The organism is Paenibacillus sp. CECT 9249, from assembly GCF_918697855.1.
Taxonomy (GTDB): domain Bacteria; phylum Bacillota; class Bacilli; order Paenibacillales; family Paenibacillaceae; genus MSJ-34.
Genome location: NZ_CAKKLI010000001.1, coordinates 1 through 57,304 on the forward strand (window position 1 = coordinate 1; position 57,304 = coordinate 57,304).

57 protein-coding genes, 1 tRNA gene, 1 other RNA gene and 2 pseudogenes (1 of these 61 cut by a window edge) are annotated in these 57,304 nt (G+C 50.7%); 17 read left to right on the forward strand and 44 right to left on the reverse strand.

All coding sequences use genetic code 11. The features are described from left to right. The first annotated feature begins 311 nt into the window (after positions 1–311). Positions 312–485 (forward strand): IS110 family transposase, encoded by a 174-nt coding sequence (locus tag LQ229_RS00005; RefSeq protein ID WP_230190634.1) that lies wholly within the window; start codon positions 312–314, stop codon positions 483–485. 68 nt (positions 486–553) lie between these two features. On the opposite strand, the gene LQ229_RS00010 is transcribed toward LQ229_RS00005, so the two are convergent. From LQ229_RS00010 to LQ229_RS00050, 10 genes are all read right to left on the reverse strand, one after another. Then, a complete protein-coding gene (locus LQ229_RS00010; protein WP_356709273.1) occupies positions 554–1,273 on the reverse strand; it encodes a cobaltochelatase subunit CobN in 720 nt (239 codons plus the stop codon). Then, on the reverse strand, positions 1,225–1,443 hold the full coding sequence (locus LQ229_RS27220; protein ID WP_356709053.1) for a transposase: 219 nt from the start codon (positions 1,441–1,443) through the stop codon (positions 1,225–1,227). The genes LQ229_RS00010 and LQ229_RS27220 overlap by 49 nt, the downstream gene beginning before the upstream one ends. A 36-nt stretch (positions 1,444–1,479) precedes the next feature. Then, the gene (locus tag LQ229_RS00015) at positions 1,480–1,608 is read right to left on the reverse strand and encodes a transposase (protein WP_230190636.1); all 129 of its coding nucleotides are present in this window, start codon (positions 1,606–1,608) and stop codon (positions 1,480–1,482) included. A 183-nt stretch (positions 1,609–1,791) separates the two neighbouring features. After that, positions 1,792–2,880 carry an alanine racemase gene (locus LQ229_RS00020; protein ID WP_230190637.1) on the reverse strand — a complete coding sequence of 363 codons (1,089 nt, stop codon included), beginning with the start codon at positions 2,878–2,880 and terminating at the stop codon, positions 1,792–1,794. 166 nt (positions 2,881–3,046) lie between these two features. Then, positions 3,047–4,270 carry an MFS transporter gene (locus LQ229_RS00025; protein WP_230190638.1) on the reverse strand — a complete coding sequence of 408 codons (1,224 nt, stop codon included), beginning with the start codon at positions 4,268–4,270 and terminating at the stop codon, positions 3,047–3,049. Positions 4,271–4,312: 42 nt separating this feature from the next. Further along, positions 4,313–5,140 carry a carbohydrate ABC transporter permease gene (locus LQ229_RS00030; RefSeq protein WP_216537870.1) on the reverse strand — a complete coding sequence of 276 codons (828 nt, stop codon included), beginning with the start codon at positions 5,138–5,140 and terminating at the stop codon, positions 4,313–4,315. 10 nt (positions 5,141–5,150) lie between these two features. Further along, positions 5,151–6,035, reverse strand: a complete 885-nt coding sequence (locus LQ229_RS00035; RefSeq protein ID WP_216537869.1) for a sugar ABC transporter permease — start codon at positions 6,033–6,035, stop codon at positions 5,151–5,153. 70 nt (positions 6,036–6,105) lie between these two features. Further along, entirely contained in the window at positions 6,106–7,404 is a 1,299-nt protein-coding gene (locus tag LQ229_RS00040) for an ABC transporter substrate-binding protein (protein WP_216537868.1), read from the reverse strand. A gap of 55 nt (positions 7,405–7,459) precedes the next feature. Beyond that, positions 7,460–8,764, reverse strand: coding sequence for an alpha-galactosidase (gene melA / locus LQ229_RS00045; RefSeq protein WP_216537867.1), 1,305 nt, complete (start codon positions 8,762–8,764; stop codon positions 7,460–7,462). A gap of 263 nt (positions 8,765–9,027) precedes the next feature. Continuing rightward, positions 9,028–11,955, reverse strand: a complete 2,928-nt coding sequence (locus LQ229_RS00050) for a DUF4832 domain-containing protein (protein ID WP_216537866.1) — start codon at positions 11,953–11,955, stop codon at positions 9,028–9,030. Positions 11,956–12,276: 321 nt separating this feature from the next. On the opposite strand from LQ229_RS00050, the gene LQ229_RS00055 reads away from it, so the two are divergent. Continuing rightward, a complete protein-coding gene (locus tag LQ229_RS00055; RefSeq protein ID WP_230190639.1) occupies positions 12,277–12,711 on the forward strand; it encodes a hypothetical protein in 435 nt (144 codons plus the stop codon). Positions 12,712–13,223: 512 nt separating this feature from the next. Here LQ229_RS00055 and LQ229_RS00060 read toward each other — a convergent pair. The 7 genes and pseudogenes from LQ229_RS00060 to LQ229_RS00090 all read right to left on the reverse strand — a co-directional run bounded on the left by LQ229_RS00060 (position 13,224) and on the right by LQ229_RS00090 (position 17,466). Further along, positions 13,224–14,270 carry a LacI family DNA-binding transcriptional regulator gene (locus LQ229_RS00060; protein ID WP_216537864.1) on the reverse strand — a complete coding sequence of 349 codons (1,047 nt, stop codon included), beginning with the start codon at positions 14,268–14,270 and terminating at the stop codon, positions 13,224–13,226. 377 nt (positions 14,271–14,647) lie between these two features. Further along, positions 14,648–14,979 (reverse strand): annotated as a pseudogene (gene tnpA, locus LQ229_RS00065) (IS200/IS605 family transposase); the annotation flags it as partial. Positions 14,980–15,482: 503 nt separating this feature from the next. Then, a tRNA-Leu gene (locus LQ229_RS00070) sits at positions 15,483–15,569 on the reverse strand. A 95-nt stretch (positions 15,570–15,664) separates the two neighbouring features. After that, positions 15,665–15,985: a zf-TFIIB domain-containing protein gene (locus tag LQ229_RS00075; RefSeq protein WP_216537863.1), complete on the reverse strand. Its 321-nt coding sequence runs from the start codon at positions 15,983–15,985 to the stop codon at positions 15,665–15,667. Between the two features lie 85 nt (positions 15,986–16,070). After that, entirely contained in the window at positions 16,071–16,286 is a 216-nt protein-coding gene (locus LQ229_RS00080) for a hypothetical protein (RefSeq protein ID WP_216537862.1), read from the reverse strand. Positions 16,287–16,469: 183 nt separating this feature from the next. Then, a complete protein-coding gene (locus LQ229_RS00085; protein WP_216537861.1) occupies positions 16,470–16,799 on the reverse strand; it encodes a hypothetical protein in 330 nt (109 codons plus the stop codon). A gap of 94 nt (positions 16,800–16,893) precedes the next feature. Then, positions 16,894–17,466 carry a xanthine phosphoribosyltransferase gene (locus LQ229_RS00090; RefSeq protein ID WP_216537860.1) on the reverse strand — a complete coding sequence of 191 codons (573 nt, stop codon included), beginning with the start codon at positions 17,464–17,466 and terminating at the stop codon, positions 16,894–16,896. Between the two features lie 114 nt (positions 17,467–17,580). On the opposite strand from LQ229_RS00090, the gene LQ229_RS00095 reads away from it, so the two are divergent. Both LQ229_RS00095 and LQ229_RS00100 read left to right on the forward strand, forming a co-directional pair. After that, complete coding sequence (locus LQ229_RS00095; protein ID WP_230190640.1) at positions 17,581–18,282, forward strand: hypothetical protein; 702 nt, start codon at positions 17,581–17,583, stop codon at positions 18,280–18,282. Positions 18,283–18,513: 231 nt separating this feature from the next. Then, positions 18,514–19,569 (forward strand): hypothetical protein, encoded by a 1,056-nt coding sequence (locus LQ229_RS00100; protein ID WP_216537858.1) that lies wholly within the window; start codon positions 18,514–18,516, stop codon positions 19,567–19,569. Here the strand turns inward: LQ229_RS00100 and LQ229_RS00105 are convergent. Genes LQ229_RS00105 through LQ229_RS00115 form a run of 3 tightly spaced genes read right to left on the reverse strand, consistent with a single transcriptional unit; the run spans position 19,492 to position 25,238 of the window. Beyond that, the gene (locus tag LQ229_RS00105) at positions 19,492–22,806 is read right to left on the reverse strand and encodes an AAA family ATPase (RefSeq protein WP_230190641.1); all 3,315 of its coding nucleotides are present in this window, start codon (positions 22,804–22,806) and stop codon (positions 19,492–19,494) included. The genes LQ229_RS00100 and LQ229_RS00105 overlap by 78 nt on opposite strands. Continuing rightward, positions 22,803–24,104: a DNA repair exonuclease gene (locus LQ229_RS00110; RefSeq protein WP_230190642.1), complete on the reverse strand. Its 1,302-nt coding sequence runs from the start codon at positions 24,102–24,104 to the stop codon at positions 22,803–22,805. The genes LQ229_RS00105 and LQ229_RS00110 overlap by 4 nt, the downstream gene beginning before the upstream one ends. Before the next feature lie 6 nt (positions 24,105–24,110). Beyond that, complete coding sequence (locus LQ229_RS00115) at positions 24,111–25,238, reverse strand: glycosyltransferase family 4 protein (RefSeq protein WP_230190643.1); 1,128 nt, start codon at positions 25,236–25,238, stop codon at positions 24,111–24,113. A 136-nt stretch (positions 25,239–25,374) separates the two neighbouring features. Between LQ229_RS00115 and LQ229_RS00120 the strand changes: the two genes are divergently transcribed. Beyond that, positions 25,375–26,559 (forward strand): GGDEF domain-containing protein, encoded by a 1,185-nt coding sequence (locus LQ229_RS00120; RefSeq protein ID WP_230190644.1) that lies wholly within the window; start codon positions 25,375–25,377, stop codon positions 26,557–26,559. Between the two features lie 111 nt (positions 26,560–26,670). Beyond that, positions 26,671–28,032 carry an RsmB/NOP family class I SAM-dependent RNA methyltransferase gene (locus LQ229_RS00125; RefSeq protein WP_216537854.1) on the forward strand — a complete coding sequence of 454 codons (1,362 nt, stop codon included), beginning with the start codon at positions 26,671–26,673 and terminating at the stop codon, positions 28,030–28,032. A gap of 91 nt (positions 28,033–28,123) precedes the next feature. On the opposite strand, the gene LQ229_RS00130 is transcribed toward LQ229_RS00125, so the two are convergent. The 4 genes from LQ229_RS00130 to LQ229_RS00145 form a co-directional block, all read right to left on the reverse strand. After that, complete coding sequence (locus LQ229_RS00130; protein WP_230190645.1) at positions 28,124–29,179, reverse strand: hypothetical protein; 1,056 nt, start codon at positions 29,177–29,179, stop codon at positions 28,124–28,126. Positions 29,180–29,262: 83 nt separating this feature from the next. Next, positions 29,263–30,063 (reverse strand): Cof-type HAD-IIB family hydrolase, encoded by an 801-nt coding sequence (locus LQ229_RS00135; RefSeq protein ID WP_230190646.1) that lies wholly within the window; start codon positions 30,061–30,063, stop codon positions 29,263–29,265. A 20-nt stretch (positions 30,064–30,083) separates the two neighbouring features. Next, a complete protein-coding gene (locus tag LQ229_RS00140; protein ID WP_230190647.1) occupies positions 30,084–30,833 on the reverse strand; it encodes a pseudouridine synthase in 750 nt (249 codons plus the stop codon). Continuing rightward, a complete protein-coding gene (locus tag LQ229_RS00145) occupies positions 30,796–31,749 on the reverse strand; it encodes a LysR family transcriptional regulator (protein ID WP_216537850.1) in 954 nt (317 codons plus the stop codon). Before LQ229_RS00145 ends, LQ229_RS00140 begins: the two co-directional genes overlap by 38 nt. 119 nt (positions 31,750–31,868) lie before the next feature. On the opposite strand from LQ229_RS00145, the gene LQ229_RS00150 reads away from it, so the two are divergent. Continuing rightward, entirely contained in the window at positions 31,869–32,966 is a 1,098-nt protein-coding gene (locus LQ229_RS00150) for a citrate synthase/methylcitrate synthase (protein WP_230190648.1), read from the forward strand. Here LQ229_RS00150 and LQ229_RS00155 read toward each other — a convergent pair. The 6 genes and pseudogenes from LQ229_RS00155 to LQ229_RS00175 form a co-directional block, all read right to left on the reverse strand. Next, on the reverse strand, positions 32,936–33,187 hold the full coding sequence (locus tag LQ229_RS00155) for a hypothetical protein (protein ID WP_230190649.1): 252 nt from the start codon (positions 33,185–33,187) through the stop codon (positions 32,936–32,938). The two genes, LQ229_RS00150 and LQ229_RS00155, sit on opposite strands and share 31 nt — an antisense overlap. A 76-nt stretch (positions 33,188–33,263) precedes the next feature. Next, positions 33,264–33,401 (reverse strand): annotated as a pseudogene (locus LQ229_RS27225) (transposase); the annotation flags it as partial. Positions 33,402–33,782: 381 nt separating this feature from the next. Next, on the reverse strand, positions 33,783–34,019 hold the full coding sequence (locus tag LQ229_RS00160) for a hypothetical protein (RefSeq protein ID WP_230190650.1): 237 nt from the start codon (positions 34,017–34,019) through the stop codon (positions 33,783–33,785). A gap of 21 nt (positions 34,020–34,040) precedes the next feature. Further along, positions 34,041–34,439, reverse strand: a complete 399-nt coding sequence (locus LQ229_RS00165; RefSeq protein WP_216537848.1) for a DUF309 domain-containing protein — start codon at positions 34,437–34,439, stop codon at positions 34,041–34,043. Continuing rightward, entirely contained in the window at positions 34,429–35,241 is an 813-nt protein-coding gene (locus LQ229_RS00170; RefSeq protein WP_216537847.1) for a GTP pyrophosphokinase family protein, read from the reverse strand. Before LQ229_RS00170 ends, LQ229_RS00165 begins: the two co-directional genes overlap by 11 nt. Before the next feature lie 48 nt (positions 35,242–35,289). Further along, the gene (locus LQ229_RS00175; protein WP_230190651.1) at positions 35,290–36,393 is read right to left on the reverse strand and encodes a quinone-dependent dihydroorotate dehydrogenase; all 1,104 of its coding nucleotides are present in this window, start codon (positions 36,391–36,393) and stop codon (positions 35,290–35,292) included. Here LQ229_RS00175 and LQ229_RS00180 point away from each other — a divergent pair. Then, on the forward strand, positions 36,382–36,720 hold the full coding sequence (locus LQ229_RS00180; RefSeq protein WP_216537907.1) for a hypothetical protein: 339 nt from the start codon (positions 36,382–36,384) through the stop codon (positions 36,718–36,720). The genes LQ229_RS00175 and LQ229_RS00180 overlap by 12 nt on opposite strands. Positions 36,721–36,723: 3 nt before the next feature. Here the strand turns inward: LQ229_RS00180 and LQ229_RS00185 are convergent, their stop codons facing one another. From LQ229_RS00185 to LQ229_RS00195, 3 genes are all read right to left on the reverse strand, one after another. Beyond that, positions 36,724–38,064 (reverse strand): L,D-transpeptidase, encoded by a 1,341-nt coding sequence (locus LQ229_RS00185; protein WP_216537845.1) that lies wholly within the window; start codon positions 38,062–38,064, stop codon positions 36,724–36,726. Between the two features lie 128 nt (positions 38,065–38,192). After that, positions 38,193–38,426, reverse strand: coding sequence for a ferredoxin (locus tag LQ229_RS00190; RefSeq protein ID WP_216537844.1), 234 nt, complete (start codon positions 38,424–38,426; stop codon positions 38,193–38,195). A 101-nt stretch (positions 38,427–38,527) separates the two neighbouring features. After that, the gene (locus tag LQ229_RS00195; RefSeq protein WP_216537843.1) at positions 38,528–39,820 is read right to left on the reverse strand and encodes a DNA polymerase IV; all 1,293 of its coding nucleotides are present in this window, start codon (positions 39,818–39,820) and stop codon (positions 38,528–38,530) included. Between the two features lie 129 nt (positions 39,821–39,949). Here LQ229_RS00195 and cimA point away from each other — a divergent pair, with 129 nt between their 5' ends. Next, the gene (gene cimA, locus LQ229_RS00200; protein WP_216537842.1) at positions 39,950–41,566 is read left to right on the forward strand and encodes a citramalate synthase; all 1,617 of its coding nucleotides are present in this window, start codon (positions 39,950–39,952) and stop codon (positions 41,564–41,566) included. Positions 41,567–41,623: 57 nt separating this feature from the next. Here the strand turns inward: cimA and LQ229_RS00205 are convergent, their stop codons facing one another. Continuing rightward, positions 41,624–42,157 (reverse strand): TlpA disulfide reductase family protein, encoded by a 534-nt coding sequence (locus LQ229_RS00205; protein ID WP_216537841.1) that lies wholly within the window; start codon positions 42,155–42,157, stop codon positions 41,624–41,626. 154 nt (positions 42,158–42,311) lie between these two features. Between LQ229_RS00205 and LQ229_RS00210 the strand changes: the two genes are divergently transcribed. The 3 genes from LQ229_RS00210 to LQ229_RS00220 all read left to right on the forward strand — a co-directional run bounded on the left by LQ229_RS00210 (position 42,312) and on the right by LQ229_RS00220 (position 44,956). Then, positions 42,312–43,619: an MFS transporter gene (locus tag LQ229_RS00210; protein WP_216537840.1), complete on the forward strand. Its 1,308-nt coding sequence runs from the start codon at positions 42,312–42,314 to the stop codon at positions 43,617–43,619. Positions 43,620–43,745: 126 nt separating this feature from the next. After that, entirely contained in the window at positions 43,746–44,195 is a 450-nt protein-coding gene (locus LQ229_RS00215; protein ID WP_216537839.1) for a MerR family transcriptional regulator, read from the forward strand. 95 nt (positions 44,196–44,290) lie between these two features. Further along, a complete protein-coding gene (locus LQ229_RS00220; protein WP_230190799.1) occupies positions 44,291–44,956 on the forward strand; it encodes a zinc metallopeptidase in 666 nt (221 codons plus the stop codon). Positions 44,957–45,039: 83 nt separating this feature from the next. On the opposite strand, the gene LQ229_RS00225 is transcribed toward LQ229_RS00220, so the two are convergent. Further along, a complete protein-coding gene (locus tag LQ229_RS00225; RefSeq protein ID WP_216537838.1) occupies positions 45,040–45,936 on the reverse strand; it encodes a LysR family transcriptional regulator in 897 nt (298 codons plus the stop codon). 98 nt (positions 45,937–46,034) lie between these two features. Next, complete coding sequence (locus LQ229_RS00230; RefSeq protein ID WP_216537837.1) at positions 46,035–46,637, reverse strand: rhomboid family intramembrane serine protease; 603 nt, start codon at positions 46,635–46,637, stop codon at positions 46,035–46,037. Between the two features lie 147 nt (positions 46,638–46,784). Between LQ229_RS00230 and tpx the strand changes: the two genes are divergently transcribed. After that, positions 46,785–47,303 carry a thiol peroxidase gene (gene tpx / locus LQ229_RS00235; RefSeq protein ID WP_216537836.1) on the forward strand — a complete coding sequence of 173 codons (519 nt, stop codon included), beginning with the start codon at positions 46,785–46,787 and terminating at the stop codon, positions 47,301–47,303. 141 nt (positions 47,304–47,444) lie between these two features. On the opposite strand, the gene LQ229_RS00240 is transcribed toward tpx, so the two are convergent. The 4 genes from LQ229_RS00240 to LQ229_RS00255 form a co-directional block, all read right to left on the reverse strand. Continuing rightward, positions 47,445–47,837, reverse strand: coding sequence for a DUF1499 domain-containing protein (locus tag LQ229_RS00240; RefSeq protein WP_216537835.1), 393 nt, complete (start codon positions 47,835–47,837; stop codon positions 47,445–47,447). An 84-nt stretch (positions 47,838–47,921) separates the two neighbouring features. Further along, a non-coding RNA gene (gene ssrS, locus LQ229_RS00245) (6S RNA) lies at positions 47,922–48,104 on the reverse strand. A 35-nt stretch (positions 48,105–48,139) separates the two neighbouring features. Then, entirely contained in the window at positions 48,140–48,916 is a 777-nt protein-coding gene (locus LQ229_RS00250) for a DUF624 domain-containing protein (RefSeq protein WP_216537834.1), read from the reverse strand. A 193-nt stretch (positions 48,917–49,109) separates the two neighbouring features. Then, a complete protein-coding gene (locus LQ229_RS00255; protein ID WP_216537833.1) occupies positions 49,110–50,663 on the reverse strand; it encodes a DEAD/DEAH box helicase in 1,554 nt (517 codons plus the stop codon). 276 nt (positions 50,664–50,939) lie between these two features. Here LQ229_RS00255 and LQ229_RS00260 point away from each other — a divergent pair, with 276 nt between their 5' ends. The 3 genes from LQ229_RS00260 to LQ229_RS00270 all read left to right on the forward strand — a co-directional run bounded on the left by LQ229_RS00260 (position 50,940) and on the right by LQ229_RS00270 (position 53,525). Continuing rightward, complete coding sequence (locus tag LQ229_RS00260) at positions 50,940–51,764, forward strand: YitT family protein (RefSeq protein WP_216537832.1); 825 nt, start codon at positions 50,940–50,942, stop codon at positions 51,762–51,764. A gap of 180 nt (positions 51,765–51,944) precedes the next feature. After that, the gene (locus LQ229_RS00265; RefSeq protein ID WP_216537831.1) at positions 51,945–52,139 is read left to right on the forward strand and encodes a hypothetical protein; all 195 of its coding nucleotides are present in this window, start codon (positions 51,945–51,947) and stop codon (positions 52,137–52,139) included. 174 nt (positions 52,140–52,313) lie between these two features. Then, positions 52,314–53,525 carry a putative glycoside hydrolase gene (locus LQ229_RS00270; protein WP_216537830.1) on the forward strand — a complete coding sequence of 404 codons (1,212 nt, stop codon included), beginning with the start codon at positions 52,314–52,316 and terminating at the stop codon, positions 53,523–53,525. A 479-nt stretch (positions 53,526–54,004) separates the two neighbouring features. On the opposite strand, the gene LQ229_RS00275 is transcribed toward LQ229_RS00270, so the two are convergent. Beyond that, a complete protein-coding gene (locus tag LQ229_RS00275; protein ID WP_216537829.1) occupies positions 54,005–54,214 on the reverse strand; it encodes a DUF3906 family protein in 210 nt (69 codons plus the stop codon). 81 nt (positions 54,215–54,295) lie between these two features. Between LQ229_RS00275 and LQ229_RS00280 the strand changes: the two genes are divergently transcribed. Beyond that, positions 54,296–54,739 (forward strand): peroxiredoxin, encoded by a 444-nt coding sequence (locus tag LQ229_RS00280; protein ID WP_230190652.1) that lies wholly within the window; start codon positions 54,296–54,298, stop codon positions 54,737–54,739. 66 nt (positions 54,740–54,805) lie between these two features. On the opposite strand, the gene pfkA is transcribed toward LQ229_RS00280, so the two are convergent. From pfkA to LQ229_RS00295, 3 genes are all read right to left on the reverse strand, one after another. Further along, complete coding sequence (gene pfkA, locus LQ229_RS00285; RefSeq protein ID WP_216537827.1) at positions 54,806–55,774, reverse strand: 6-phosphofructokinase; 969 nt, start codon at positions 55,772–55,774, stop codon at positions 54,806–54,808. Positions 55,775–55,797: 23 nt separating this feature from the next. Then, positions 55,798–56,892, reverse strand: a complete 1,095-nt coding sequence (locus tag LQ229_RS00290; protein ID WP_216537826.1) for a tetraprenyl-beta-curcumene synthase family protein — start codon at positions 56,890–56,892, stop codon at positions 55,798–55,800. 104 nt (positions 56,893–56,996) lie between these two features. Further along, positions 56,997–57,304, reverse strand: partial view of a hypothetical protein gene (locus tag LQ229_RS00295; protein ID WP_230190653.1) — the 3' portion only. It continues 7 nt past the right edge of the window; the window shows 308 of its 315 coding nt (coding positions 8–315); the start codon falls outside the window, past its right edge — the gene reads right to left on this strand; the stop codon is at positions 56,997–56,999.

Genomic DNA, 57,304 nt, shown 5'->3' on the forward strand with positions numbered 1-57,304 from the left:
CTTCGGGCCATGAGCTGCCCCGACGCTGCTAACATCGGGCATGGGTTGCCGAAGGGAACAGCCAGCGGGTAAGAAGTTCAAGCGAGTACCGGAGAAACAGACTTAGAATGTAGACGCGCTACAGGAGCCGAGAAGAATTTCCCCGAATGGACCCTAAGTTCCATTGTCCGGAGACATGCCGGAAAGTCCAGTCCCAGATGAAATTTTCAAAGAACGAGCCTGGAAATTTCGAGGCCGTTTTCCATCCCCCTCAGGGGATGGAAACTAACCTATAAGAGCTTTCAAAAGATACTATACGAGGAGGCGTCATTATGAAATCTAGATTAATTAATGCTCAAAATCAACATGTAGAGCGAATTTCCACTTCCACTCTTGTTATAGGCATCGACATTGCCAAGGAGAAACACGACGTACAAGCTATTAATTTTCAAAGCCTTTCTTTCCTAAGGAAGAAGATTTCCGCCGCATGTTCTCCCCTCTGGTGAACATACTCTTTCCGGCGCTTGGCAAACACTTCGTTATTCCGAACGTAGTCATCGCTTTCGTACTTCAGTTAAGAGTCAGACCCGCGTTCGTCTGTCCAAATGCCGGGATTCACGACTCCTTCCTGGATAAATCGCTCTCGCAACTCCGTTCCGGAATACGTTTCCGTCATGTAGCCATGTTGTTTCATCGCTTTCATGATTCGGGAGACGGATTCGAAGATATCCAGGAAGGAAGCTTGGAGCAGATGCCCCTCTCCTGGTGGATAATTGTAGCCAATGATGGCAATCCTTTTCTCGGCTGGCGGTTTGGTTTGAAGTTCCAGATACCGCCGGACTCGGCTCACAAGCCGCTGCGCACCCTCTTCGATTAACTGCAGCTCCTTGATATGAAGCTGCAGTTCTTCATCATAGTCCCGAGCGGATAATGCAGCGACCGGGAGCATTTCAATACTGCCATCCAACTCGGGCAGCATCATCTGCACAAGAAACTCCGAAAGAGACAATCCCTGACGCGAGTGTTCCCATTCCTTTTTTTCCTTCTGGTCAGGAAAAAAGGATGAAACATCGGCGCTTCCACTTCCCTCAGCAATGCTAGAATCTCTTCGCTTTTGCCGCCGGTCGGACCGGCACCCAACCGAAACGGGATAAAATTTACGATCAGGTATACTTTCCCTCCACGTTGTGCCGCCAAACATCAGGAAATTTCTCAACTTTTTCGAATCCACGTGGACCAAAGAAGTCATGGCGATGGGCAGCACAAGGGCGAATTTCCGAATCTCCTGAATGATTTCGCGATCATGGCAATAAAATTACGCGTTGTACGGTAACCACGTGCTTTACGCTTCGCTGCTTGAACCAGGCTGTTCATGCCTTCGAGTAATCTATTGGTCATCCTGGACTGAAACCACCTCAAAATGCCGCCTGCACATCGTTGCAATGAACTTGCAACGGCTGCCATCGGCTTCACTTGGGAACGAACCGCCCATTGGGTCCATTACAGGTCTGCATAAATGGTTGGATACGTCCACATGTCCTGGAGTGCCAGTTTGAGCCGATACGCCTTGCCTGTCTGTAAATTCATATCTTTCAGTTTGATCTTCGTTTGCTTTTGGCCTTCCGTCATGACCACCCGAAAGCTGTGTTGGATACGACCTCTTTTTTCTCAAATAATCCGACCTTTACAAGAAGTTCATCCACCGGTTTATTCTGCTTCTATAGCTGAGACATCAAGAGCGTGAATCGGACCAATATTTATATTTTCTTTAACTGTTTTTTAAACATAATTACCCCCTCTTATTTTTTACAATTATTTATTCTTTCCTCTGGCGCTAACCGGGAAAGACGAAATCACCTCTTCTCCACATACCGTAATCAGTTCATCGCAGAGGTTTGGAATCATACAGGAATGATTAGGAATCACGGTTAATTTCTGCCCGACTGATAGTTTAATTGATTTATCAAAGCGGAGATAACCATGTTCCTCATTTAACTTGTAAATTTCAATATCTGGATGTTCGATAATATAACCATAACCTTTGGCGAACGAAGCACTATCTGAGGTAAGTGTCTTTGAACCTGCATCAATTACAGCCTGTCCAGGTGCTACAGCACTAACAACGGTTACAATAACTCTTAATGCACATTCCTCAATCGAAACCATTCCTGTTGCAAGTTGTGCTTGGTCGTGGAAAATATAATTTCCAGCACGGACCTCTGTTACCCCATGCATATACTCTGCAAATTTGGATGAAATGGATGAACCACCACTTACTTCTTTGATATTAAACCCAGCTTGCCGGAGGGCATCTGCTGTGGCGGATAGCGTATTAGATTCTTCTTTTGCCATCTCTTGGATACTTTCTTTATCATTCATTCCATAAATTTGTCCTGCGTAAGAAAGAACGCCCATAATATCAATACCGGGAAGGTTACGAATACTTTCCGCAAAATGAACGGTATCTTCTCCTGGCTGACGCCCACAACGGTGAATACCGCCATCTATCTCTATATAAACCGGAATCTTTCTATCAAGTTTCTTTCCTACATTGGAGAGTCCTTCCGCTACTTCCCGACTGTCTATCACAGTTTTAATGTCGATCTTTTCGGCAAGTGCTTGAAAGCGGGCTAAATTCTTCTCTCCAACAACAGGAAAGGCAAGAAGGATGTCATCAAATCCTTCTGCAGCAAATACTTCCGCTTCGCCAAGTTTGGCACAAGTAATGCCTTTTGCTCCTGCATTTAGTTGCATTCTTGCTAAAAATGTTGATTTATGTGTTTTGATATGCGGACGGTGTTTAATTCCCGCTTTTTGGACAATTTCAGCCATTTTACTTATATTTCGCTCTATAATGTTAAGATCTACAATTACCGCAGGTGTGTCTAAGTCCTTAATCATGATTGTTGCTCCTTTTATTTTTATAGCTCGTACCTCATCCAGTATCTGATAGAGGGTAAATTTCGAGATATCAAAAAACTGACAAACGCGATCCCCAGCTTTAAACGTTCGGCCAAAGACAATATGGCATCGGGATTTAGTTCCCCGACAATCTAGACAATTTTGCTCATGTCAGTTCCCTCTCTCTAGTTCGTGGAAATTTCGTCTTTCGAAATGTCAGCCACACCGCAACACCTTGCAGGGTTCCCGCGCAAACAAAAGCGATCCATAGCGCCTCTGTCCGCAGCGAATCGGCGAATGGAAGCAGAACGACCAAGGGGACGGCCCGGCCGAAGTTCAACAGCGATTCATACAGAACGACGGATTCGATTCGAAAGGCCCCCTTCAGCGGAAGCTTATCCGTCTCAGCAAAAAAACGGGACATAAATGTATTGTGATAGACTGGATTTAGACAGGCGACAACGGCCAAAAACACGAGCACCTGCACCGTCCCCATCCCACCGGACAGGAGAATCGCGCTCAGCGCGATGCCGAGAGAGCACACCCGCATATAGACGGGAGCGCGTTCCATCGTCCCCCTGCGGGACATGTAAAAACTGGACGCCACCGAGACGAGCGATGTCGCCGCCAGTACGATGCTAACGACATTCTCACGTTCGAACACCTCGTAGAGCACCAACGCCGGAATGAAAAGTGTTAGTCCTTCCAGGAATCCGGTGCAAAACCACAGTCCTAGAAACTTCATCCACTGCGGGTTTCGACGGGCCATCACACCTGTTAAACCAAGCAGATAACGCCTCCGCCTGGAGGGCTTCTTACGGATAAGGAGAGATATCGCAAACACGGCCACGAACACGGCCAATGTCAAGCAAAAGGCATACAGATAGCCGGTCAGATTCTCGCTTCTGCCGATCAACCATCCACCCGAGAGCGGGCCAATCAAGCCGGCCCCGGTCAGTGTCACCGTGCTAATGCCGATATATCGAACTCGATTCAATTTGGCTGACACATCGTACAGCAGTACCAGAATGCCGGCCCAGTAGAATCCAACAGCAAGCCCTTGGCAAAGCGCAATCGCTCCGTAAACGTCGATAATCCCGTCACCTAGCATCAGGATGAGCACGAAAAACACCATGTGCAGAACTAGGCTGATTCTGAGGGTATGTAGCCTGTCATACCGCTTCGCGAACCAGCCCCCGATCCAAAACCCGAGCGGCGTCAATACGTAGAAGAGCGCATTGTAAATCAGATTTAATGCAAACGATTCGCTCAACCGCAGAAAATAAATGTTGAAGAATGTCAGGGATGCCGAGCTGCCGAAAATAAACAGCCCGTGCATCGCCAAAGTCAAGTTTGCTTCCCGTGTCATGTGTTCTTTCTGAATAATCATGCGTCAAGCTCCCTTCGAACAGGGACGAACGATCGACCGATTTCATTTAAACCCGGTCATCGTCAGTCCTTTGATGAATTGTCTCTGGAAGATTAGGAAGATGATGACCACAGGAATCATGATCAATACCGCCGCCGACATAACCACGTTATAGTTCACGACATTCTGCCCGTTGAAAAACACGAGCGCCAGCGGAACGGTCATTTTTGATTCTTCATTCAATATAATCAGCGGCCATAAGTAGTTGTTCCATGAAGTCATGAAAGAGAAAATTGCAAGTGCCGACAACGCTGGCCTGATCTGCGGAAGGACAAGCGACCAGAACGTACGGAATTCGGATGCTCCGTCCATGCGTGCGGCTTCGATTAATTCATTCGGAATCGCCTCGATGAACTGCTTCGCCAGAAAAACGCCGAATGCACTCACCAAATAAGGAATGACGATCGCCGCCAGATCGTTAACCAAGTTAAGCTTGGATATGATGATATAAGTCGGTACCATCACGATTTGAAAAGGAACCATCATTGTAGCCAGAATAATGACAAACAACAAGCGCTTACCCCGAAAACGGAATTTGGCGAAGATATAGCCTGCCAATGCGCTGGTGAACACCGCACCAATCGTGACAATAGCCGAAGTCGATAAGCTGTTCAGGAACCAGCGGAAAAAAGGCACCTCTCCAAGCACCTTCCTGTAGCCCGACAGCGTCGGCTCCTGAGGTAGCAGATGATTGGAGGCGGTCAATATTTCCGCATTGCTCTTGAAAGAGGTCAATACCATCCACAGATAGGGCACGAACATAAGCAAAGAACCGATCAACAAAGTCGTAAATAACAACATATACGACCATTTCCATTTTTTCGTCCGCATGTCGTCCTCCTTAATGCTCCCACTTTGATCTACCGATCCGCATCTCGATCAGGGTCAGAACGAGGATAATGATCAGCATGACGAATGCCATAGCAGAAGCGTAGCTCATATTCATGTACGTGAAGGCTTGATCATAGATGTTAAGAGCCAGCACATAGGTTTCGTACAGAGGTCCGCCCTTGGTCATAATCTGGAATTGAGGGAACATCTGGAAATACGAGATGCTGGTCATAATGAACACAAACAGCATGGTACGGCTCAGCATGGGAAGCGTGATGCTCCAGAACGCATGCCAAGGAGAGGCTCCGTCCAACTCCGCCGCTTCGTAAAGCGATTCGGGGATGGAGTCGATGCCTGCCATGAACAACACGATGTTATAACCGACGTCGGCCCATAACGTCATAATGATAATGGACAGAAGCGCCGTAGAAGGATTCGACAGCCAATCGACCGAAGGCAATCCGAACATATCAAGAGCCATGTTAACGACTCCGCTATCCGCGTTGAACATCGTTGTCCAGATGATGGCAGAGCCAGCCAACGGCGCGATCGCGGGAAGGAAAAACATCGTGCGAAAGCTGTTTTTCCAAAAACGGCTGCGAATCTTGTTAATACCTATTGCAATGAGCAACGTCAAGGCGATATTCGCCGGAATGGCCACCCCCACGAAAGTGAAAGTAACTCGCAGCGATTTATAGAACATCTCATCGGATAGTAGCTCCCGTATATTCGTCAAGCCAGCGAATGGAACAGAAGATGATAAGGGCGAATAATCAAAAAACATCAGCACGGTGCCGATTCCGATGGGAATGACGGAGAACACCAAAAATAAAAGAACAATTGGCGTCAGTGAAAAGGCGACGAATCTCCGCTCGGATACTTGCTGTTTCGACATCTGCGAACCTCCTCCAAATCGAAGCAGCGGGAGGCGCGGCTTCGATTGCCTCCCGCTGCTTCATCATCAATTACTGCTTGGCTTTCAGCATCTTGTTTATTTCGTCCTCCGCCTTTTTCAAACCGTCCTTCAAGCTCGTTTTTTCATTGGTGATCTCCGCGTACACATCGGTGATCACTTGGAAGAAGTAATCCCGGTCGGCAAGCGGCCCGATCCAGCGGCCGTGAGGAAGAACATCGAGCGCCGCTTTCACGGCCGGAGCGCTCTCCAAATACTTCGGATCCTCAGCGACACGCTTATTCGCCGGAATAGACGAGGTACGGAGATTCCAGTCGAACGCGTTCTCCTCCTCCATCATGAATTGCACGAAATCCCAGGCCGCTTCGGCATTGGCACTATTTTTGGATACGACTTCTCCCCAGCCGGATTCGGCACTGAATATTGGTGGACCGTCTCCGTAGGAAGGGATTGGCATGTAATCGAAATCTTGAACATTAAACGTGTTATAGCCTTCCGCAATCGTCCATGGCCCTGCCGTCGTCATCGCCGACAAGCCTTTGAAGAAGACCATGTAAGGCTCTTCCGGTGTTCCGAACTTAGTCAGGTCAGTGACTTTGTGTACATTGACCAGATCGACCAGCTCTTGCATGGCTTTCTCCGCTTCTGGTGTAGAGAAGTTCACCTGCGTGCGATCCTCATTCCAGAAATCGGCGCCCTGCTGCTGGATAAGTGACAGGAAATAGAATACAACGCTGTCTTTGGAGGTGATGTCTAGCCCCCGGACGGTGATTTTATCACCCTTGCGTTTGGTCAATGTTTTAGCGTTTTCTATCAATTCCGCCCAGGTCGTCGGATCCTTATCAATACCGGCTTCTTCGAACATTTTCGGGTACCGTAGCGCTGCCCCGTTCTCCATATTGAATTCGTGCGGCACGCCATACACTTGGCCATCGTATTGGAATCCGCCGATAGCTGCAGAATAGACTTCGGCTTCGAGCTCAGCTCCGTTTGGCGCCGGCTCCAGCAAGTCGTTCTTCGCATATTCCCTTACCCAGGTTCCGAACATTTGTACAATATCCGGAGCTGTTTTCGTATTCATCGACACTCTAATCTTCTGAACGAACGCATCGTATGGGAAGATTTGAAGATCGATCGTCACATTGGGTTTCACTTTCTTGTAATCTTCAATCAGCTTTTTGTTGGCCTCAACGAACGAAGGACTCTCGTGAACCCACCAGACCAACTTGATCGGCTTATCTCCATCCTTGCCCCCCGACTCCCCTGTCGCATTATTGCCGCCCGAGCAACCGGCGAGCGCCAGACTTCCCATTAGCATCAGAGCCATGAGCAATAAAATCGTCTTTTTCATAAAAACATTCCCCCTAATGAATTTGCTATATGAATGACATACTTGTTGCCGGCGATTAGTGTAGTTCTGCGATAAAAGGCTTCTCCGCCTCGTACAATTCGTCGAACATCGAGCGAATCTCGTCGAGAGAACATACCGCAGCCGTAAGCGGATCGATCATTAACGCATGCAATGCCGCTTCCTTGTCACGATTCAGCACGGCGGAGACCGCCAACTCGAAGAAGGCCATATTGCTTCGGCACAGGGCCGCCAGATGTTCAGGCAACTTACCGAAGTGCGTCGGATGAATGCCATTACGATCGATCAGGCATGCGACCTCGACGACTCCATCATTCGAAAGATTGTCAATCAAACCGGTGTTGGCAACGTTTCCATAAATGACCTTAGGCGTATGATTAATCATCGCATCAATGATCACGGCCGCGTATTCATTGGAGGATTCGAAGCTGATCTCTTCCTGGCCAGAGATCCGGCGTAGAATCTGCTCGTCGTTCTCTTGTCTCCAGATTGGCCAGTTGTTGGCGTAGAATCCGGTACCGCCGTTATAGCCGACTCCACAATGCCGCTCTAGCAAGTCCTCGCGCTTGCGGTAATAAGGAATATACTCCGAGAAATGACCACTCGATTCGGATACGAATGCTCCCAGGTACTTCATGGCATCCAATCTTACCGGATCCTTCCTCAGCAACTCGGGATTCTTCATCCTCTCTTTGAGCTCGGGATACAAATCCCGTCCGTTCCGCGACAACTCTACGAACCAGGACATATGGTTAATGCCGCCCGCTCTCCATTTCAATTCCTCGTATGGAACGTCCAAATACTTCGCGAGCTGTGTTGACGTGTTCTGAATGGAATGGCACAGCCCGACCACGGGAATTTCCGTCGTTTTGACGGTGGCAAGCGTAACAGCGGACATCGGATTCGTATAATTCAGAATGACGCAATCTGGACAATAGGCTTCAATATCGCGGATAATGTCCAGCCACGCTGGAAGCGTTCTCAAGGTTTTGAACAGTCCCCCCGGCCCAAGCGTATCGCCGATGCATTGCTTGACCCCGTATTTCAAAGGAATTTCGTATTCGTACTTTACGGTCTGTAGGCCATGAACTTCAATCTGGTTGATGACGAAGTTCGAGCCCGGAAGCACTTCCTTGCGCTCCGTCGAAGCGGCGATGTTCCACTTCCTCCCAGCAAGGAGTACGACCTTCTCCACCAATTGTCTAGCCAGTTCCAAGCGATCCGGCTCAAGATCAATCAAACCAACCGTCACCTCGTCGCCCAGGTTCGGAATGTTGATCATATCTACGACGATATCCTTAGTGAAACTACTTCCTGCGCCTATAATCGTTACTTTGTTCATTGGTGCTCCCCTTCGCAAAACATATTTTTGGGCCCGAAAATAACGCAAAATTCACCAATATATGCCCAAAGTTTTCTAACAAGATTTTATATCTTTTGGGGCAAAAAAGTCAACGAGAAAATTGTTATTTCCGAGAAAGTTGTTTTCTTATATCCGGTTTGGGGAAGGAAGTTAGGAAAATAAGAGGAGGGCTCACGCCCTCCAATGAAATTTCGCCCCTCTACTCTACACATGATATTGCGTTTAATGAGATCGGCTGTCGTTTATTTGTCTGTCGACGCTTCCAAAAGCTTCATCAGCATAGCGGCCAGATCCGCGCGGGTCGCATTGCCTTCCGAATCAAATAAGTTGTCCCCCTTGCCGTTTGCTTTTGCATAGTTGTTGAGAATACGCGCCATATCCTGTCGTACGATTGTATCCTCCGGGCCAAATTTACCATTGCCGTATCCTAATAAAATACGGTTATTTGCCGCCCATTTCACTGCGTCGTTGTACCATTTTCCAACCGCCACATCGTTAAAGGGATTAGGAAGACCATTCGCGTCATGACTCCCTTCAAGACGGTACAGCACGGCCACAACCATCCCCCGCGTAACGGTCATATCGGGACTGAACGTGTCAACTTCCGTACCAATCATAAGGCCGTGGTCATACGCAACAGCCTCAAAAAACCAATCGCTGTCTTTTACGTCCACAAAAGGTATTTCCACCTTCTTGTCCTGTCCTACTACATACAACGAAAGATGGTTGGTTGTAAATGTAACGGCTTTCGTCGGAGAGTCATATACGCCATCCAGCTTTTCAAGCTCTCCCTTATCGTTCAAATACCATACCGCAACGGGAGTTTTCCCGGAATAGGGTACAGTGACAGTGATGGTGCCGTCAAAGTTCTGGATTGCCTGTGAACCCGAAGAAACAGAAACATCAAACACCGAATCGCCGGAGTTTATGACTGCCTTCTGCGCCGCCGTCAAACTCGATTGGCTAACCCCACTTACCTTCACCATTACATGGTTTCCGTTTGCCTGTGCCGCCAGCGAAGCAACCGCATCTTTATCAAACGTTACCGTTCCCTGTGGGAATTTAATTTCCACGGCAAGCCCCGCATCTGCGAAACCCGTCCATGCGGTTTTCGGCATAGCCGCGTTTGTCGCATCGGACACTTTGGAAAGGTCAATTGTCGCCGTGCCTTTTTTGACATTCGAGATTATTTCATTTACTTTACTGGTCGGCATAGTAAGCGTCACCGTCCCACCGGTTTGCGCATAAACGACTGAAACTGATCCGTCCCCTGCCGGAACAGTTGTCTGAGGCCGTGTGCTGTCGACGCTGCCGCTATCGACGCTACCACCATCACTACTGCCGCCATCACCGCCGCCACTATTAATCCATGGAGCATTCACTTTAGTCGAACCCATTAAGTTTGCACCGAGGGAAGCATCCCAAATATCGTGGTTCGCAAACTGTATACTACGCTTGTTCGCGCTCGTTTCTTTCGGATCATTGATCTTCAAATAAATATCATAGTCACCAAGAGGCACCTCACCAAATGCGCTCATAGGAATAGAGAAGTTCAAATCACGCCATGCAGCGGTATTGTCTGCCCTGCTGTCCAAATCAGGCCGCCAATCTCTTGCGTCAAGGTTCGTAAGTGCCGTGTAAGTTTCAGAGCCATCCTGGGCTTTTAGAATGACCGACACGTTCTTCTTGTTTACGACATTACCAAAACCAACGTTTTGGATCTTCCCCTCGAACCTCAGGGTACCGTTCTGCTCTACCCATTCGCTCACATTAGCCTCACGCAATACTAACCGGTAGCCCAGTCTGTCACGTATATATTCCATTCCGCTTCTGCCGTCATAAACCGGATCAAAGATTACCGTTCGAGTCACTCCATCGTGTGGAAGCGTAAACGGTGCCGTAACATTCTCTTCATTATAAACAAAGTCACCCCAAAGTTGATAAGTGTCCTTGTTATAACTTGTATTCAAATGAGTGGCTTGTGCATAAGCGGATTCATAAAGAACACTCGGAAGATTGGAATAGATATTATCGGGTTCACCAGGGCTAACTGTTTCACCGCCATAGAAGTTATTTTGATTTCTCATCCACGTTAAAACAACGTTGCGATCAAAATCATCCGGATCCCCAGTTCCAATTAAAGCATACCCTTCGGAAAGCGAGCCATTGTCATTATACCATTTGTCGTCCAAACCCCGCGAATAACTATCGTTGAACATACCAAAACGTTGCGCCTGCGTTCCGCGTGCCGGGGCTGGCATTGGATTCGTAAAGCTATAATCGGTTCCATACGTTTCGTTATGCCATGCCATGACTCCGCCCGCATGTACTAAAATCGAACGCGAATCGGGAACATAGTCCAGCAATGCATTCAAAAGCCAGGCGTAACCTTCCGGAGTTTTGGAATAGGATGATGAGTGCATTTCGCCCCATGGGCCAAAGATCCCCCCTTTAACAACCATTATGCTATCTTCGAATTCGCTGAAAACATTTCCAAGCTGCCAAAGATGATATTGTACCCAGTTTTTGTCCTCATGACCTGGTATGCCGCTCAAATCAGATTCCTCTTCCACGCGATCTTCCTCAAGCTCTGCTGATTCGTACCAAAGCCGACCTTTTGGCGCCCCTGGTTCGCAATCATGAATGATCTGGTCATAATCTCCAGTATCAGCATAAGTGTAGCCCTGTCCGTCATAATTAAATTTCACAATGGCAACAGCTTCGCTGTCTCTTACTTTTTGAAGTACTGCCCTTACATAATCAAGCGCAGCGGGTGTTAAAGGTTGAGTTTCTCCATAATCTGGCGCAAGATCACCCTCAGCACTCCAGGGTCCAAGGGGTTTTCTGTTGAGGGGAGCATTCGATGAAAAGTTTTTTAGGTTAAATTCCAAATAAACGATGCGAGCATCGACAGAGACCTGGGTACCTGTTATAGTGGCCTTTAAGTCGGGGATGTCTGGAGTTGTTCCACTGGTGACCGGAATTACATATTCTTCGGGTCTATAGAAGCCCCTGTCCGGATTCGGAATATCAACAGGATTCTCCGTATAGTTAAGCGCTTGCAATACAAGCGGGGCTACTCCTCTATTCGCCCTCGCGACATCGAACGAGCTTGACATCACCAGGCTAACGATTAATAGGATCGCAAGCATTCCGAATACTTTTTTCATAGCCTAACCTCCAAATTAGTATAGTAAAATTCGGGTTATTCGTTACATCCACTTTGCTCATCGCTAACCCCCTTTGCGAAACTTATTTTTGGGCCCAATATTTTACGTAATTTTTCGCCCATATTTTTCTAATATGATCTTATATTCTTTGGGGCAAAAATGTCAATGAGAAAATGATTATTCACAGAGTTAATCATTGACCACCCGTCCAACGGGTGGTCATGATTTCAACCCCATTTTGAATTGGAAAAAATATTTGTAAAATGTGGCTGATTTTTCGAAAAAACACTTGACATTTTCCGAAAACATCCAAAAAATCGCGTGAAGGGGTATGACCCTTATCACACCAAGAAACAGCGCAAACGCAAGGGGAAGGCCAAAGAAGGCAAGAAGAAATACGAGAAAGCCCCGACAACCACACCCGGAAGAGTCGAACGCCTGGTCCAATGGATGATGCGTCGTGCCCGCGGTATAGCCGATTGCAACCATCTTCGTCTTTACTCCCAGCCCAACTGCAACTCAGGTTGGGACAGCGCCAGAGAAAAATACTTTAACGGTTACCACCTGTATATGATCTCTGCGGCGGACAGTAAGCACGATTTGCCCTTGTATCCGCGACTTCAGCCTGCCTCGCAGCATGATGCCGTCAGTCTGGTCATGAGCACGGTAGACAAAATGCTCCTCGACGCTGCTTATGATGCGGAGGCCATATACCTTCTCTTGGAGCATCAAAGCATCGAGCCGTTCATTGGTTAGCCTTTTGGGCATTCACTGACTCTTACCTCCTCCAGTACGTGAACAAAGCAGGGGCTCTTTCCTCCACAAGGTTGTGTTGTCCTTTTGCTTCACGGATACTACAACCCCCTCCGCCACCCTTCTCGCAGCTCGCCACTTCACCTTTCGGGCTTATAGGGTCGCTCTTTACGACGTTGCCGTGCGAGGTAGGGTTTCCCTAGTTCCAGACACAACTTTCTCAACATGCCGTTCCCCATACACCGGAGCTGCGGCAGGATTCACTTGATGTTACGGCCTGCTGATTTGCTCGCACTCTCTTGAGAGTTACTTTGTCACAGGGCTTCAACCTTAGGGTCTCTCCACCAACTGCCTGTCAGCCACGAGGCGACTTGGCTCTTACACCTCGACCGGACTCACACCGGTTAGTTGTGCCTAACTTGGCTAGACGCGCAAACAAAAAAAACCGTCCTCCCACATCGGGAGAACAGTTCCTTCATCGTCGCCTATTCGGAAAAAACTCGTTACCGTCTACACTAAACTCTTGTCGAAGAACCCCTGATCTTCAAGTCGTAAGGAAGTAACGCTCTGATCGGGAAGTTCATCCTTCCTTCCAGGCGGTCGGACAGCAAGTAAGCCGCCATTTGGCCGATCTCATATTTCGGAACATGTATCGTCGACAACGGCGGGGAAGTATATTGGGAAATATCAATATTATCGACCCCAAAGAAAGCCATGTCATCCGGAACGCGCAAACCCGCTTCCGTAACCGCGCGCATAGCCGAGATTGCCATCACATCGCTCGCCACGAAGAAGGCCGTCGGTAATTCCGCTCGCGGCGTCTCCTTCACCAACCGACTCATCAATTCGAAGCTGGTCTCAATCTGCCACTCCGCGTTCAAAATCCACCTTCGCTCCAGTTCGATATCGGCCTCAAGCAGAGCGTTGTGATAGCCTCGAAATCTCTTCTCACGATAGATGTCTCCCGACAACCCCAAGCCGCCGATAAAGCCAATTTTCCGGTGTCCTTGGCTGATCAGATGCCGAACCGCCGCTTGAGATGCGGCTACTCTATCGTAAGAAACTGTAGGAATCTTCGGATCATTCACATCGACACCGACAATGGTCGGGATGTGCTTCTTGAGAGACGCGTAGATCGGCGTGTCGATGCCCTCGATAATAATCACGCCGTCTACCTGGCTTTCTTGAATGACCTGCTGCTGTACCGAAGGATCACGAAGCTCGTCCCTCGTATGAATGAAAGCCAGCCCATAGCCTCTGTCGGCCAAGCCTTTCTCTATGCCCTTCAACACCAGCGAGAAGTACGGGTACGAATAATTTTCCTGGGGGAGCGAAATAATGCACCCGACTCGCTTTCGCTTTGTAACAACAGGCTCTATGCCCCTATCCACGATCGACCGCCTTGACCACCCTTTCTTTCGGTAACCGAGCTCTTCGGCGGTGATCAGGATTTTTTCTTTCGTAACAGCGTTAACGATCTTGCTGTCATCGTCGTTCAGCACTCGCGATACGGTCGATATGGAGACGCCCACTCTCTCAGCAATATCTTTTAATGTAGCCACTTTCGCACCACCTTTGATTCTTGGGCCCAAATCAAGCATCTTTATCATAGCGAATACGGGACGCTCCTGTCAAATTGTAATTCCTCTAATAAAATCATGATCACCCGTCCAACGGGTGGTTTGCTCTTAGGGTATAACCCCCTGTTGCCAAACTGCGCCTAAAGACGCCAGCCTGACAACAAAATTGTTCAGGCTCAGTGTAATTTGTCATTTTCACTTACCAGTTAAACTGGTTTACTTCTTCTTGCTACTGTTTCTGATAAATGGATCTTCATACTCTTTTACACTTAGTTTATCAACTGCTTGGCCATGTGCTTCCACGGCGAATTCATGTTTACTCATTTTACCATTTCATCATTTAAACCAATTTTTAAAAGTTAGCTTTTCCCAGTCGCGTTTGGCATCCACCATCCGTTCCAGTTAATTCCTGTGTGAATTCGCTGTGCATGTGCTTCTTGTTCACGTATATATTTTGCGACGGTTGCTTCATTTAAGCCTACTGTGCTGACGTAGTATCCCTCCGCCCAAAATTTTCGATTGCCATATTTATACTTCACACTGCCATGCTTCTCGAATATCATCAGTGAGCTTTTTCCCTTCAGATATCCCATAATGAGATTTTTGGTGGAATCGCTACTAACATATGCACATGATCTGGCATCATGTGACTCTCTAATATATCCACTACCTTGTATTTAATAGTCTCTCGGCATTGGCCGAGGCAGATGGGACGAGGATTTCCTTGTACCACCAAACCTCCTTTCCTCCTACTTTTGTGGGAGTATTTTTTATTGTAACCCCGTTTCGAATTGGAAAAAAATATTTCCGAAATGGGGCTGATTTCTCCAACCCCATTCACCGGAGAGTTCTTCCGCGCTGCGTTTCCAAGAGCTTCACGCGTTCCATGGCCTTCGCCCAATGTTCCGAGGCTCGGCTCTCTCTTGTCCTTTGCAGGTTCTTTTTGACGATGCGGCATGATTCACTTGATGTTACGGCCTGCTGATTTGCTCGCACTCTCTTGAGAGTTACTTTGTCACAGGGCTTCAACCTTAGGGTCTCTCCACCAATTGCCTGTCAGCTGCGAGGCGACTTGGCTCTTACCTCGACCGGACTCACACCGGTTAGTTGTGCCTAACTTGGCTAGGCGCGCAAATAACAAAAAGGTTTCCGCTCTGCCAGAAAACGCAGATCAGAAACCTGTCATTGTTGAAATGGTGCGGTCGAGAGGACTCGAACCTCCACGGGGGTTAGCCCACACGGACCTGAACCGTGCGCGTCTGCCAATTCCGCCACGACCGCATTTATCTAACGACAAAGAATAATATATCACGGACTACTACCTAATGTCAACAAAAAGCTAGAAATAAATTTCGCGATATAGGCTTCATTCTATTTCAATCAAACAAATCTCCGAAGACGTCCAGTACGGACTTCTTCTTTTTCTTATAGCCATGCTTGGAATATCCGGGATGGGAGTCGTAATGCTTATCATGATCGCGATAAGGTTCCCGCCGTTCATAGCTGTCGTCTCGACGCTCATATTGTTCGTCATACCAGGAATTGAAGGCAGGACGCATTTCCCGCACATCGCTCATCAGCTTCTCCAGTTCGCCGCGATCGAGCCACACTCCCTTGCATTCCGGACAAACGTCGATCATAATTCCTTCCTTTTCCACTTCGCGCATGCGCACATCGTTGCATATCGGGCATTTCATTGCTATATCCCTCCACAATTCGACTTATCACTATGTTACGCAAGGCTTGGCTTAAAGTTTCATTTTTATACGTGTGCGAGATCGTTTATATAATAGGATTCTGCCGCTCCTCGTCGAACGGCTGGAACAGATAAGTCCGTTTCACTTGCACGACTCTCCGATTTTGGCGGCGGATCAGCGCATGCTCGTCGTCCCATGCCACGACAATTCCGATCACGTCGTTTCTTTCCAAAATGTCGCGTACAACTCTAATTTTCGTTCCCGCTTGCCGGTAAGCGTCCAATTGCTCTTCCGAGATCATATCCTCCAACTCCTAATGGTATGATGATGCAAAAAGGCCCGAATGATATCCATTCAGGCCTATTCGCTTGCTTGTATATGCGATGTGCGATTGTAACAACCGATTGTTGCTTAAACCTTGCACAGAACCTATCTGATATCCTCTAGCACAAATACAGCCTATCCTTCCTACTCGGCAAGGACGTTACTGTTCCACATGCTCTTTCGTATCGTTCGTTTCGAACCAAAAATCGAGTACTTTGGCCGACATGACACGATTTCGGATGTAATCGATCTGTTGCGGCGTAAACTGCTCCGACCACGATACGTCCAACTCCTCGCATAATTTGACGATCGTAAGCAGCTCCGACCAAGCTACATACCGTTTGTACCAAAAAAACTGAGGATGTTCAATCATATAGGGGTAAAGGTCATCGAATTCAGTATGTTTGCAATCCAAGGCGCGTTCAAAATGAACTTTGGCATCTGACAACTTTTGCATAAAAAACTCAACAGAAACTAGGTCTTTCCCCATTATTTTTGCCTCCTCCCCTCAAACTTACCCTTATTATAAGCGAAAAGCAAACCGGGTGCAAAGGGACTGATTGGAATACCGCAGGCAAAATTTGCTACACTTCAAACCGAATTTGGCCGCCTTCAAGCGAAGCGATTTTGACGAGCGATTCCAAACGAATGCCTTGTTCGCGGAACATGCGGGCCCCCGGCTGGAAACATTTCTCCACAACGATGCCCATGCCGACCAATTCGGCTCCGCGCCGTTCGATAATTTTAAGCAGACCCCGCGCGGCGTCCCCGTTCGCGATAATATCGTCGATCAGCAATAGCCGGTCATCCTCCGCGATAAATTGCGGGGATATCATAATATCGGTGACGATTCCTTTCGTGAACGATGGAACGCGTTCGTGCAGAGCGTCATGCTCGCCGATCAGCGCCTTCTTGCGGCGGGCGAACACCATAGGAACGCCAAGCTCGTACGCGACGGCAAAAGCGACCGGAATGCCGGACGATTCGATCGTTACAACTCGCGTTACCCCTGCATCCGCGAACCGGCGGGCGAATTCCCTGCCCATTTCCATCGTCAGCTTCGGATCTACCTGGTGGTTGAGCAGGGCGTCCAATTTCAACACTTGGTCCGACAAAACTACCGCTTCCTTCAAAATTCTCTGTTTCAACAATTCCATGTTACGACCTCCAAGCAAATCCTTTAATTGAAATTACCATACGAACGATCTTTCGATCAAGAAAAATATTGCCGCCAAAAACGAAACTATTTGACCGTTTGAACCGTTAATAATATGTATAATGCAAAATTTAACATTGAGGTGACCGAGATGAAGCGTAACTATATAACGATTCTGGCCTTGCTGACGGTTATCGCCGTATTGGCTGCGGCATGCGGGAACAAGCAGGAACTTGAACAACATTCCGCCGGACCGGATCAAGAGGCAACCTCTTCCGTTCCCGCGTTCCAATCGGATGCGACGCTCCCGTTCAAAACCGATACCAATAAAGTGAAAGAACCGCTTGAAATTTCGGCCAGCAAAGATAAGGATCAAACGGCGAAAGAGCAAACCGGAACGGAGAAGAAAACGGGAGCGGGCTCGTTCGATCCCGACCGCCCGAAGTTAGGCGGCATCGCTTTGTTCGAGAAGAAGGACGCCGTTGTGAAGATGCTCGGCAATCCGGTCGAGCAATACACCCTTGAAGACGAGCCGTCCATGACGATTTATGAATACGACGGACTACATATCGGGTTTCATAAAGACGATACGGTGCAATTCATCGAGGTGAGCGGTGCCGATATCGTCACCGGCTTGCAAGGTTTGCAGATCGGCGATCAAGAACAAGCCGCCGTTAAAGCGCTTGGCAAACCCGATTCCGACACGAGTTTCGTATACAGCTACAATGCGAAAGACTCGCTGCTCAAGCTGGACATCGATCCAAAGACGGAAACGATTCTGTCGATCAAACTATTTGTCGTTGAGGAATCCGCGTAAATGGCGCGGATTCCTTTTTGCTTATCAAGATCGCCACTTTAAGTCATGTCCCACCCCCTACTCACATACCTTGTACTATAAGAGGTTGTTCAAAAAGGAAAATTTTGTGCGGCAAAACTCGCTACGGAAGCATGGGCTTCCGGTTCTCGCAACCTTCCCGGTGCTGAAAAGCCGACTTTTTGAACACGCAATATAAAGGGTACAAACCGTGAGCTCAGGGGGTAGGAAAAGATGAAGCATGTCGTCAAAGTGCTGCAAATCGCATTTACATATATCGGAACGGTCGTAGGAGCCGGGTTCGCCACCGGGCAGGAGATATTGCAATTTTTTACCCAATACGGCAATTGGGCCCCCTTGACGATTATTGCCGCGACCTTGTTATTCATTTGGCTCGGAACGAAGGTGATGCTCCTATCCTTCGATATTCGGGCCAAGTCGTATGAAGATTTGAACAAGCATCTATTCGGCGAACAGGGCGGACGTTGGATCAGCCTTTTTTTAATGATCATCTTGATCGGGGTCAACAGCGTCATGCTGGCCGGCGCGGGCTCGTTATTCGTGGAGCATTTCAACATTCATTATCAGACAGGGCTGTTGTTCACCCTATTTTGTTCCTATATATTGCTGAGCAAAGGAATCAAGTCGATTCTCGCCTTAAATTCCGTCGTCGTGCCGCTTATGCTGACGTTTACCGTGCTGATCGTACTGAATACGATGCGATCCCCTTATTCCCATCATTGGATTACATTGATCAGCGATCGCAGCTGGAGCGCCACATGGGCGGCGCCTTTCTTATATACCGCCTTCAATTTGGCGATGGCTCAAGCGGTTCTCGTTCCCGTCGGCGCCGCCATGCCGAATAAAGCGGTCATACGCTGGGGCGGATGGCTGGGCGGCTTGGGCATCGGCCTGATGCTGCTGGCGGGTCATTTTGCGCTCTCCGCCTATATGCCCGGCATTACGCAGTTCGAAATCCCGATGGGCAGCATCGCTTACCAATTGGGACACATCGTGCAGTTTATTTATCTATTTCTTATTTTCCTGGAAATATTCACTACCTATGTAGCCGACATCTTCGGCGTAACGCTGCAAATCAGGCAGCGCTGGCTGCCTGAAGCGCATCCGCAATGGATTACGGCGGGCATTATGCTCGTCTGCTATACGATCAGCCAATTCGGATTCAGTTCGCTTCTGTCGATTCTTTATCCGTTATTCGGATTGTTCAGCCTCGTCTGGCTCGTCATGATCGTGTCCAAGCAGCGGAAATCGGCCGATCCCCTCGGATAGCGCAATCACATTCGCATCGCGAATCCGCTCCGTCGCGGTCCGCACGACATGCTCATGGCATGTCGTCATAACGATTTGATGCCGGTCGCGCATTGAACTCAATACGTCAAACGTATGGCTTAACCGGTTCAAATCGAAATTGACGAATATATCGTCAAGGATGAGCGGCATATGCGGATGTGCCGCAAAGGCGTCGGACAAAGCGAGCCGCATCGCGAAATAGAGCTGCTCCGCCGTGCCCCGGCTTAACAGGGAACTGTCCGCAAGCGCGCCGTCCTCGCGTTCCGCCACCATTCGCTTCTCGCCGAGAGGAGCGAATACGCGCCGGTAGCGCCCTTCCGTCATCGCTGCAAAGTAAGCCGAGGCCGTTTGCAAAACAAACGGTTGCCGTTCCTCCTCGTATATGCGTCTCGTCCGTTTCAGCCATTCCAAGCTGATCGCATAGGTTGCGTAGCGGCCGATCTTCTCATGCAGAACCGCGAGTTCCCCTTCCTTCCGCTGCAAATGGTCTTCATGCTCGCTCGCTTCCCGCAGTTGATCCAATTCGCCGAGCAAGCGTCCGCGCCGTTCCTGCAGTTCTCCGATCCGGGCTTCCGCTGCGGAAATGTCCAGCCTGACGAGCCGGACGGCTTCGCCCAAACGGTCCGCATCATACCGCTCCAGCACTTCCGCGAGCCGATCTATGGATGCGGAATGAGCCGTTGCGATATCCAAGTGGCGCAGCGCCTGCTCCAATTGAACTCTACGCTCCGCCTGCCTTACATGGCGGCGAAACTGCTCCTCGTCTTGCGCCGCTGCAAGAGCAAACAAACGCTCGGTTTTCTCCCGCGCTTGTCCGAGCCGGGCGGCGATCTCCTCCCGTTCTTCCGCCAGCTCCGTCCGCCGTTCGTTCAAACGCGCGCTTCGCTGCCGCGCCGCCTCATGACGTTCGAGCCTGTTCTTCTGCCGCTTCAACTCGTATGCAATATCCGCGAATGGGGGCGGATCTCCGCTCGCATCGCCCTCCGGATCGCTTCGTTCGAGCGCAGCCAATAACGTCATGCAAGCTTCCTCGAATACGGCGATCCGTTCGGATATCGCTTCCTTCTTCGCATGACGCTGTTCCATGCGCTGAAGCAGTTCCATCGCCTGCTCCGCCGTTCGGAATATATCATGCGCGGCCTCCGGCGACAGCCCTTCCGGCAACGATTGCGACCGCAGCCATTCGTCCCACGCCTCCGCCAGTTTGCCGGCGGCGCGCGCCTCCTCTTCCCGCTCGCGTTCCAGCGCCTCGAGCGCTCGCCGCAAACTTTCTTCCGCCTGCGCACTCTCGCGGTAACGGGCCCGGAGCTGTTCCGTTTCCCGATGCCAATCGAACCATTCGTCCATCATTGGGCGCAAGGCGTTGATTCGCTCTTCGAAATCCGCATCCGTTACGTCCGGATGTTCCCGGACGGCGGAAACCGCGGTTTCCCCGAACGCGGGCTGGCCGCGGTAACCGGCCGGAGAACGAACAAGGGAACGGAGCACTTCGAGCATACGCAAGTCGTCCATGCCGGACAAGGACGATGGTTCGTTCTCATCCGCTTCGCCCCCCGCAAAGCTGCCCGCTCGACGCATTCCCTTGCCGGGCCGTTCCTTGCCTCTTGGGCCCGACAAATAGAGGTATGCGTCCAATCCGAGCAGTCCTGCGAGAATAGCCGCCGCCTCCCATATTTGCCCGATCCGCCATAACAGAAACGGCACGATCGCCGTTAACGCGCCGGCCGCGATCAATGTGGCGCGGCGCAATTTCCTCATTTGCTCCGCCGCCGCGTCCTGCGCGGATCGCTGCGCTTCCGCTTGCCGCCGTTCGGTTTGCCGCAACAGGCGGCGTTCGCGCCACCGCTCCGCTTCGCGCACCAGTTCCGCCCATATCCGTTCCCCTTCCTCTTTCGTCCGGGGAATGATATGACCGAAGCGAAGCTTCCGCTCTTCCTCCGCTTGCTCGAGCCGCCGCCGCCATTCGTCCGTTTCTTCGCCGGCCGCGTCGCATTGCCTTCGCAATCGGCTGCATTCATGCTGCAGCCATTCGCTCCTTCGCGCGTACGCCCGATTCCGTTCCTGCTCTTCCCGCACCCGTTCGCGGCTTCCGGCGCCAAGCGAGAACCGGCGCAATTCGTCCGCCGTCCACCTGGGATCGATCAGCCGCAGCAAACGTTCCAGTTGATTGCGCTCGGCGGAGAGTTCCGCCTCCAACTCGCGCATTTCCGACCGGCGCGCCTCAACTGCGTCCAATTGGCCGAACCTGCGATCGATCTCTTCCCGTTGTTCCAACAGCTTCTCATCGTAGGAGCATGACGCCAGTTCCTCGTCTATTTTCGCTATAGACAGATCTAGCTGCTTGCCGCGTACCTCCAGATGCTCTTGCTCTTGCTGCAGCGTTTGCCAGCGGGACAATGCATCTTCGGGAAACGAAGGGAAGGCGGGAAGCGCGGCCAATTCCCGTTCGATCGCCCGCTTTTCCAGCCACGAATCGCGGTATCCTTGCGCCTGTGCGAATTCGGCTTCGCGCGCACGCAGCGCGGTTAGCGCTTGTTCCGCTTCCGCCAATTCGCCCTCCACCCGTTCCACGAGCGCGGATTGATCGTTAAATTGCTGGATGAGTGCCTTTCTCTGCCGGATTTCCTTATCCAACGCCTCGATCGATTGCATCGCGCGATTGATTTCCTGCGTGCGTCCGCGCGGGCGAAACAGCTTGTCCATTTCCTGCGACAACTTCCGCTCCGCTTGAACGATGCCGCCCCCGTCGCCCAGTCCGGCGTGGAACAAGAAGCCGCTCACCTCTTCCGACTGCAGCGTCCGGATTTGCTGCAGTTCGCTTAGCGAGACGGCGAACAACTGCCGGAACAAATCTGCCGATAAACCGCCGAGCAGTTCGCGTTCCAATTCGGCTTGAGTACATGTTCGCATTTCCCCGCCCGGCGTTATAAGCGAGATGCGCGAACTACCCGCTCCGTTGCGCTCGATCGTCCAGAGGCGGCCGCGGCCGTCCTCAACAATCATTCGCCCTCCATGCGTTCCGCCGTCAGAGGGTTCGAATCGTTCTCCCGCCTGACGCGAAGGAAATCCGTACAGCATCGTTCGTATGAAAGCGAACATGGTGCTTTTCCCGGCTTCATTCTCCCCATATAAAATCGTGACAGGCGCGCCGCCGAATTGCAATTCAACGTCGCGCAGCGCTCCGAACCCGTGAATATGCAATTCCTTGATTCTCATCGTGCATTTCCCCCGCTTTCGTCCGGTTCCGCGAGCAGCACCGCAGCCAATTCCCGCGCGCGCCGCAACCAATCGTCCCGCTCCGCTTCCGCGGCGCGGGACGCGATTGGCCCGAGCTTCGGCTGCGCCAGCAGCGGCGCGAGCGCTTCGCGCAGCACGTCTTCGCACAGCTTCGGATCGGATGCGGTCCGCCCGGCCAAGCGGAAATATTCGCCGAGGAAGCTGTCTTGCGTTAGCAGCGCTTCCTCGTCGAGCGGCAGCCCGGATTGCACGCGGATCGAATCGAACCATACGGCCCCGCCGCTTTCCGGCCGCATCGATTCGTTATCTCGCAAATGCTGCAGCAGCTCTTCCAGCAGCGCGCTCCCTTCGATGCGGGCATGCAGCGCATCCCGGCCGCCAACTGTCAAGCGTACGACGGCCAGACGGCCGTCCGCTTGTTCGCGCACCGTTTCCGCCGCAGCTTCAAGCCGTTCCAACAATGCCTGCTCCGTTCCGGCTCCTGCAATCGAGACGTCTTGCGCGAACCAGCGCACATCGTCGAGCGGATGAAAATCCAAAGACGTTTCCTTCCGTTCGTTTACCGTAACGATATAGCAGCCTTTCGCGCCGGTTTCTTTGACGCTGCGGCCTTGCGTATTGCCGGGATAGACGATATACGGCTCCCGGTGCAGCACTTGCCGTATGTGAATATGGCCGAGCGCCCAATAATCGAAGCCGGACGCCAGCAAATCCCGCATGCCGCAAGGCGCGTAATTGTCGTGATTGCGGTTTCCGTCGACATTCGCATGCAGCAAAGCGATATGGTACAAATCCGAGCCCGCAAGACGGCGATAGCGCAGCGCCATATTGTCCCGTACCGCTTGTTGCGGGTACGAAACGCCGCAAATCGCCGCGACCTGCTCTCCGTCCGATCGCCGGCGGGCGATTCGGCACTCCGCTTCCGCCGACCCGAACACGAACACGTTATCCGGCCATTGCAAACTTGCCTTCAACCCGTTCTCGGGATCGTGGTTGCCGTGAATGATATACACGGCGATGTCGTGCTCGGCCAGTTCCGCCAAACCGCGCTGCAGCCGAAGCTGCGCCTTTAGAGAACGGTCCGCGGCATCGTAGATGTCGCCGCTCAGCACGACAAAATCGACGTTCTCGCGTATCGCCAAAGCGACCAAATTCCGCAACGCGGCAAACGTCGACTCCCTCAACCGGCCGAGAACGTCCTCAGGAACGTTCGCCATGCCGCGAAACGGGCTGTCCAAATGCAAATCGGCCGCATGAATAAACCGAAACGTACTCATCCGACTTCACCCCTGCATGAATTGAGCATAAATGTTTCGCAGCTGGTCAATGACCCGGGTCAAGGAATACGTTTCTTTCGCTTTTTCCCAAGCGGCATACGAGAGCCGGCTGCGCAGTTCCGCATCTTCGATCAGCCGCTGCATCGCGTCGCATAGCGCGCTTTTGTCGTCCGGCGGAACGAGCAGCCCGTTGACGCCGTCCTCGATTTGTTCGCTAATGCCGCCGACATCCGTGCCGATCAACCCTAACCGGCAAAGCGCCGCTTCGGCAAACACCGATCCGAAAGCTTCGGCGCGGGACGGAAGCACGAAAATATCCGCAAACGGCATAAATTGCTCCGGATGGAGCATGTACCCGTAAAAAATAATTTCATCGTAAATGTTAAGCTCGACCGCCAAAGCTTCAAGATCGGTCCGAATCGGGCCGTCGCCGATTAAATGAAGCACGAACGGATGCCCCCGTTTTTTCAATTCCGCGCATGCCTCAAGCAACACGTCAAGCCCTTTCGCGGGCACCAACCGGCATACCGTAATCAACTGCGGCACTTCGTTTTGCCGCTCCACCGGCTTGAACCGTTTTTCGTCGAAACCGTTCGGAATGACCGTAACCTCTTCGGGACGATCCATATAAGGCGCCAAATATTGACGGAAGGAATGGGACACGGTCAGCACGCGATCCGTACAATGCTCCAATTCCCGGTATAATGACGTCAAAAACCGGTGCTCCGCCCCGCCTTCCTTTATTTTCCCGTTGAGGACCAGTTCCCGTTCGAAGCTCGAATGGATCGTGACGATAAGCGGCGTTTCCGGAAACAACCGCTTCATCACGAGCGCCGGGATCGGATGATGCGCATGGATCAAGTCGTACTTTGTATTGATCCGCATCTTCGCCCACCAACTATAGTCGCGAAAAGTTTGAATATATTTTTGCACCGTAGGATTGTGCTTGAATTCCTCCCAATCGAACGTTGCGAAACGAACCTCGTCTTGCCCTTTGCCGCGGACGCGTTTCGGAATCGAGAACAGATCCATGTCCCAATTCGAATTTTGAAATCGCTCCAATATGTAAGGTACCATGGAGGATACTCCGCCCGGTTGCTCCGGCGGAAAAAATAAAGCTTGCAATAATTTCATCGTTATGTCCCCCCGACGCTTCTCCTGTGCACACATTTATGATACATTAGAACATATGTTTTCCGCAAAGTTTAAAGGTCTTGATTCTTAAGAGACGATTGCTCGACTTGAAAACGAAAGATGGAGCGAGACGACCATGACAACTTCCATACCGCCGGTATTTACAGGCGCAACAGGCCAAATTTTCTCCGCCCTGTCCGCTTTTTACATTTTGCTGATCATGATGTTGATGTCAATTCGACTGTACAGCAAGCAAAGAAAAAAATCGTATATCTATTTATTGTTCGCATTTTTCATTATTATGGCATACCAAGGATTGAACATCCATTTCGTATTGTCGCAAACGGAATCGTATCCCGCGATATACCGGTACGTTTCCAGCATACTGCAGATGGCTTCCTTTATTTTGCTGAACTTTGCGGTCTACCAATTATACCATCGCATGAGGCCAAAGCACTCCGTATATATCGTGCTCATGTTCGTCTTCCTGCTGGCCATTGCCATTCTGCAGGCAAGTTTCGACCCGGCGCTGTTTCCGGAACGTCCGGATCGCGGGTGGATGGCCGGCCTTCCGCTCAACCTGTACCATGCGCTGCTGCTTCTGTTCTTTGCGATCATGTTCGGGCCTTATATTCGCCAGCGTCTTAAGTACGCATTGAGTTTGGCCGTCTATTCTTTTATGCTCATCATCCGTTTTGCGAACTACTACGTCTTCGATACTTCCCATACGGTGCTGCAAGCGCTGGAAAATTTTACGCCTATTTTGTATTATACGATATTGTTTTTCATTCTGTTCGACCGAATTGTGGAACTGCTGCAATCGATCTACCGTTCCTCCATTACGGACGGTTTGACGAGCCTGTTCAATCGGCGCTATTTCTACAAAGCCTTAAACCGGTATGTGAACGAAGGCTTGCGGGTGTCTGTCATTTTCTGCGATATCGACAATTTCAAAAAATTAAACGACACGCAAGGTCATGACCGCGCGGATGAGGTGTTGAAAAAGGTGGCGTCCGTCATGACGGAAGAAACCGAAGGCATCGGCATAGCCGGCAGGTACGGAGGAGAAGAATTGGTCGCGCTCGTCGTGGATCGCCGCGCCAAAATCGATCAAGTCGCGGACGCAATCCGCAGCCGCGTGGAAGAGGAGACGATCGTTACGGTCAGCGTCGGATACAGCGTCTTGAAAAAAGGAATGTCCGCGGAGCAATTGATTAAACAAGCCGACGAAGCGATGTACCATTCGAAAACAACCGGCAAAAACAAAGTCACATCCTATACGCAAATGCGGCGCAAACCGAAGGAAGCGGCGAAAGGATAATTGCAGCTGCCCCAGCCGCCCCGCCTGCCTTTGAGTTTGCCGGCCGTTTATGTTACACTGCTGAAATCGAATCAGTATTCATGTTAGTGATAAAGGGGTAATAAGATTTCTATGATTACGCTTCCGGAAGCTTACATTCGCCAGATGAAGTCGCTTCTGGGCCGGGAAGCCGAACGTTTCTTGCACAGTTATACGGAACCGCGCACGTATGGGCTGCGGTTGAACCTTTTGAAAACATCGGGGCAAGATTCCCTGGCCGAAGAAGTCAAACGGCTTTTCTACTTGGAGCAGGTGCCTTGGTGCGAAAGCGGCTATTATTATCGGGAGGAGCTCCGGCCCGGGAAACATCCGTACCATGCCGCCGGCTTGTACTACATTCAAGAGCCGTCGGCCATGGCGGCTGTGGAACTGCTCGCCCCCCGGCCGGGTGAAATCGTGCTTGATCTCGCCGCCGCGCCGGGCGGCAAAACGACGCATATCGCCGCCAAAATGCAAGGCAAAGGGTTGCTCGTAGCCAATGAAATCCATCCGCAGCGCGCGAAAATTTTGGCCGAAAATACGGAGCGGATGGGCGTGGCCAACGCGATCGTCACCAATGCGGGGCCGGACGAGCTCGCGGCGAGGTTTCCGTTATTCTTCGATCGCATTATGCTGGATGCTCCATGCTCCGGTGAAGGGATGTTCCGCAAAGATCCGAATGCGATTGAAGAATGGTCGGAAGCTCATGTCGCCATGTGCGCGGCGCGCCAATGGGATATTCTCGAGCACGCGGTTACGATGCTCAAACCGGGCGGCACGCTCGCGTATTCGACGTGCACATTCAATGAAGCGGAGAACGAGCGAACGATCGCCAAGCTGCTCGAGAAGCATCCGGAGTTTGCGCTCGTCCGAACGGAGCGCATTTGGCCGCATACGCACCGCGGCGAGGGCCATTTTGTCGCGCTGCTCGAGAAGCGACAGGGCGGCGGCATCGTCGCTGCCGCGGAAGCGCCGCGGCGCGGGCGCAGCCGCGGCCATGACCGGCCCGCCGGCGGCGCAGCGGCGGCGCTGGACATGTTCCTCGCGTGGGCGCGCGAGGAACTGCCCGGCTTTGCGCCGGGCGAGGGCGAAGCGCTTCTCTTCGGAGAAGCGCTGTATCTGCTGCCGCGCGCCGCAGGCGGCAGCCTTACCGCCGCGCAGCTGCGCGGCTTGCGAATGCCGCGCGCGGGGCTGCAGCTCGCGGCGGTGCGCAAAAACCGCGTGGAGCCCGCCCACGCGTTAGCCGTCGCCGCCGCCGCGGAGCAAGCGCGGCTGGTGTTTGACTACGCGCCCGAAGCTCCCGAGGTGCAAGCGTTTCTGCACGGCGAAACGCTGCCTGTCGCCGCAGACGCCAAGGGATGGGCGCTCGTCGCGGTGAACGGCTTGCCGCTCGGCTGGGGCAAAGCGAGCGGCGGCCAATTGAAAAACCATTATCCCAAAGGGCTTCGCAGCTAAATCTATAGCGGTTTGCCGCAGCACTACTATCGTCCCACGACGGCCAAACCGGCGCCACAAGCAAAAACCTGAGGATCCCCTCAGGTTTTATTTAATGTATCGTGTCTTGTTGAAACATCATTTCGTCGATCAACTGGTTTTTAAACAGCATCGTCAGGTGAACCGAATCGAATTGCTTCTCTTTGTCCAACTCCAGCAGCAGCCTGCCGGCGATGACTTCGCGCTCTTCTCCGGTTCCCGGCGTATGAAAGTCGATAAAACCCGACAATTGCTCGCCGCTAATATCGATCGTCGCTTCGCCGAGCGGCAATGCGCCCGTTTTCGCGCCATAAATATGATAAGTGAGCACATCCCCGTCGTCACGGATCAATTCGACATCGTACGGACTGTCTTCTTCAGCCAAAGCGAAGCGGCGAAATAATCCGTCTTCTTCGAAATACGGCCCGTCCGTCGTCCGTTCACGCTCCTCGTCCAGCAGCGATTCATGCGTAAGCTCGATCGTCTCGACGATATCGTCCTCCACCTTAATATCCAGGACGATCGTGTCGATCAACGTATCGTCGAAATCGCGGATCAGCAAATCGGCGGCACAATCGATTTCCTCCTCGGACGGCATATAAGGCCATCGCAGCTCTCCGACGATATCGGCGCCAAACTGTTTGATTGTCGCCGCAGCCACGATCGTGTCGTCCTCATCGACAATTTCGTAAGTGGACACATTGCGCCCCGCGCTAACCGATTGCAAGCGAAAACCGAAATCGTCCGTTTCGCCGTACGTCCGTCGTTCCTTCCGGATTGCCGACTTGCCGTCGGCGAAGGAGAACGTATCATTCGTATCGAACGTCGTTTCGATCCCTTCGCGATTGCCGTTGATAACATGAGTGTACGTGCTGCAAGTTACAATGACTTCGCATTCATCCGTACGCAGCGCTTCGCTTAGATGAAACACATGCTGTTCCACGAAGCTCATGACACGCGATCTTTCATGCGCTGCCAGCGAATCCTTATCGAGTTGAACAGCACCTGCCAGTCGATTTCCTTCTTGATATACTAGCGTCATCGTGCCGACAAATCGGCCGTCCAGCAGCAAATCGGACGCTTCTCCTCCAGCCGTTCTAATGTCTGGCCGAACCGTAATCTCGACCATGCGCATGTCCCTCCCTTTCGAATGAATGATGATATTCCTTATCATTTCCTATTCCATCGGGAGTATGCCGGGGTATGTCGCGATTATAAGCAATATTTGATCAGAGCGGCATGTACGCCGTCTTCGTTATTCGTTGCGGTAACATCGTCCGCCGCCTCTTTCACCTCAAGCGGGGAATTGTCCATCGCAATGCCGACGCCGGCAAATTGCAGCATCGTAATATCGTTATAATAGTTTCCGATAGCCAGCACTTCGCTGCGTTCAATCCCTCTTATCCGGGCCCATTCGCGCAAGGAATTTCCTTTCGACGCCTCGCCATGCATTACGTCGATAAAAAAGTCTCCGCTGCGGATCATATGCAAGCCGCTATCCCATTGTTCCCATTCCTTTTCAACGCGATCCAGCTCATCTTTCTCGGCAAACACGGTAAACTTCACAATTGTCTCGCCCAATTGTTCCGCAGATGGCAACGTTTGCGGCTCGATATAAAACCGGCCGTACATTTCCAACGCTTCATCGGTCAACACGCTTGCGTCCTCCACATAAAGATCGAATGCGGTATTCACGTCAAAATGAATATGATGCCGTCTGCAATATTCGATATATGGCGCAATTCGATCCAATGCGAAGGAAAACTGATGAAGAACGCGGCGCGTGCGCGATTCGACCGTGGCCGCCCCGTTATGAGTAATGATCGTTCCGTCAATGCCGATCAGTTCCAACAACGGGAGAGTGCTGCTCGGACTTCTGCCCGTACAAAGTACAATTTCGGTACCTTGTTCAGCCAGCCGCCGTATCGAATGCATCGTATCCGGCGTAATCTCATGGTCGTCGTTAATCAGCGTTCCATCCACATCCAGCGCTATCATCTTGTATCTGTTCATCTCCATACCCCTATCTGTATCTATTTTTGATTGCCTTGAACTTGAGTCAATAACTGTAATTCCGCTTCCGTCAACTCCCGGTACTCGCCCGGCTGCAACGATTCGTCGATCCGAAGCGGCCCCATCGAAATGCGTCTTAAAAAGACAACCTTTTTGCCGACCGCCTCAAACATTCGTTTCACTTGATGGAATTTGCCCTCGGTAATCGTTAATTCGATGCGGGAATAAGGTTCGCCGTCGTTCGTCGTACGAATGATCTTTAACTGCGCCGGCTTCGTAACATACCCGTCGTCCAGCTCAACCCCGGCCGCGAAGGCCTCCACATCGTTCGAATCGACGATTCCCGTTACTTCGGCGGCATACGTTTTCGGTATATGTTTGCGGGGCGACAGCAATTCATGCGCCAGCTTGCCGTCATTCGTAATAAGCAAAAGCCCCACCGTATCTTTATCTAATCGACCTACGGGGAAAGGCTCGAAAGCCCGCCACTGCTCATCAAGCAAATCAAGCACCGTACGGTCGCGCAAATCTTCCGTTGCCGATACGACGCCTTGCGGTTTATTCAACATAAGATATATATATTTGCGGTAACGGACCGTTTCGCCGTCCAATTCGATCAAATCCGCGGCAGGATCTACTTGATACCCGCTATCTTTGACAATAGAACCGTTGACCGATATTTTGCCTAGCTTGGCCCATTTTTTTATTTCGCTGCGGGTTCCGTACCCCATATTACCTAAAATCTTGTCCACCCGCTGTTTCGCCTTCATGACTCTGCATCCACCTCCAGCCTAACGGGTCATCGACTATTTTATCATAAAAATCAATAATAAACCCCAAAAAATGCTGTACCTCCTCGGTCTCCGACTGATGAATCAAATAGGTCGAAGCAACCGGCAAAGACAGCTCGTCCGTCCGAAGTTCCACGACTTTTCCTTGCTCGATCTCCTCCACTACGGTCGAGCTTGGCAGAAAGGAAATGCCTAACCCCTCTTCGATAAAACGTTTCGTAATATACACTTGGGACACCGTCATCGTTCGAATCCGCGGGTAATCGATGCGTATCTCGTTAAGAAGCCCATCCCAATATTCGGGATGATTATGCGTCAATATCAAATAACGCCGCAGCAGCCGTTCCAACGGCACACTCGTCCCTTTCTCGTCCGTTGCGTCGCCCGGAGCGACGAGAACGACAGGGTCGTCGTTCAGTTTGCGAACGGTTAAACCCGCCTCACTGGAGCGCATGCGGGACAAGCCAATATCCGCCGCTCCCCTCGCGACCGCTTCGCCGATTTCCACCGATTCCATCACTTTGATTGCAATCTCGATATCAGGGTAACTCTTCAAATATTTGCGCACGATGAGAGGCAGCGTGGAAGCGGCAACCAACGGAGAGACGGCGATCGTAATTTTTCTGGTAAAACCTTGGCGCCAGCTTTCGATCTCATGCATTCCCGTTTCGAAATTGCTCAACATTTGCTCCGCATAAGGCAAAAACCGCCGGCCGGCATGCGTAATATGTACGTTGCGCCCTCTTCGTTCGAACAATTCCGTACCAAGCAGCTCTTCTAAATGCTTAATATGCATGGTAACCGTCGGCTGCGTTACGAACAATTTCTCGGCGGCGCGGCGAAAATTTTCATATTGAGCGGTAGCTACAAATGTTTTCAACCATTGGATTTGCAATCGAGCGGCCCTCCTTACTGATAACACTTCATGATCAAAGTAATTCGATTAATTTAATATTCTTAATCTTTATCTTATTGTAAACTGTTATTAACTTCAAGGAAAAAGGGGTTTTTCATATGCCGAAAGTGAGCGGACTGGAAGGGATCATCGCTGCGGAAACGGATGTAAGCCTCGTTGACGGCATCAACGGATATCTCGTTTATCGCGGCTACTGGGCGAAGGAGCTTGCCCTGAACTATAGTTATGAAGATGCGGTTTATTTGCTAATTTACGGCTGTTTGCCAAATCGCGAGGAATCGGAAAGGTTTGCATCGCTCCTCGCTGCGAACCGGGAATTGCCCGCCTATGTGATCGATTTGATTCGCGGATTGCCTGACGATATGGATATGATGAGCGTCCTAAGAACGGCCGTATCCGCTCTAGGAACAAGCGAATATCAATGGGAGCCCGACGACGGGCAAGCGATTCGGGCAATCGGCGCCATTCCGTCGATCGTCGCTTGCAGGTATCACCATGTAAGCAAAACCGACGTCGTACCGTCCGACCCGGCCTTAGGGCATGTTGCGAATTATTTATATATGCTAAGCGGCAAGAATCCGTCGGCGGCTCACGTCAAAGCATTGAACGCTTATTTTGTATTGACGATGGAACATGGGATGAACGCGTCCACCTTCGCGGCAAGAACGATCGCTTCTACCCAATCGGACTTGATATCGGCCATTGCGGGAGCGATCGGCGCGTTGAAAGGCCCGCTGCACGGCGGAGCGCCCTTTGAAGTCATTCAAATGCTGAACGATATCGGCGCGAAAGAAAACGCTGAGCATTGGCTCCGGCGCAAGCTTGAAGATGGAGAACGGATCATGGGATTCGGGCATCGGGTCTATAAAACGCGGGATCCGCGCGCAGAAGCGTTGAGAGAGATCGCCGAACAGTTAACCGGCGACGATGCATGGTTCGATTTTGCCGTACATGTGGAAAATACAGCCTTAACGTTGCTGGAGCAATACAAACCAGGCCGCCAGTTGTATACGAATGTGGAATTTTATGCGGCAGCCGTCTTCCGGGCCGTCAACTTGCCGGATACATTGTACACGGCCACTTTTACCGCTAGCCGGGTTGCGGGTTGGTCGGCTCATATTTTGGAGCAGGCGCCGGTCAATCGGATCTTCCGCCCTCAATCGACTTATACCGGTGTTATGCCGACGCCGGTATAAGCGTAGAACGGCATCGTGACACGGAAACCGTCCTTCAGCAACTTCATTAAAAGTTGCCGGAAATGACCGCTGCGGTTTCTTCGGAAGTAGTACTCGTCCACGTAACTTTGCAAGTATCGGGGGGCCACGCTGCGATAAACGGATCGAATAAATTGCATGGCGTTGCCTGCCATTATTGCTTTGGCTTGTTCGACAATAGGCTCCGCTTCCTTCTCGTTCATACGGGACAACGGATGATAGCGGAAGCTTCGTGCGATGCATGACCGTCCCCGAGGTCACGGAAACCTGCAGACGGCAGTCCAGACATTGGTAGAAACGACGTCCCTTAAGCTCGCAATACCGTTGGCTGTCGCACCTGGGACAGCAAAAACCTTCCGACCAGCGCAATTGGAACAGGTATGTACGGCAAGCGTCTTCATCCTCAAACTGCCTCATAAATTCCGCCACGGAAATCAATCCGACCGCCTCCTTATAAACTTCCTTGCACCCATTATACCAAACATATGTTCTAATATCAATATTTTATATCAATTTTTTAACATTTTTCATGCGGCAAAAGACCCGGTTTCGATAAATGTATCTCATTTTTTTACCTTCTGAATAAAGTGCATATATTTCGAAGAACGTAAGTTCCATAATAGAGAAATGTTAAGTTTCATAATGAAGAACAGTAAGTTCCATAATCGTGAAAGTTAATTTTCTTAATGAAGAACGATAGTTCCATAATGAGGAACAATAGCGTCATATAACCGTCTCCATAATCATCCTTTAAAACCCGCTCATTAGCCAAGCTACGACATTAACCCTAAATTCCGGTCATATATGTATCAAACTCAGCAACTCAAAAATAAAGAAACCATCGTCCAGAGCCACGTTTTTTGCAATATGTTGTTTGTTATAGTGTTGATGCTGTTCATTCCAGCAAGAAACGATCGCCCCTCCGCCACGTGGTATTCGCTTTGGCGTATTGGTCAGAGTTATGATGTCAAAAACGCCCGGTCCGGGCATGTTGCAGCAAAGCGGCGTCAAACGCAAACAAACCGCTTCATCCAAGATGAAACGGTTTGTTTTTGTTCATTCCATTTCGAGCGCCGTGGCGCGCACGTTTTGTTCCAGCAGCGGATCGGCGATGACGATGTTCAGGTCGTAGTGCGCGAACGGAGCTTCTTCATATCGCTCCAGCTTGGCAAGGTATGCACGGGCATCGTTCAGCAGCAGGCCCAATTCAATGCCTAGAATTCGTTCAGGATACCGCTCCAATTTCTCGACGGCGCCGCGGAACAATTTCGTTGCGCCTGAGATATTGCCGTTGCGGTGATGATACAGAGCGACGGCGACTTGCAGAAGCCCCTGATACAATAAGTCCCGCCCTTCTTCCAGCCAAAGCTCCTCCATCACTTCGTGGCATTCGAAGTAATCGCGTTTTACGTTAAAATATACGATGAATTGAACAAACAACGGATCATACGTCATCGTTTCGCCTGCCTTTATTCGCAGCATCGACAACGTCCAATAGTTCTGCATGCAATTTTTTTAACGCTTCATTGTCGTCCCGCTCCCATAATTCGTTGAAGCGCTGCTGGAACTGGGCGGCCTCGTTGACTCTGCGGTAGTAATATAGAACTTGGATCAAATTCAACACTCTCGACGTAAGATTCGAGCGTTCGTCGAAGCTTTTTTGCGCCTCCATAATTTCTTGCCTGATGCAGGACATTTCATTATCGAGAATAAAAGCCGCTTCCGCCGCTTTTTTCAGCCGTTCGCGCATTTCATCGGGCAAGCTTTCTTTATATTTGTAATTCAACGAATGTTCGATCGTCGCCCAGAAATTCATGGCTAATGTACGAATTTGAATTTCCGCCAATACTTTTTTCAACCCTAAAGCGGTTTGAACCGGATATTCCACGATCATATGGAAGCTGCGATAACCGCTTTCCTTATAATTCGTAATATAGTCCTTCTCGTATATTAATTTCAGGTCTTGCCGCGCGCGAATCAATTCCGCCACCCTATGAATGTCTTCGACGAACTGGCACATGATCCGAATGCCGGCGATATCCTCGATTCCGATCTCGAGATCTTCCATCGATACGTTCAATCGTTTCGCTTTTTCTAGGATGCTCGAAATTTTTTTCACCCTGCCCGTCACAAACTCGATCGGGGCGTATTCCTCGCGTCTTTTCAATTCCGCGCGCAATGTTTTGAACTTGACCTTCAATTCTTCCACCGTTTGTTCGTAAGGCAGCAAAAACGTACCCCAATCTCTTCCGTCCATTCATGATACCTCCCGACCTCAAATAGACCTCACTACGTACAATCGCAGTTAATGCCCTCGGACATCCGCGCCGACAGCTTCGGAGATATGGCGAAAGCCGTCGCGCTGCAACAATTCTCTCAACCCGCGATGAACTTCGCGGTTTATGCCGGGACCTTCGTATATTAGCGCCGTATAGATTTCAACCAGGCTTGCGCCGGCACGTATCTTCTCATATGCGTCCCGGGCGGAGAATACGCCTCCGGAACCGATAATCGGCAGCTTTCCTTCCGTTTGGCGATAAATTCGCCGTATCACTTCCGTGGACCGTTCCCGCAGCGGCTTCCCGCTCAATCCGCCCGTTTCCTTGGCGTTAGGATGCGTCGTACCGTCGCGCGTAATGGTGGTATTGGTCGCGATAATACCGGAAACGCCGCTTTCCTGGATGGTGACGATCATATATTCCAACTCCGCGTCGTTCACATCGGGGGCAATCTTCACGAGCACCGCTTTGTACGAATCGGAATGACGCTTCCGCTGCAGGTCCATTTCTTCTGTAACGGCTTGAAGCAGTTCGCGCAATTCGTTGCCATGCTGCAAATTCCGCAAATCCGGCGTATTCGGCGAACTGATATTGACCACGAAAAAATCCGCATATTGGTATAATGTCCGAATACAAGATTGATAATCGGCAAACGCCTGCTCGTTCGGCGTCGCTTTATTTTTGCCGATATTGATCGCTACGGGAATTTTCCTTTCCCTGTAGCGGGCGAATTGCCGCGCCATCGCCTCGGCGCCTTCATTATTAAATCCCATTCGATTGATCAAGGCTTCGTCGGGAGTCAATCGGAACAAACGCGGCGAATCGTTGCCCGGCTGGCCTTTCGGCGTGACCGTTCCAACTTCCATAAAACCGAAACCGATCGCAGAGAAGCCTTCGACCGCGATAGCGTTCTTATCCAATCCCGCGGCAAGCCCGATCGGGGTAGGGAAGCGAAGTCCGAATAAATCGACGGCAAGATCCTCCGTTTCCTTCACATGGTACATTCCGCGCAGCATCGGAATCATTCCCGGAATTTTGGACGCTGTATGTAATCCTCCTATCACGACATGATGCGCTTTCTCAGGATCCATTTTAAAAAAAAGGGGTTTAAGTATATTTTGGTAAAGCAACGTTCTCCAACTCCGTTCCCAAAAATTGCAGCCAGCAAGTTTTTCTCCATTAACCAGTTTATCTTTTTCCGTCAAAAAAGAAAAGTCCGCCCTTTCGCACAAGCCATTGTAGAAAATAAAGCGGAAAACGATTACAATAGGGGTAAGCCTATTTTTATTTTAGAAAGAAAGAGGTCGTTTATTATGTCCACGAAAAGAAAGCCACCTACCATCGCCCAAAAACCGAAGGAAGAGGTAAACAAGAAAGCGCTCATCTGGGTGGGATGCATTTTTGCCGCGCTCGTTATTGTCGTTACGCTTCTCCTTGTATTTTCAAACGGGTCATAGAACTTATAACCATCTATAGATTTTATGGGGGTTCGTCTGGTCATGCTGCTGCTCGCTCCGGAAACGTTGTTTCGGAACGTTCTCCTGATCCGGCAGAACTCCCTTTTTAATGATCACTTCCGTGCCGATCGGCACAAGGTCGAACAATTCTTCCAAATCCTCTCTTCCCATGCGCACACATCCCAAGGAGCGGTCCAGACCGATGCTATCCGGTTCATTCGTCCCATGAATCGCGTAATCCGTATCGGAAAGCGTCATTCCGCGGCTGCCGAATTCGCCGGTTGCGGATCCGTTCGGATTGACGACTTTTTCGGTAATGACGAACGATCCTTCCGGCGTTTTCGAACCTCCCAGACCGATCGGATAATTGCGCAGCATCACGTTGCCGCTAACGACCGCCAGCCGGTAATTGTTCTTATCCACAATAATTCGCAACGGTTCTTGCAGCAAGGCTTGTTCCGTCCCGGCGCTTTGCGGATCGGCGGCAGCATTTCCGCTAGGAACCGAATCGCTCGATCCGTTACCGGGCCGCGCGAACTCGGCGATGATCGACGCGAACATCGTATGCATAGGCGGCGTAATGCCCGACATTGTATTATGCGGATAAGGCCCTGTCAGTTCTTCCAAAGATTCGGGCAATCGGCCATGCTCCCTTTGGAAACTAAGTATCGCCGATCGCAGCACAAGCCGATGCTCCTGCCGCACCGCCCATTGCGCCGCCATATCTTCGAACGCGGCCGGTTCGGCCGGTTCGCATAAGCAAACCGCGGGATCATACGATTGCAGGCGGACCGCCCCGCTTCCCTCTTCCCGCTCCATCGACGCTGCGACGTCAGGCCGATGATCCCATAGCAGCCAGCCGTCTTCGCTATTCAGCCGCACCAGCAAAGCGGATTCCGACGGCGTTCGGGACAGCAGCATTTGATATAGCGCGTCCTTGGTCCATTCGGAACGCTGCATATCGGCGATATAGATCGCCGGCCGATTCGCGCCCGCAGGCTTCGTTTCCGGCAATGCCGTAACGGTACGGTCAGGCTGCTCGCTTACCGAAGGCAGGCAGATTAAAGCTAATATTGCCAGCAATAGCAAAACGAAGCGTCTCCGCTTCTTCCGGTCCTGCATGCGCTCCATTTTCCGCCGCAGACGCTCTTCGTAGCCCAGCAGCAAATCGGCGGGAATTTGCGTCGATTCGAACGCCTCGTACACTTGTCCCGCCTGATTATAACAATAGTTCGCTTTGCCGAGCGCGCCGGCCGCTTCGTATTCTTTGCCGAGCAAATACCAAGCCATGCGGTTTTCGGGATGGCTTTGCACATATTTTTTCAAATATAAAAAGCTGTTCATCGCTTGATCTCCTCTTATTCCGATGATTCGGTGTTTACTTCATTTATCGGATAAAAGGGCCAAATAAAAAACCCCCTCGTTTCTCGAAAGAAACAAAGGGATGATAAATGCGTATGATAACCGGGCTATTATTCGAACGGTTTGTCGGAAATTTTAATGGAATCCGTCGGACATCCGTCGCATGCGTCCTGCAGATCGTCGTACAAATCTTCAGGAATTTCCGTTACGCCGCGATTGTCGTCGCCTTCGTAAATCACGAACGCGAGCCCTTCGTCGTCATAATCGTATATATCCGGAGCCGTAGCGCCGCAAGCGCCGCAAGCGATGCATGTATCTTTGTCTACCCATGTAAATTTTGCCACAATATATTCCCTCCTGATTGTATGAACACCCTTCTTGGAAGCCTCACCATCAATATAATACAAATAATAGGCAAGTTCAAACCTTTTTCAAGGTAACATGTTTACGTTTCCGTGTCCAGTTTCTCGTTACGGATGAAATCCATTTGCAGCGAGGTGCCTCTCACTTTATCGTTGCGCAGCAAGGCGGAGGGATCGTCGCCCAGCATTCCGGCCGTCACGATCGCATTTTCCCCGTATTTATCGCGAATCCGGTCCATCGTTTCGTTTAATTGCTCTCTTTTCGGCTGCTTCTCAAAGTCGAACAAATCGAGTTGAATCGCCGATTCGGCTTTCGGCTTCAAATTTTGCAGCGTAATTCCTAACAGCCGGACCGGACGCTGCTCCGGCCAATGGCGCTCGTATAGAGCGCATGCCGTTTTGTATATATCATCCGCCGACTCGGTTAAGGTCTGCAGCGTTTCCGAACGCGTCAATGTTTTCATTTCCGGCGTCCGAATCGTAATTTGCACCGTTTTGGCAAGCAGCTTCTGTCTTCTCAGCCTGCGCGCCACCTGATCCGCCAAGTTCAGCATCACGCGGCTGACGTCTTCCGGACGGCTAATATCTTGCGGAAGCGTCGTTGTATGCCCGATCGACTTATTCGTCTCGCGCAGCGGATTGACCGGAGCTTCGTCGATCCCGTTCGCCGCCTGCTTCAGCCACGTGCCGACGACGCCGAAGGCGTCGATAAGCCGCTTCTCGTCCGCGGCGGCAAGCTGGCCGATCGTGTAGATTTGCAGCTTTTTCAGCTTCTGGGCCGTTTTATGCCCGATGCCGAACATTTCGCCGCAAGGTTTGTCCCACATCAATCCGGCCATATCGCGTTTGCGCAATACGGAAATGCCGTTCGGTTTCTTCATATCCGAAGCCATTTTGGCTAAAAGCTTGTTCGGCGCCACTCCGATCGAACAGGGCAACGACAACTCGAGGCGAATGCGGTTTTGCAATTCGGAAGCGATCTCCAGCGGAGTGCCGAATTGCTTCGAGCCTGTAATATCCATATAACATTCGTCGATCGACGTCGCTTCGACGAGCGGCGTATAGGAATAAGCGATCGTCATGAACGCTTTGGAATAACGCCGGTACAAATGGAAGTCGGGAGGGATAATGATCAGCTCGGGGCATAGTTTGGACGCTTCCCTTACCGTCATGCCCGTCCGAACGCCGAAGCGCCGCGCCGCATACGAACAAGTTACGATGATGCCTTTGCGAAGCTCGATGCTGCCGGCCACCGCCGTCGGTTTGCCGCGGTACAATTCAGGCTGTTCCGCCTCGTGCACCGAACAGTAAAACGCGTTCATATCGACGTGCAGTATGACTCGGCCGCGCACCGGATAATAATCGTTTACTTTCATCGCCCTGGTCTCCCCCCCGTACCGTTTTATGAAAAAATTTGAACGAACTATCTACTTTCCATAAAACAAGTGCTATAATAGTTCATTATACATTTGAATGAAATGTAAGACTAGCAAAGGAGGTCCAATATGCCAACCGAAATCGCGATCTTCGATACCACCCTCCGGGACGGCACGCAAGGCGAAGGCATCAGTTTGTCCGCGGACGACAAGCTGAAAATTGCACAAAAATTAGACACTCTTGGTGTTCATTATATTGAAGGCGGCAATCCGGGCAGCAACGGTAAAGACATCGAATTTTTCAAACGGGCGCAGCAAATGAAGCTGCAGGCGAAATTAACCGCTTTCGGCAGCACGCGGCGCAAGAACACGCTCGCCCATCAGGACGCCAATTTGAACCGCATCGTCGAATCGGGCGTGAAAGCGGCCACACTCGTCGGCAAATCATGGGATTTCCATGTGCATACCGCCCTGCAAACGACGCTGGAAGAAAACTTGGCCATGATTTACGATTCCATCGCTTTCTTGAAGCAGAACGGGCTGGAAGTGATGTTGGATGCGGAGCATTTCTTCGACGGATACAAGAACAATCCGGAATACGCGCTTTCCGTTGTGCGCAAAGCCCAGGAAGCCGGGGCGGATTGGGTCGTCATGTGCGATACGAACGGCGGTACGCTGCCTGGCGAGATCGGCCGGATCGTCACGACGGTATCGAATGAAGTAAAGATCAAACTTGGGATCCATACGCATAACGATTGCGAATTGGCGGTTGCGAATACGCTTGCGGCCGTGCAGGCGGGAGCCCGCCAAGTGCAAGGCACGATAAACGGCTATGGCGAACGATGCGGAAACGCCAATCTCTGCTCGATCATTCCGAACTTGCAATTGAAAATGAACTACGCATGCATCGATGAAAAACAGTTGGCCCAATTAACGAACGTTGCGCGGTACGTCAGCGAAATCGCCAATGTGCATATGCCGGTTAACCAACCCTATGTCGGCAATGCCGCATTCGCCCACAAAGGCGGCATTCACGTCTCGGCCATTATGAAGGATCCGCGCACTTACGAACATATCGAGCCGGAGAAAGTCGGCAACAAGCAGCGGATATTAATCTCCGAGTTGGCCGGCCAAAGCAATATCGTATCGAAGGCGCAGGAACTCGGCGTCAAGCTCGATTCGAACAATGCGCAAACGAAGAAAATTATGGAAAAAATTAAAGATTTGGAGCATCAAGGCTATAAATTCGAAGGCGCCGACGCTTCGCTGGAACTTCTCCTGCGGGAAGCGAGCGGGCAAATCAAGCATGTGTTTACCTTGGAATCGTTCAAAGTAATTGTCGAGAAATCGCATGACCGTCCTTTCCTGTCGGAGGCGATCGTCAAAATTAATATCGACGGAGACTGCGTATATACGGCCGCCGAAGGCAACGGTCCCGTCAACGCGCTCGACAACGCGCTCAGAAAGGCGCTGCTGCAATACTACCCTTCGTTAAAGGATATGCACTTGTCCGATTACAAGGTGCGCGTCATGGACGACCAGGATGCGACGGCCGCCAAAGTGCGCGTGCTGATCGAATCGACCGATTTCCACAATTCCTGGAATACGGTCGGCGTATCGACGAACATTATCGAAGCGAGTTGGGAAGCGCTCGTGGACAGCTTCCGTTACGCGATGCTCGGCCAAACCAAGAACGAATTCGTCAAATCCGACGACACGCTGCGCCTTGGTTTGGTAAACCATTAAGCCGCACCAATAGCAAAACCTTAAGGAAGCCGCTCCCTTCCTTAAGGTTTTTTCTTTTTACTCTTTTATTAATTTTTGCACGATGCGCTCAAGTTCTTTAACCGGTTTTATTCCGACGATCACCTCGCGAACTACCCCGTTCTTGTCAATCAAAAAATTGGTAGGGAAAGCAATGCCGCGATACGTTTGGTACACATCCCCGTTCTCATCCATTAAGATCGGATTGGTCAAGCCGTACTCGTCTACGAACGCCTTCGCTTTGTCGGGCTTATCGTATTTCGTTACATTGACGGAATATAAATCGAATTGATCCTTGTATTTCTCGTACAAATATTTCAAATCGGGCGCTTCCGCTTTGCATGGAGAACACCATGACGCCCAAAAATTAAGCATCAGCACTTTATCGCTCCGGCCCCCAACGTTGTAAGTCTCGCCGTCAAGCCCTTTCAAGCTGAACGACGGGGCCAGCATATCCTTTTGCGGTCCGGTCTCGGTCGGCAGCGCCTTGGCTTCAAGCCCGCTTTTGTTCTGGACGAACGCTACGCACGCCAAAGCCACGATTGCCAATACGATCAATACATTTCGTTTCATCGCCATTCCTCTTCACGCTTTTTTATTTACTATTGTACCCTTTACTTCATGATCTTTTCAAACATTGCCAAAACTTTTTTGAAGAATGCCGTTCCTCTGTTGCGGGAACAGTAAATGTATGCTTATGAAGAAAGCAACAAGAGAGGTCTGAGTCATGGCGAAAACAAAATCAAGAAAACTTCTGATATCGTTCGAAAGCGACATCGACGCAGGGAATGAGGAGAACCAAACGTCCCGGTCCGAATCGTCGGCGGAACCGGAAGGAGCCGGCAAAGGGCTCGTATGGCAATTTATTGCCTTGGCTTCCGTCCCGCTCGTGCTTGTGCTCGGAAACTCCATGCTCGTTCCTATATTGCCGGACATGAAGCGGCATATGGGCATATCCCAATTTCAGAGCAGCTTGGTTATTACATTGTTTTCCGTAACGGCCGGTATCGTCATTCCGATCGCCGGATACTTATCCGACCGTTTCAGCCGCAAGGCGGTCATGATTCCCGCATTGATCATCTACGGCGCAGCAGGCATTTTGGCCGGTTTCGGAGCGGTTTGGAATTCATACGCCGTCCTGATCACGGCCCGGGCCATTCAAGGCTTGGGAGCGGCCGGCACCGCCCCGATCGCGATGGCGCTCATCGGCGATATGTACAAGGACGCGACGGAGAGCAAGGCGCTTGGATTAACGGAAGCGTCCAACGGCGCAGGGAAAGTCATCAGTCCGATTCTAGGCTCGCTGCTGGCCTTAATCGTATGGTACGCTTCGTTTTTCGCTTTTCCCGTCTTTTGCGCCCTATCGCTAGTCGCAATCATCTGGCTCATCAAAGAACCCAAAAAACAAAAAGATCCGATGCCGCTCGGCACGTACGTCAAGACGATCGGCGATATTTTTCGCGAAAAAGGCCGCTGGCTCATCACTTCGTTTCTCGCCGGAGCGTTGGCGTTATTTATTTTGTTCGGCATCTTGTTCTATTTGTCGAATATATTGGAAAAGCCGCCCTACAATATCGACGGCGTCGTCAAAGGTCTCGTGCTCGCCATTCCACTGCTGGCGATGGTGACGAGCGCCTACATTACCGGCAGCGTCATTAAGAAGAACGGGCTGCTTATGCGCTGGCTCATGAATATCGGCCTGGCCATGATGACGTTGGCCTTCGGATTGTCCATCTTCTTCTTCCGGAACATTTACGTATTCATCGGGCTGCTTACGATCAGCAGCATTGGAACCGGATTTCTCCTCCCTTGCTTGAACACGATGATCACCGGCTCGGTGGAGAAGTCGCAGCGCGGCATGATTACATCGCTTTACAGCAGCCTGCGCTTTCTCGGCGTCGCGTTCGGCCCGCCCTTGTTCGGATGGATGATGGGCATATCGAATCAGAAGATCTTTATCACCGTTTCGATTCTTTCGTTTATCGCGCTCGGCCTGACGTTCTTCCTCATCAAACCGGCCAAAGAAGTAAAGTAACAACTCCGGGATGCCGCAAGGCTCCTTTTTTTTGAACAAAAAGCGTTACGTTTGACTGTACGGTTTGAATTCAGTATCATAATGATAACCGAAAAAAAGCTTAGTCGAAACAGTGAGGTGGGGTCGATGAAAAAAAGGAAGGAAGAGAACCTGTACCGCATTGGCGAATTGGCGAAACTGGCGAATGTCAGCGAACGGACGATCGATTATTACACTTCGCTCGGTTTGATCGCTCCGGCGCAGCGCTCCTTGAAAAATTATCGTTTGTACAACGATGAAACCTTGCTCCGTCTGAAACGTATTATTCAAATGAAGTCCGAGAAATATTCCCTCGACGAGATCAGGGACAACTTGAACGAATGGAATAAAGTGACGGACGAGGAACAAATGTCGCAGCGGTTTACGGCTTTGCAGATGCATATGCAGCAGTTGGAACGGGAAGTGAAGGAATTAAGCCCGATTATCGATCAGATGAAACCCCGGCAAGCGAAACATTTGTTCAAGAACTTAACGCCGCAAAGCGCGGCCGTAATCGAAGCGCTGCTGCTTTTGCTAGGCAAAGGCCCGTTTATGTAATGGTTAACGTGCTTCCGAAGCCAGTTTTGTACGAAGTTGGTCAGGAAGTATCGCTTACAAAACTTTTAGGAGGAATTATCGTGTCTGCCAACTGGATGTACATTCCCATTATTCTCGCTTTCATCCTATCTCTTTGGGCGCAATTCCGCGTCAAAGGGACATTCAACAAATGGTCGAAGACGCCGACTTATAGCGGATTGACCGGATACGATGCGGCGCGCCGCATGCTGGACGCCAACGGGCTTCACGACGTGCCGATCGAGCCGGTGCCCGGCGCATTGACGGACCATTACGATCCGATCAAACGGGTTGTCCGTCTATCCGAGCCGGTCTATTACGAAAGATCCATTTCCGCCGTATCGGTTGCTTGCCATGAAGTCGGCCACGCGATTCAACACCAGCAATCGTATCCGATGCTCGTATTGCGCCACAAAATGTTCCCTGTCGTCAATTTCGCATCCGGCATCGCGCCGTTCTTGCTGCTGGCAGGTTTCATCTTCGGCGCGCTGAATCTGATCGGCCTGGGCATTATTTTCTTCTCGGCCGCCGTCGCCTTCCAACTCGTGACGCTGCCGGTCGAGTTTAACGCCAGCAGCCGCGCGCGCGAGCTGATGGTATCCGAAGGATTTATTACGAACGACGAGGAACGGGGCGTTGCCAAAGTGCTGAACGCGGCAGCCTTGACCTATGTAGCCGCCGCTTTGTTATCGTTGCTCGAGTTGATCCGCTACATTTTGATCTTTACGAACAATCGCGATTAAAGTCCGAACGACGCGATAAGGGGCTCCGCTCAAGTAGTTTCTCGCTACTGAGCGGAGCCCCTATTTCTATTGCAGTTGCTATTTCATAATTCTTCGTTCCGGAAATATTCAAGCAAGAACGAATGAAACACGCTCGCCACAAGCGGCAGCTTCTCATGGGTATGATGAATGAGTCCGATCGGCCGTCTCACGCGCGGTTTGCTGATGCGAACCCGGATCGGCTGCAGCGTCCTCGTTTCAAACAACGACATTTCCGGCAGCAGGCTTACGCCGAGCCCGGCCGCAACCAAGCCGCGAATCGTATCCGTTTCCTCTCCCTCGAAGCCGATCTTCGGCGTAAATCCCGCATGCAGGCAAGCGTTCCACACGATCGGCCGCAGCGAATAACCGGGACTGAACAGAACGAACGTTTCGTCCCGCAATTGATTCAATTCGATCGATTCCTCGCCGGCGAGCGGATGGTTCGGCGGCAAGATTGCGAACAGCTCCTCCATTAAAATAATTTCGCCCGTAACATGCTCGTGCTGATCGGGAAACGGAGAGATGAAAGCCAAATCGACTTCTCCGGAAATAACGTCGCGGATAATCGAAGGATATATCCCTTGTTTCAGGCGAAACTTCACGTTCGGATGCTTCTTGCGAAACTCGGCCACAACTTCGGGCACGAGATGAATGCCCAAGCTGTGCGGAAAGCCTAACCGGATTTCCCCGAATTCGGGGTCGAGAAACTCATGCACTTCGACGACGGTACGGTCCAATTCTTTCAATATCGATTCTACTCTTTTGCAAAACAATTGGCCGACCGGCGTCAGCTGTACGTTTCGTCCTTTTTGCAGAAACAGCTTGACGCCCAACTCCTCTTCCAACTGGTGAATTTGGCGGCTGACCGCCGATTGGGCCACATGCAGCTCTTCGGCCGCCTGCGTCACATGTTCCTTTTGCGCAACCTTTACGAAATATTGCAACTGCCTTAATTCCACTTAATGTACACTCCGTTCTATGACATCTTCCACATTGACATAGTCAGTGATAAATTTATCATCCTTCTATCTGTTTTTCAATCCATATTTTTCGACCGTCACACGCTTGCCTTCCCGCGCATCAACGCGTACAGCACGAATCCCGCCAGCAGCCCGCCGACATGGGCCCATAGATTAATATTCGCTACGATAAAAGAATAGATCAGCCCGAATACAAGGATCGTATAAACGGTTTGCCGCGACCCCGGATCCAGCATATTGCGCTGAAGCAAAGCGATAAACAAGTATGCTCCGTAAACGCCGTAAATCGCTCCTGAAGCGCCCGCGGAAATATGAACCCCCGTAGCCATCAATTCGCTGACGACGTTGCCCAGAAGGCCGCTCACGAGGTAGAACAGCGCATATTTCCCCGATCCGAGCAAACGCTCCAACGGCGGAGCGAATACAAACAGAGCGAAACAGTTGAACAGCAAATGATCGAAGCCGATATGTAGAAACATCGCTGTAAAATAGCGCCAATATTCGGCAGCGTACGGACCGGCATTCAGCATCGCCCCGAAACGAACCAGCGTCTCGCTGTCCCTCGAACCGCCCTGTGTCGTAAGCACGATAAACATGACGATGTTCGCCAGCAATAGAAGCGATGTGACCGGGTAAATCCGTATATATTTGCGGAAGCTTTCGTAACGTATAAAGATCATCAAACCACTCCGTTCGTTTTCTCACTTTAGATGCAGCCCTCCTAAAACCAGGGCAAAAAAATCGCATTTCATTGGACAATCCGCTTTCGGTAAGACTATAATAAAATTTGGTAACCGAATCTTTATCATTTTAAGGAGGCTTTTAATATGGCACAAGAACGTACAAACGTTGCAACTTTCAAAGGCAACCCCCTTACATTAATTGGTCCCGAGTTAAAGGTTGGGGATCAAGCTCCAGACTTCAAACTTAACAAAAATCTGCTGGAACAAGCTTCGTTGCAAGATTACGCCGGCAAGATCAAGTTGATCAGCGTCGTTCCTTCCATCGATACGGGCGTATGCGACGCGCAAACCCGCCGTTTCAACGAAGAAGCGAGCAAATTGGGCGATAATGTCGTCATTCTGACCGTCAGCGCCGATCTTCCGTTTGCGCAAGCGCGTTGGTGCGGAGCGGCCGGAGTGGACAAAGTCGTCATGCTGTCCGACTATAAATCCAATTCCTTCGGCGAAGCGTACGGCGTATTGATTAAAGAGTTCCAGCTCGACATGCGCGCGGTGTTCGTCATCGACGCGAACGACAAGATCAGCTACGTCGAAGTGTTGAAAGAAATGACCGAGCATCCGGATTACGACAAAGCGATCGAAGCGGTCAAAGCGCTTGTATAAGCTCAGCTGAGCTTTTTGAACAACCTAGAATAATGAGAGTTCAAAAAGTCAACTTTTCAGCACCGAGAAGGTTGCGACCTATATAGTCATACGTAAAAAGCGAGTGAAGGTTTCCCCTTCCTCGCTTTCCTTATCGTTTGTTTAATTTGTCGTTTTATACACGGCCAGCTTCTTGTCCAGGACCGAGTACAACTCCATAATGACGCGATAGTTCGAACCGAAGTCGCCCATGCCCCCGCGGGAAGCCGAATAAATGTCGACCGCCGATTTCATCGGGCCGGCCGGTACGACGGAGACGGTAATGTCCATCGTTCTGCCTGTAATCGTCCGTTTCTCCAGCGTAATCTCGCCGACGGAAGCTACTTCGTGCAACAGTTTATAGCCGGGAATCTTTTTTAAAGTGGAACCGACTTCTTCCCACGCTCTATCTTTGGATAAATTGTAATAATGCGTTTTCAATTTCGGATCTTTCGCTCGGTCGCTTGTTGAATCAAAACTGCGAATAATTCCGACCAGTACTCTTTTGAGTGACAAAAGAATTTCCTCCTTTGCTGATTCCGTAAACATACTATCCATAGTTTAACACTGTTCGTCCCAGAACAAAAGAGGATTTGCACAAAAAAACCCGCCTATGCCGTCCGATTCTTATGTTTCTGAACCCGCTCTCGCAGGTGGGTGTCCGCAGAAACGCTTTTGAAGTCCCATCGTATGGGCGTGACAGCCGCGTTGCAATATAGAACTCCCAAGAAACCAACATTGGTTCAAAACAACGTGGAATCGAAACGAACATCGCAGGATGTATTACTTATTATAGTGGGTTCGGCCCGAAAAGTAAACTAACGGTCTCGCCCATTATCTTCCTGCAGCAGCTCCGGCGGCAGATCGTCGCCGTCCGCCTCGTTCGCATCCTTCTTCTGCAGTTGCTCCTGCATTTTCAAGAAGGTCATATAAAAATTATAAAATGCAACGGCCGCAACGACGCTGCCGAAGAAAAAGATGATCAGAAACGGAAAGCGCAAGCTGATGTAACCCGCCGCAATCGTCACGACGACGGTCAAAATAATCCGGAAAGGCTTCACGATCGTGAGCAGCACGGCGTTTTTCACGAGCTGAAACGTTTTCATATGATAATGAACGACCATGGAAAAAAAGTTGAACATCGAGACCAGCAAAACGATCAAAAATGCGAGCATTACGAAACCGACCGCTTGAAAGCTTTGCAGTTGCGTCATGTACACCGTATAGTCGATATACATAATCGCGAACAATAACGTATAGAAAATTCCTCCGACCATGCTTTGCTTGTAATTTTGCTTGTACCCTTTAAAGAACGTGCCTAGCAGCTTGACGTCCGTCTCGCCCATGACCCATTTGCGAACGACGGTAAACATGGCCGCAGTTGCCGGGAACAAGGTAAACGGAGCGACGATCGCCATCGCCCAAGTCATCGTAAGAGATTCATTGTGAAATTCGGCTTGGGAAACAAGCAATTTCGTCAGCGCGAAAAATAAAAACGGCGACGAGCATAACAGCCATAACAAATTAGTCACCGATAATCGCATAATCCATTCCGAGATGCGGTAAAAACCGCCCATGATCCCTCTAAATTCCAACGTAATCCTCCTCCTGAAAGTTTTGTAAGCCATACTTCCCGAAAGGTTCGTCCGCAACAAAACTTATTTCGGAAGCATACATAACATGTACTTATAAATATAACTCAACAGGCAAGCTTTTTTCAATTACATCTCACGAAAAAAGACGAAGTGCGGGACTCCGTCTTCTTTCGTATTTATGCCGATGCGCGGCTTAAAAATCGTTCGTTTTATCGTAACGTTTCGCAGGTCTGCGGTTATCCCCGGTGCGCGGCTTGCGGTCGTCGCGGCTGTAACCGCCGTCGCGTCCGTATCCGCTCTTCGAGTAACCTCCGCGGCCTCCGTCGCGGTTGCTGCGATTATAGCCCCCGCCGAAGCGCTCTCTGTCTCTTCCCCCGAAGGAAGGTTTCCGGCCGCTGGCGCGCAAGTCCGGTTTGCGGCGTTTGACGCGAATCGGTTCTTCCGGCGTCAATTCGATCACCGCGTCCTTCTTCTCTCCGGTTAGCAGCTTCATCGCCGCCGATAACAACTGTACGGAATCGAATTGTTCCAGCAGTTGGATGGAAATGCCTTTAAATTCGCTGTAGTCTTCATTTTCGATAATTTCAAGAATCCGTTCCGCCGTCATGCGCTGCTTGCCTTCAATGGCTTCGGCGAGCGTCGGCAAAGGCTTGCGGGTAATGCGATGGCGGGTTACCCGTTCGATAAAATGCAGATGGTCGATCTCGCGCGGCGTAACGAAAGACCATGCCGTTCCTTCCTTGCCCGCGCGGCCCGTCCGGCCGATGCGATGCACGTAGCTCTCCGGATCTTGCGGCAAGTCGAAGTTGACGACATGGGATACGCCCGTCACGTCCAAGCCGCGGGCCGCCACATCCGTCGCGACCAACACGTCGATGCTGCCGTCGCGGAATTTGCGCATGACCGTGTCGCGTTGATTCTGCGATAAATCGCCATGCAATCCGTCCGCGGAATAACCGCGCTTTTGCAATGCTTCGGCCAATTCGTCGACACGGCGCTTCGTGCGGCCGAAGACGATGGCGAGATCCGGCGACTCCATATCGAGCAAGCGGCTGAGCGCTTCGAATTTCTGGCGTTCATGCACTTCGATGTACGCTTGATCGATGAGCGGCGCGCTAACTTGCTTCGGCACGACCGAGACATGCTCCGGATCTTTCAGGAATTGCTGCGCCAGCTTCTGAATGTTCGGCGGCATCGTCGCGGAGAACAGCATCGTTTGCCGCTCTTCCGGCACCAGGCTCAATATCGTTTGAATGTCGTCCATGAATCCCATGTCCAACATTTCGTCCGCTTCGTCCAAAATAACGGTGCGCACTTCATCGAGCTTGATCGTTTTGCGATTGATATGGTCCAGAAGCCGCCCCGGCGTTCCGATAATGATTTGCGGCTTCTTCTTCAGCGCCCGGATTTGACGGACGATATCTTGCCCGCCGTAAATCGGCAAAGAGCGAATTCCTTTGAAGCGCGAAAGCTTGCCGATTTCTTCCGCCACCTGTATGGCCAGTTCCCGTGTCGGCGTCATAATGAGCGCCACGATTTTCTCTTCCGTCGTTTCGATTTTGCTGATCAGCGGAATGCCGAATGCCGCCGTTTTACCCGTTCCTGTCTGTGCTTGTCCGATCAAATCTTTGCCGGTGAGCGCAATCGGAATCGACTTGGCCTGAATCGGCGTCGCCTCTTCAAAGCCTAATTCTGTAATCGCTTGAAGCACCTTCGGTTCAAGACTGAATTCTGAGAATGTTTTCAATACCTTCATACTCCTTCTATGTGCTATGTGGTGGACAATCCACTCCTCTTGACTGTATCCTTAAGTAGCGATAAACATTTATAGGCTATCCCAACAAACTGGTCTTATTACAGAAACCCGCACTCTTATACATGAACCAGCTGACAAAAACATTCCTAAAAAACATTGGATATGGAAAATAATCCCTACTTAAGAACATCCAATACATTATAGCACAAATTAAATAGGGAATACCAGCGACATGCATATTAAATAATAATGACGAGGTGATTTCAAGTGAGACGGATTTGGGATTATATCGCCGTAATCATAGGCGCGGCGGCGATTGCGGCAGGCTCCAACCTGTTTATTATTCCGCATCATTTGCTTAGCGGCGGCGTCGGCGGAGTGGCAATGATTACCGGTTATTTCACCGATTGGAACATCGGCATCCTCTATTTCGTATACAATGTTCCGATTCTCGCCGTCGGCTGGTTTCTGCTCGGCAAACGCTTCGTCCTGCTCAGCACGGTTTCCGTTATTACGACGACTTGGCTGATGCAAGTCATCCCTGTTCACCAATTCAACGCCGAGCCGATATTGGGGGCTCTCTTCGGCGGGGTGCTCGTCGGCTTCGGCAGCGGCCTATCGATGCGGGTCGGAGGCTCTTCCGGAGGTTTCGATGTCATCGGCTCCATTGTGACAAGGTACCGCGATTTGCCGATCGGCAATATTCTCGTGATTATGAATTTTGTCGTCATTATCGCGCTCGGTTACTTGAAGCAAAACTGGGATCCGGCTTTATTTTCCGTCCTGACCATTTTTATCGCCAGCAAAGTGATCGATTTCATTCATATAAGCCATATCAAAGTAACGGCTTTTATTATTACAAACTGCACCGAGCAAATGTTGGAGAAGCTGCTGACATTGCCCCGCGGCGTTACGATCATTAAGACAAAAGGGGCGTTTACCCATGTAGAAAAAGATATGCTGATGACCGTGACGACGCGCTACGAATTGGCCGAACTGAAGCGCATCATCAAGACGATCGACCCGAAGGCATTCGTCAACATTGTCGAAACGGTCGGCGTCGTCGGCTCGTTCCGCAGGCGCGGTACATAACGTTTCCCTCCCGTCCGCTTCCTTCCGCGCCGAATATGCGTATACAATTTTTCGACCGAATATGGTATAATAAGTAGCAGGCAAGTTCCATTTTGCATATCGCTTCCGATTTACCCTTTAGTTCACGATGTACAGCTTTTCGATCGTAATAATTATATTTCGAGGGAAAGGGTGATCTTTGTGGAACATGAAACGGTAAAACTTTCGGAGATCGTATTGAAATGGTGTCCGGATATGTTGCCATTCCTTAAGCAAAATGAATTGAATTGCTGGATCGTCTTGCGAGACGGGATGAACATTCTCGAACCGGAAGATGCGATGGAAATTATTCAACAAAGCATTTACGAACATCAGAAAGCGGGCTGCATCCACTAAGCGGTTTTGGAAATATCGAAATCCCCCTGTCGGACCATAAGGTTCGATATGGGGGATTTTTATGTTGCTTGCACCGATAGACAAGCTTTTACAGTTTTCTGCAATTTTCCTCTGTATACGCCTGCCATTTTCCGATATAATCGAATACATGAGGAGATCGGAGGAGAACGAACGATGAACATCATATGGACACTATTATTATTGGCGATGGGGACTTATAGCGGCTCGCAGCAGCCGAGCGACAGCCCCGCTTCGATGCTTGTTACCGCATCGCTTCATTCGATCGTGCTTCAAGCGCAGCAAGGAATGGAGCCGGGCGAAATCGCGAACCTGCCTTTCAAGATCGATCCGCAATTGACGGCCCCGAAAGTGAAAGGGATTTACGTTACCGCGCATAGCGCCGGCGGGGAGCGAATGAAATCGTTATTGAACCTGATCGATACGACCGAGTTGAATTCCATGGTCATCGATATTAAGGACGACAACGGATATATTACATACATGACGGATAACGAGGAATTGAAAAAAAGCGGTACGCCCAAGCCCTACATAAGAGATATCCATAAATTAATGGATACGTTGAAGGAACATAACGTATACCCGATTGCAAGAGTCGTCGTGTTCAAGGATACGGTCACGGCGAAGAAGCATCCGGAATGGTCGTTCCGCCGCGCCGACGGCTCGGTTTGGGCGAATAACAAGAAGGAAAGCTTCGTGAACCCGTATAAGCGCGAAGTATGGGAATATAATGTGGCGATCGCCAAGGAAGCGGCCAAGCTCGGATTTAAGGAAGTGCAATTCGATTACGTTCGTTTTCCGGAAGGATTCGAGAAACGGGCGGATTCCTTGTTGTACGACAAAAATGAAAAATCGCGCGTCGACGCCGTTACCGAATTCGTCCAATACGCCAAGCAAGAGCTCGCTCCGCTCGGCATACGCGTATCGGTCGATATATTCGGTTACGCCGCCTCCGTTCCCGCCGCGGAAGGAATCGGCCAAGATTTCGTGAAAATTTCGGAGAACGTCGACGTCATTTGCCCGATGGTTTACCCGAGCCATTATACGACGGGATGGTTCGGCGCTAAGGAGCCCGATCTTGCGCCCTACCAGGTCATTAAAGGTTCGATGATCGACACGCATAAGAAGCTTGATCCGGTGGAGGATAAAAAACCGATTATCCGCCCATGGATTCAAGATTTCACGGCAAGCTGGCTCGGCAAAGGCCATTATACCAAATACGGCAAGCACGAACTGGAGGAGCAGCTCCGCGCTCTGAAAGATACGGGCATCGAGGAATTTTTGCTATGGAATGCCAACAACCGCTATACGGAAAATGTCGATTACAAGCTTATCGCCCCCGATGAGAAAGAGAAAAAGAACATGTAATGATCAAAACACCGTCAGGGCATTCGTCCTGACGGTGTTTCGTTCGCGCATATATCAGAGTCGCGAGTACCCCGTTATGTAACTGCATTAATCCATTTAGATGAGCGGATTTGGGCGCATTTAGCCCGACTAACTGCATAAATCCATCTATTTTTATAAAATAGACGTAAAATCGACGTCAACAGCCGAAAATAGTCGGATTCGATGCGTGCGCGGCTTGTTTCGTACGATTATTCGTACACCGTTGCGGGAATAGGGCTCAAATCGGCGAGTATGTATGAAATTTCGAACTAAGTCGACGGATTGGAAGTGTGAGCCGCTTGTTTCGTACGATTGTTCGCATACCTGAGCAGGATTATAGTAAAATCGAAGAAACGAGCCGGATTTGCTGGATATTTGCTCCTAAAGCGATTTTTGCCAATAAATTAATGGATTTTTGCATTTGCTCATAAACACTTTTCCCTTTTCGGCGCTGCCCATTATAACCGATTCGTCTCGATAATATATCCGGCGCCCGGACTGATTCGTTTTTTCTCGAGTATGCTCGCTTGCTTCACCGCGGGCGATTTCACGAAATGACGGTCGAGATGGGATTCCACGTAGCCGAACGCCTTCTCGTCTTCCTCCGCTGCGACCGCCAATACGACGGTTTGATCTTCCAATTCGATTTCGATTCGATATAAAAACATGGGAGGTTCCCCTTTCCGAATGGATTATTTTGCAAATCTGCGGTATCCCGACTACAATAAATAGAAAGGAGCGTGAAACGGATGTTGAACGTCGGGGCCAAAGCGCCTCTATTTAAAGCCGAAAGCACGCATGGCGAAGTGGATCTCGAGCAATATGCCGGCAAACGGCCGATCGTGCTTATTTTTTACCCGATGGACGATACGCCCGGCTGCACGAAACAATTATGCGCCGTACGCGATGCCAAAGCCCGGTACGAGGCGTACGGGGCGGTCGTTTTCGGCGTGAATCCCGGTACGATCGAATCGCATCAAGCATTCGCGGCCAAACATCGGTACGATTTCCCCCTCATCGTCGACAAGGATCACCGAATACGCAAAATGTACGGCATCGGCAAAATGTTCGGCCTAATCGCGCAGCAGCGCACGGTCTATGCCGTCGATTTGAACGGAAATATCGCTTATGCGGAGAAAGGGCTGCGGCCGACCGACGAAATTTTGCAGGCGATTGAGCGAATGAGCCCGTAACCGCTGCCGCAAACAAGCCTTACAGGCGCCATATGGCGTTCCGTAAGGCTTGTTACATTGGTGCGATTATTGCGAAAGCCGGGATGCAAGCTCGTATAACTCCATATTGAACGTCTTTTTGGTCTGGACGACCTTGTCGATGTCCGTCATTACATATTCGCCGTTAATGATGCCGCAAGCTTGGCCCGAGTAGCCTTCGATTAATTTTCTTACGGCAAAATCGCCCAACCGGCTGGCCAGAATCCGGTCGTTATGCGTCGGGCAACCGCCGCGTTGGATATGGCCGAGCACAGTGACGCGCGGCTCGATGCCGCAACGCGAAATAATGCCTTGAGCGATGTCTTCGCCGCGGCCTACGCCTTCGGCAACGATAATAATGCTGTGGCGTTTGCCGTGATCGAAGTTTTGCTTCATCCGGGCGGCAATTTCGTCAAGGCTGAACGGCACTTCCGGTACAAGGATCGTCTCCGCGCCGCTCGCCAATCCCGCATAAAGGGCGATATCGCCGCAATGGCGGCCCATGACTTCCACGATCGACACCCGCTCATGCGAGCTCATCGTGTCGCGCAATTTATTGATTGCATCCACCACAATGCTTACCGCCGTGTCGAAGCCGATCGTGAAATCGGTGCACGGAATATCGTTGTCGATCGTTCCCGGCAAGCCCATCGTTTTGATGCCGAGCTTGTTCAGCTTGTTCGCGCCTTGGTACGAACCGTCGCCGCCGATAACGACCAAGCCGTCGATGCCGTGCGACCGTAAAATATCGGCGCCTTTCTGCTGTCCTTCCGGCGTCGTAAATTCTTGGCAGCGGGCCGATTGCAATACCGTTCCGCCGCGCTGGATAATGTCGCCGACGCTGCGCAAATCCATCGGACGAATATCGTCGTTAATGAGCCCGTAGTATCCGCGTTGAATCCCAAAAACCTCTAAACCATAGAACAAACCGCTGCGCACGACCGCACGAACAGCTGCGTTCATTCCTTGCGAATCTCCTCCGCTCGTTAATACGGCAATTTTTTTGACTGCTGACATCTGATTTCCTCCTATAATATCAATTACATATATTTACGTATCCAAAGGCTGTTGGACCAGAAAAATAGTCTAGTCACCGGACTGTTCTGCATCAATCGCCTGGAGACGGTTTTCACATCCCGTTGCGAGCTGACTTTCGGGTCGGACAAATATAACGCGAGAAGCCCTTCAATAATCATGCGGTGAAAACGCGGAGCCGGCAGGAACGCCACATCTTGAATGGCCCGGTCGACGATATATACGATTCGATCCACAAGCGTATCGGTCTTCTCGTAATAATTGCAAAAATTCAAGTCGCCGCCCACCCGGTCTTCTTCCTGGTCGATTAAATAATCGAGCATAATATGCAGGCCGCAGACATGCGGGAAATAACAATCTTTGTACTGCCGCGCGGCCGCTTCGTCGAAATCGGGATCGGCCGCCGCTTGAAACAGAAAAAACACGCCCAATGTCGAACCGGTCGCCGCGGCGAATTCGTTCCAAAACAAATGAGGAGCTTTCTGGCGATGCGTCTCCCACCAGCGCAACAACTCGGGTTCGCGCAAATCATGCCGAATATGCTTATACACTTGCAAATCGACATATAGGCCGACCAATTCCCGGACGTACGGCATCACATGACGGTACGAGGGCAGCATGGCGATGCAGCGGCGGCATGTCTGGACGAGGCGCTGCAAATACCCGCCGTCGTCGCGTTCGGCATGAAACTCGTAATAATCGCAGAGCGAAGCGTCCGGATCAATCGCGTCCAGCATCGATTGATGCATGCGGCGGAAATCGACCGGATCCATCGACGTGCTGCGGTCGCATAAATTGTCCAAATAATCGCTTATCGTTTGAAATGCGACAATAAGAGGGATAAGAATGTTACGCTCGTCCAAACGGGCGGAGGCATAAACGGCCCCTCCTTGGCAATGGAATTGCTTCGTCGCGATACTGGCAAGCGCCTGTTTGCGCAGTTCGGGATCGGGAATCGATGCGGCGTCCTGCCGGACTCGATCGAGCTCCGACCGCACTTCCGGCAAAATATGCTTGTAAACGCGATACATCAGCGCAATCGGATTTTGCGGAACTTGGCGACGGGTAGCTTTAACGTTCAATGATGAGTGCCTCCACATTTTGAATTAGAGGTGATCACGATCTTCCTCTTATTATATTACGATCCTCGGCATAGCACAAATTGTCGGTCCTATTCCCCCGCCCGGAAGCGGCCGTTCCGCGCTTACCGGTGAATTTTGGCGGCAACGTCCTGATTGACGCGGTACCAAAGATGCAAATCGTTGATGCAGCTTGCCAGTTCCGCAATTTCCGAATTCAACCGGCACGAAGTCGGGAAATCCTCTTCTTCGTACAGCAAAGCCTGTTTCTCATTAATGATACGTTCCAGTTGGGCTACCCGATTCGGTATGCGCCCCCGTATCACTTCCCACTTATATATAATATCGGAACGCTCCTTCTCGGAATATTGCTCCCACTCCATATGGAGAACCGGAAGCGGAATTCCTAGGCGTTCGTCGGTTTGAAACGCAT

What these genes read in the sequence shown, in the direction of transcription:
- LQ229_RS00005 (WP_230190634.1), top strand. Translation starts at nt 312, where the DNA reads ATGAAATCTAGATTAATTAATGCTCAAAATCAACATGTAGAGCGAATT.
- LQ229_RS27220 (WP_356709053.1), bottom strand. Translation starts at nt 1,443, where the DNA reads ATGGCAGCCGTTGCAAGTTCATTGCAACGATGTGCAGGCGGCATTTTG.
- LQ229_RS00015 (WP_230190636.1), bottom strand. Translation starts at nt 1,608, where the DNA reads ATGACGGAAGGCCAAAAGCAAACGAAGATCAAACTGAAAGATATGAAT.
- LQ229_RS00020 (WP_230190637.1), bottom strand. Translation starts at nt 2,880, where the DNA reads ATGATTAAGGACTTAGACACACCTGCGGTAATTGTAGATCTTAACATT.
- LQ229_RS00025 (WP_230190638.1), bottom strand. Translation starts at nt 4,270, where the DNA reads ATGATTATTCAGAAAGAACACATGACACGGGAAGCAAACTTGACTTTG.
- LQ229_RS00030 (WP_216537870.1), bottom strand. Translation starts at nt 5,140, where the DNA reads ATGCGGACGAAAAAATGGAAATGGTCGTATATGTTGTTATTTACGACT.
- LQ229_RS00035 (WP_216537869.1), bottom strand. Translation starts at nt 6,035, where the DNA reads ATGTCGAAACAGCAAGTATCCGAGCGGAGATTCGTCGCCTTTTCACTG.
- LQ229_RS00040 (WP_216537868.1), bottom strand. Translation starts at nt 7,404, where the DNA reads ATGAAAAAGACGATTTTATTGCTCATGGCTCTGATGCTAATGGGAAGT.
- melA (WP_216537867.1), bottom strand. Translation starts at nt 8,764, where the DNA reads ATGAACAAAGTAACGATTATAGGCGCAGGAAGTAGTTTCACTAAGGAT.
- LQ229_RS00050 (WP_216537866.1), bottom strand. Translation starts at nt 11,955, where the DNA reads ATGAAAAAAGTATTCGGAATGCTTGCGATCCTATTAATCGTTAGCCTG.
- LQ229_RS00075 (WP_216537863.1), bottom strand. Translation starts at nt 15,985, where the DNA reads ATGAAATGCCCGATATGCAACGATGTGCGCATGCGCGAAGTGGAAAAG.
- LQ229_RS00080 (WP_216537862.1), bottom strand. Translation starts at nt 16,286, where the DNA reads ATGATCTCGGAAGAGCAATTGGACGCTTACCGGCAAGCGGGAACGAAA.
- LQ229_RS00085 (WP_216537861.1), bottom strand. Translation starts at nt 16,799, where the DNA reads ATGGGGAAAGACCTAGTTTCTGTTGAGTTTTTTATGCAAAAGTTGTCA.
- LQ229_RS00090 (WP_216537860.1), bottom strand. Translation starts at nt 17,466, where the DNA reads ATGGAATTGTTGAAACAGAGAATTTTGAAGGAAGCGGTAGTTTTGTCG.
- LQ229_RS00095 (WP_230190640.1), top strand. Translation starts at nt 17,581, where the DNA reads ATGTATAATGCAAAATTTAACATTGAGGTGACCGAGATGAAGCGTAAC.
- LQ229_RS00100 (WP_216537858.1), top strand. Translation starts at nt 18,514, where the DNA reads ATGAAGCATGTCGTCAAAGTGCTGCAAATCGCATTTACATATATCGGA.
- LQ229_RS00105 (WP_230190641.1), bottom strand. Translation starts at nt 22,806, where the DNA reads ATGAGAATCAAGGAATTGCATATTCACGGGTTCGGAGCGCTGCGCGAC.
- LQ229_RS00110 (WP_230190642.1), bottom strand. Translation starts at nt 24,104, where the DNA reads ATGAGTACGTTTCGGTTTATTCATGCGGCCGATTTGCATTTGGACAGC.
- LQ229_RS00115 (WP_230190643.1), bottom strand. Translation starts at nt 25,238, where the DNA reads ATGAAATTATTGCAAGCTTTATTTTTTCCGCCGGAGCAACCGGGCGGA.
- LQ229_RS00120 (WP_230190644.1), top strand. Translation starts at nt 25,375, where the DNA reads ATGACAACTTCCATACCGCCGGTATTTACAGGCGCAACAGGCCAAATT.
- LQ229_RS00125 (WP_216537854.1), top strand. Translation starts at nt 26,671, where the DNA reads ATGATTACGCTTCCGGAAGCTTACATTCGCCAGATGAAGTCGCTTCTG.
- LQ229_RS00130 (WP_230190645.1), bottom strand. Translation starts at nt 29,179, where the DNA reads ATGGTCGAGATTACGGTTCGGCCAGACATTAGAACGGCTGGAGGAGAA.
- LQ229_RS00135 (WP_230190646.1), bottom strand. Translation starts at nt 30,063, where the DNA reads ATGAACAGATACAAGATGATAGCGCTGGATGTGGATGGAACGCTGATT.
- LQ229_RS00140 (WP_230190647.1), bottom strand. Translation starts at nt 30,833, where the DNA reads ATGAAGGCGAAACAGCGGGTGGACAAGATTTTAGGTAATATGGGGTAC.
- LQ229_RS00150 (WP_230190648.1), top strand. Translation starts at nt 31,869, where the DNA reads ATGCCGAAAGTGAGCGGACTGGAAGGGATCATCGCTGCGGAAACGGAT.
- LQ229_RS00155 (WP_230190649.1), bottom strand. Translation starts at nt 33,187, where the DNA reads ATGAACGAGAAGGAAGCGGAGCCTATTGTCGAACAAGCCAAAGCAATA.
- LQ229_RS00165 (WP_216537848.1), bottom strand. Translation starts at nt 34,439, where the DNA reads ATGACGTATGATCCGTTGTTTGTTCAATTCATCGTATATTTTAACGTA.
- LQ229_RS00170 (WP_216537847.1), bottom strand. Translation starts at nt 35,241, where the DNA reads ATGGACGGAAGAGATTGGGGTACGTTTTTGCTGCCTTACGAACAAACG.
- LQ229_RS00185 (WP_216537845.1), bottom strand. Translation starts at nt 38,064, where the DNA reads ATGAACAGCTTTTTATATTTGAAAAAATATGTGCAAAGCCATCCCGAA.
- LQ229_RS00195 (WP_216537843.1), bottom strand. Translation starts at nt 39,820, where the DNA reads ATGAAAGTAAACGATTATTATCCGGTGCGCGGCCGAGTCATACTGCAC.
- cimA (WP_216537842.1), top strand. Translation starts at nt 39,950, where the DNA reads ATGCCAACCGAAATCGCGATCTTCGATACCACCCTCCGGGACGGCACG.
- LQ229_RS00205 (WP_216537841.1), bottom strand. Translation starts at nt 42,157, where the DNA reads ATGAAACGAAATGTATTGATCGTATTGGCAATCGTGGCTTTGGCGTGC.
- LQ229_RS00210 (WP_216537840.1), top strand. Translation starts at nt 42,312, where the DNA reads ATGGCGAAAACAAAATCAAGAAAACTTCTGATATCGTTCGAAAGCGAC.
- LQ229_RS00215 (WP_216537839.1), top strand. Translation starts at nt 43,746, where the DNA reads ATGAAAAAAAGGAAGGAAGAGAACCTGTACCGCATTGGCGAATTGGCG.
- LQ229_RS00220 (WP_230190799.1), top strand. Translation starts at nt 44,291, where the DNA reads ATGTACATTCCCATTATTCTCGCTTTCATCCTATCTCTTTGGGCGCAA.
- LQ229_RS00230 (WP_216537837.1), bottom strand. Translation starts at nt 46,637, where the DNA reads ATGATCTTTATACGTTACGAAAGCTTCCGCAAATATATACGGATTTAC.
- tpx (WP_216537836.1), top strand. Translation starts at nt 46,785, where the DNA reads ATGGCACAAGAACGTACAAACGTTGCAACTTTCAAAGGCAACCCCCTT.
- LQ229_RS00270 (WP_216537830.1), top strand. Translation starts at nt 52,314, where the DNA reads ATGAACATCATATGGACACTATTATTATTGGCGATGGGGACTTATAGC.
- LQ229_RS00275 (WP_216537829.1), bottom strand. Translation starts at nt 54,214, where the DNA reads ATGTTTTTATATCGAATCGAAATCGAATTGGAAGATCAAACCGTCGTA.
- LQ229_RS00280 (WP_230190652.1), top strand. Translation starts at nt 54,296, where the DNA reads ATGTTGAACGTCGGGGCCAAAGCGCCTCTATTTAAAGCCGAAAGCACG.
- pfkA (WP_216537827.1), bottom strand. Translation starts at nt 55,774, where the DNA reads ATGTCAGCAGTCAAAAAAATTGCCGTATTAACGAGCGGAGGAGATTCG.
- LQ229_RS00290 (WP_216537826.1), bottom strand. Translation starts at nt 56,892, where the DNA reads ATGTGGAGGCACTCATCATTGAACGTTAAAGCTACCCGTCGCCAAGTT.